43 protein-coding genes, 1 tRNA gene and 1 pseudogene are annotated in these 42,047 nt (G+C 67.1%); 18 read left to right on the top strand and 27 right to left on the bottom strand.

The genetic code is table 11. From position 1 onward, the window contains the following. Nucleotides 1-165: 165 nt before the first annotated feature. Complete coding sequence (locus tag ACWDUA_RS12415; RefSeq protein WP_449751315.1) at nucleotides 166-1,833, bottom strand: ABC-F family ATP-binding cassette domain-containing protein; 1,668 nt, start codon at nucleotides 1,831-1,833, stop codon at nucleotides 166-168. 153 nt (nucleotides 1,834-1,986) lie between these two features. Here ACWDUA_RS12415 and ACWDUA_RS12410 point away from each other — a divergent pair, with 153 nt between their 5' ends. The 4 genes from ACWDUA_RS12410 to ACWDUA_RS12395 all read left to right on the top strand — a co-directional run bounded on the left by ACWDUA_RS12410 (nucleotide 1,987) and on the right by ACWDUA_RS12395 (nucleotide 5,722). After that, the gene (locus ACWDUA_RS12410) at nucleotides 1,987-2,460 is read left to right on the top strand and encodes a carboxymuconolactone decarboxylase family protein (protein WP_449751314.1); all 474 of its coding nucleotides are present in this window, start codon (nucleotides 1,987-1,989) and stop codon (nucleotides 2,458-2,460) included. A gap of 1 nt (nucleotide 2,461) precedes the next feature. Next, on the top strand, nucleotides 2,462-3,343 hold the full coding sequence (gene sigJ / locus ACWDUA_RS12405; RefSeq protein ID WP_449751313.1) for an RNA polymerase sigma factor SigJ: 882 nt from the start codon (nucleotides 2,462-2,464) through the stop codon (nucleotides 3,341-3,343). 184 nt (nucleotides 3,344-3,527) lie between these two features. Continuing rightward, nucleotides 3,528-4,835 (top strand): DUF1254 domain-containing protein, encoded by a 1,308-nt coding sequence (locus ACWDUA_RS12400; protein WP_449751312.1) that lies wholly within the window; start codon nucleotides 3,528-3,530, stop codon nucleotides 4,833-4,835. 509 nt (nucleotides 4,836-5,344) lie between these two features. Beyond that, nucleotides 5,345-5,722 carry a VOC family protein gene (locus ACWDUA_RS12395; protein WP_449751311.1) on the top strand — a complete coding sequence of 126 codons (378 nt, stop codon included), beginning with the start codon at nucleotides 5,345-5,347 and terminating at the stop codon, nucleotides 5,720-5,722. Nucleotides 5,723-5,741: 19 nt separating this feature from the next. Here the strand turns inward: ACWDUA_RS12395 and ACWDUA_RS12390 are convergent, their stop codons facing one another. Then, nucleotides 5,742-6,512 carry an AraC family transcriptional regulator gene (locus tag ACWDUA_RS12390; RefSeq protein WP_449751310.1) on the bottom strand — a complete coding sequence of 257 codons (771 nt, stop codon included), beginning with the start codon at nucleotides 6,510-6,512 and terminating at the stop codon, nucleotides 5,742-5,744. Between the two features lie 55 nt (nucleotides 6,513-6,567). Here ACWDUA_RS12390 and ACWDUA_RS12385 point away from each other — a divergent pair, with 55 nt between their 5' ends. Further along, entirely contained in the window at nucleotides 6,568-7,836 is a 1,269-nt protein-coding gene (locus ACWDUA_RS12385) for an MFS transporter (protein WP_449751309.1), read from the top strand. Here the strand turns inward: ACWDUA_RS12385 and ACWDUA_RS12380 are convergent. Next, on the bottom strand, nucleotides 7,802-9,256 hold the full coding sequence (locus ACWDUA_RS12380; protein WP_449751308.1) for an MFS transporter: 1,455 nt from the start codon (nucleotides 9,254-9,256) through the stop codon (nucleotides 7,802-7,804). The genes ACWDUA_RS12385 and ACWDUA_RS12380 overlap by 35 nt on opposite strands. A gap of 98 nt (nucleotides 9,257-9,354) precedes the next feature. Here ACWDUA_RS12380 and ACWDUA_RS12375 point away from each other — a divergent pair, with 98 nt between their 5' ends. Further along, nucleotides 9,355-10,068, top strand: coding sequence for a TetR/AcrR family transcriptional regulator (locus ACWDUA_RS12375; RefSeq protein WP_449751307.1), 714 nt, complete (start codon nucleotides 9,355-9,357; stop codon nucleotides 10,066-10,068). Between the two features lie 85 nt (nucleotides 10,069-10,153). Here ACWDUA_RS12375 and ACWDUA_RS12370 read toward each other — a convergent pair. Beyond that, nucleotides 10,154-10,267: pseudogene (locus ACWDUA_RS12370) on the bottom strand (TAXI family TRAP transporter solute-binding subunit); the annotation flags it as partial. Between the two features lie 446 nt (nucleotides 10,268-10,713). Further along, the gene (locus tag ACWDUA_RS12365) at nucleotides 10,714-11,130 is read right to left on the bottom strand and encodes a DUF6764 family protein (RefSeq protein ID WP_059037706.1); all 417 of its coding nucleotides are present in this window, start codon (nucleotides 11,128-11,130) and stop codon (nucleotides 10,714-10,716) included. A gap of 287 nt (nucleotides 11,131-11,417) precedes the next feature. Between ACWDUA_RS12365 and ACWDUA_RS12360 the strand changes: the two genes are divergently transcribed. Beyond that, on the top strand, nucleotides 11,418-11,786 hold the full coding sequence (locus ACWDUA_RS12360) for a variant leucine-rich repeat-containing protein (RefSeq protein WP_449751428.1): 369 nt from the start codon (nucleotides 11,418-11,420) through the stop codon (nucleotides 11,784-11,786). 164 nt (nucleotides 11,787-11,950) lie between these two features. Here the strand turns inward: ACWDUA_RS12360 and ACWDUA_RS12355 are convergent, their stop codons facing one another. The 14 genes from ACWDUA_RS12355 to ACWDUA_RS12290 form a co-directional block, all read right to left on the bottom strand. Beyond that, a complete protein-coding gene (locus ACWDUA_RS12355; RefSeq protein ID WP_449751306.1) occupies nucleotides 11,951-12,484 on the bottom strand; it encodes a hypothetical protein in 534 nt (177 codons plus the stop codon). Between the two features lie 126 nt (nucleotides 12,485-12,610). Continuing rightward, entirely contained in the window at nucleotides 12,611-12,871 is a 261-nt protein-coding gene (locus tag ACWDUA_RS12350; RefSeq protein ID WP_449751305.1) for a hypothetical protein, read from the bottom strand. A gap of 221 nt (nucleotides 12,872-13,092) precedes the next feature. Continuing rightward, nucleotides 13,093-13,857 (bottom strand): hypothetical protein, encoded by a 765-nt coding sequence (locus ACWDUA_RS12345; protein WP_449751304.1) that lies wholly within the window; start codon nucleotides 13,855-13,857, stop codon nucleotides 13,093-13,095. 28 nt (nucleotides 13,858-13,885) lie between these two features. Next, nucleotides 13,886-14,431, bottom strand: a complete 546-nt coding sequence (locus tag ACWDUA_RS12340) for a hypothetical protein (RefSeq protein WP_449751303.1) — start codon at nucleotides 14,429-14,431, stop codon at nucleotides 13,886-13,888. A 278-nt stretch (nucleotides 14,432-14,709) separates the two neighbouring features. After that, nucleotides 14,710-15,411 (bottom strand): hypothetical protein, encoded by a 702-nt coding sequence (locus tag ACWDUA_RS12335; RefSeq protein ID WP_449751302.1) that lies wholly within the window; start codon nucleotides 15,409-15,411, stop codon nucleotides 14,710-14,712. 212 nt (nucleotides 15,412-15,623) lie between these two features. After that, nucleotides 15,624-15,932, bottom strand: coding sequence for a hypothetical protein (locus ACWDUA_RS12330; protein WP_449751301.1), 309 nt, complete (start codon nucleotides 15,930-15,932; stop codon nucleotides 15,624-15,626). Beyond that, nucleotides 15,922-16,137, bottom strand: a complete 216-nt coding sequence (locus ACWDUA_RS12325) for a hypothetical protein (RefSeq protein ID WP_449751300.1) — start codon at nucleotides 16,135-16,137, stop codon at nucleotides 15,922-15,924. Before ACWDUA_RS12325 ends, ACWDUA_RS12330 begins: the two co-directional genes overlap by 11 nt. Beyond that, complete coding sequence (locus ACWDUA_RS12320; RefSeq protein ID WP_449751299.1) at nucleotides 16,137-16,406, bottom strand: hypothetical protein; 270 nt, start codon at nucleotides 16,404-16,406, stop codon at nucleotides 16,137-16,139. Before ACWDUA_RS12320 ends, ACWDUA_RS12325 begins: the two co-directional genes overlap by 1 nt. A 108-nt stretch (nucleotides 16,407-16,514) precedes the next feature. Next, nucleotides 16,515-16,769 carry a hypothetical protein gene (locus tag ACWDUA_RS12315; RefSeq protein ID WP_449751298.1) on the bottom strand — a complete coding sequence of 85 codons (255 nt, stop codon included), beginning with the start codon at nucleotides 16,767-16,769 and terminating at the stop codon, nucleotides 16,515-16,517. 48 nt (nucleotides 16,770-16,817) lie between these two features. Beyond that, on the bottom strand, nucleotides 16,818-18,332 hold the full coding sequence (locus tag ACWDUA_RS12310; protein ID WP_449751297.1) for a terminase large subunit domain-containing protein: 1,515 nt from the start codon (nucleotides 18,330-18,332) through the stop codon (nucleotides 16,818-16,820). A 126-nt stretch (nucleotides 18,333-18,458) separates the two neighbouring features. Further along, nucleotides 18,459-19,286, bottom strand: a complete 828-nt coding sequence (locus ACWDUA_RS12305) for a hypothetical protein (RefSeq protein ID WP_449751296.1) — start codon at nucleotides 19,284-19,286, stop codon at nucleotides 18,459-18,461. 9 nt (nucleotides 19,287-19,295) lie between these two features. Continuing rightward, entirely contained in the window at nucleotides 19,296-20,033 is a 738-nt protein-coding gene (locus ACWDUA_RS12300) for a recombinase family protein (RefSeq protein ID WP_449751295.1), read from the bottom strand. Between the two features lie 44 nt (nucleotides 20,034-20,077). Further along, nucleotides 20,078-20,389 (bottom strand): flagellar hook-length control protein, encoded by a 312-nt coding sequence (locus tag ACWDUA_RS12295; protein ID WP_449751294.1) that lies wholly within the window; start codon nucleotides 20,387-20,389, stop codon nucleotides 20,078-20,080. Next, nucleotides 20,386-20,841 carry a hypothetical protein gene (locus ACWDUA_RS12290; RefSeq protein WP_449751293.1) on the bottom strand — a complete coding sequence of 152 codons (456 nt, stop codon included), beginning with the start codon at nucleotides 20,839-20,841 and terminating at the stop codon, nucleotides 20,386-20,388. The genes ACWDUA_RS12295 and ACWDUA_RS12290 overlap by 4 nt, the downstream gene beginning before the upstream one ends. 851 nt (nucleotides 20,842-21,692) lie before the next feature. Here ACWDUA_RS12290 and ACWDUA_RS12285 point away from each other — a divergent pair. Together ACWDUA_RS12285 and ACWDUA_RS12280 are read left to right on the top strand one after the other, a co-directional pair. Then, the gene (locus ACWDUA_RS12285) at nucleotides 21,693-21,974 is read left to right on the top strand and encodes a helix-turn-helix domain-containing protein (protein ID WP_449751292.1); all 282 of its coding nucleotides are present in this window, start codon (nucleotides 21,693-21,695) and stop codon (nucleotides 21,972-21,974) included. A 98-nt stretch (nucleotides 21,975-22,072) separates the two neighbouring features. Beyond that, on the top strand, nucleotides 22,073-23,845 hold the full coding sequence (locus tag ACWDUA_RS12280; protein ID WP_449751291.1) for a YfjI family protein: 1,773 nt from the start codon (nucleotides 22,073-22,075) through the stop codon (nucleotides 23,843-23,845). Between the two features lie 265 nt (nucleotides 23,846-24,110). On the opposite strand, the gene ACWDUA_RS12275 is transcribed toward ACWDUA_RS12280, so the two are convergent. Then, nucleotides 24,111-24,344, bottom strand: coding sequence for a helix-turn-helix transcriptional regulator (locus tag ACWDUA_RS12275; protein WP_449751290.1), 234 nt, complete (start codon nucleotides 24,342-24,344; stop codon nucleotides 24,111-24,113). A 53-nt stretch (nucleotides 24,345-24,397) separates the two neighbouring features. Here ACWDUA_RS12275 and ACWDUA_RS12270 point away from each other — a divergent pair, with 53 nt between their 5' ends. Together ACWDUA_RS12270 and ACWDUA_RS12265 are read left to right on the top strand one after the other, a co-directional pair. Further along, nucleotides 24,398-24,952, top strand: a complete 555-nt coding sequence (locus ACWDUA_RS12270) for a hypothetical protein (protein ID WP_449751289.1) — start codon at nucleotides 24,398-24,400, stop codon at nucleotides 24,950-24,952. After that, entirely contained in the window at nucleotides 24,949-26,151 is a 1,203-nt protein-coding gene (locus ACWDUA_RS12265) for a tyrosine-type recombinase/integrase (RefSeq protein ID WP_449751288.1), read from the top strand. Before ACWDUA_RS12270 ends, ACWDUA_RS12265 begins: the two co-directional genes overlap by 4 nt. 77 nt (nucleotides 26,152-26,228) lie before the next feature. On the opposite strand, the gene ACWDUA_RS12260 is transcribed toward ACWDUA_RS12265, so the two are convergent. After that, nucleotides 26,229-26,304 (bottom strand) — tRNA-Ala (locus tag ACWDUA_RS12260). A 121-nt stretch (nucleotides 26,305-26,425) separates the two neighbouring features. After that, nucleotides 26,426-27,097 (bottom strand): DsbA family protein, encoded by a 672-nt coding sequence (locus ACWDUA_RS12255; RefSeq protein ID WP_449751287.1) that lies wholly within the window; start codon nucleotides 27,095-27,097, stop codon nucleotides 26,426-26,428. A 553-nt stretch (nucleotides 27,098-27,650) separates the two neighbouring features. Here ACWDUA_RS12255 and ACWDUA_RS12250 point away from each other — a divergent pair. After that, nucleotides 27,651-29,366 carry a flavin-containing monooxygenase gene (locus ACWDUA_RS12250; RefSeq protein ID WP_449751286.1) on the top strand — a complete coding sequence of 572 codons (1,716 nt, stop codon included), beginning with the start codon at nucleotides 27,651-27,653 and terminating at the stop codon, nucleotides 29,364-29,366. Between the two features lie 30 nt (nucleotides 29,367-29,396). Here the strand turns inward: ACWDUA_RS12250 and ACWDUA_RS12245 are convergent, their stop codons facing one another. The 3 genes from ACWDUA_RS12245 to ACWDUA_RS12235 all read right to left on the bottom strand — a co-directional run bounded on the left by ACWDUA_RS12245 (nucleotide 29,397) and on the right by ACWDUA_RS12235 (nucleotide 33,331). Beyond that, nucleotides 29,397-31,955 carry a patatin-like protein gene (locus ACWDUA_RS12245; RefSeq protein ID WP_449751285.1) on the bottom strand — a complete coding sequence of 853 codons (2,559 nt, stop codon included), beginning with the start codon at nucleotides 31,953-31,955 and terminating at the stop codon, nucleotides 29,397-29,399. A gap of 351 nt (nucleotides 31,956-32,306) precedes the next feature. After that, nucleotides 32,307-32,648: a histone-like nucleoid-structuring protein Lsr2 gene (locus tag ACWDUA_RS12240; RefSeq protein WP_449751284.1), complete on the bottom strand. Its 342-nt coding sequence runs from the start codon at nucleotides 32,646-32,648 to the stop codon at nucleotides 32,307-32,309. 128 nt (nucleotides 32,649-32,776) lie between these two features. Beyond that, on the bottom strand, nucleotides 32,777-33,331 hold the full coding sequence (locus ACWDUA_RS12235) for a hypothetical protein (RefSeq protein WP_449751283.1): 555 nt from the start codon (nucleotides 33,329-33,331) through the stop codon (nucleotides 32,777-32,779). A 259-nt stretch (nucleotides 33,332-33,590) separates the two neighbouring features. Here ACWDUA_RS12235 and trhO point away from each other — a divergent pair, with 259 nt between their 5' ends. The 6 genes from trhO (at nucleotide 33,591) to ACWDUA_RS12205 (ending at nucleotide 39,199) form a co-directional block, all read left to right on the top strand. After that, nucleotides 33,591-34,448, top strand: a complete 858-nt coding sequence (gene trhO / locus ACWDUA_RS12230) for an oxygen-dependent tRNA uridine(34) hydroxylase TrhO (protein ID WP_449751282.1) — start codon at nucleotides 33,591-33,593, stop codon at nucleotides 34,446-34,448. Continuing rightward, complete coding sequence (locus ACWDUA_RS12225; RefSeq protein ID WP_449751281.1) at nucleotides 34,445-35,560, top strand: CobW family GTP-binding protein; 1,116 nt, start codon at nucleotides 34,445-34,447, stop codon at nucleotides 35,558-35,560. The genes trhO and ACWDUA_RS12225 overlap by 4 nt, the downstream gene beginning before the upstream one ends. A gap of 219 nt (nucleotides 35,561-35,779) precedes the next feature. Then, on the top strand, nucleotides 35,780-36,805 hold the full coding sequence (locus tag ACWDUA_RS12220) for an N-acetylmuramoyl-L-alanine amidase (protein WP_449751280.1): 1,026 nt from the start codon (nucleotides 35,780-35,782) through the stop codon (nucleotides 36,803-36,805). A gap of 70 nt (nucleotides 36,806-36,875) precedes the next feature. Beyond that, the gene (locus ACWDUA_RS12215; RefSeq protein ID WP_449751279.1) at nucleotides 36,876-37,811 is read left to right on the top strand and encodes an SDR family oxidoreductase; all 936 of its coding nucleotides are present in this window, start codon (nucleotides 36,876-36,878) and stop codon (nucleotides 37,809-37,811) included. After that, entirely contained in the window at nucleotides 37,808-38,587 is a 780-nt protein-coding gene (locus ACWDUA_RS12210; protein ID WP_449751277.1) for a fructosamine kinase family protein, read from the top strand. The genes ACWDUA_RS12215 and ACWDUA_RS12210 overlap by 4 nt, the downstream gene beginning before the upstream one ends. 24 nt (nucleotides 38,588-38,611) lie before the next feature. Next, complete coding sequence (locus ACWDUA_RS12205) at nucleotides 38,612-39,199, top strand: nucleosidase (RefSeq protein ID WP_449751276.1); 588 nt, start codon at nucleotides 38,612-38,614, stop codon at nucleotides 39,197-39,199. Nucleotides 39,200-39,246: 47 nt separating this feature from the next. Here the strand turns inward: ACWDUA_RS12205 and ACWDUA_RS12200 are convergent, their stop codons facing one another. Further along, nucleotides 39,247-40,263 (bottom strand): DUF6542 domain-containing protein, encoded by a 1,017-nt coding sequence (locus ACWDUA_RS12200; protein WP_449751275.1) that lies wholly within the window; start codon nucleotides 40,261-40,263, stop codon nucleotides 39,247-39,249. Between the two features lie 106 nt (nucleotides 40,264-40,369). Further along, entirely contained in the window at nucleotides 40,370-41,518 is a 1,149-nt protein-coding gene (locus ACWDUA_RS12195; protein ID WP_449751274.1) for a DNA recombination protein RmuC, read from the bottom strand. Between the last annotated feature and the right edge of the window lie 529 nt (nucleotides 41,519-42,047).

Below are 42,047 nucleotides of genomic sequence, written 5' to 3'. Positions count from 1 at the left end.
GCTGTCGGAGGTTTCGACTCGTCTCGTCGCTGCGCTCCTCGTCGGCTCAATCATCGTGTATGGGTTGCTGATTGAGCCGGGACCGAGCCCGAAGGGCGAGGACCCGTGTCGAAATCGCCGCAGCCCGTGTCGGAACCCGGCCACCGCCGGGCGCGGTCGCGGGCGTCAGTTCGTCTCGGTGACCCGTCCATTTTCGACCCGCCAGCCGCGATCGACGCGGACATTCGCCAGCATCCGACGGTCGTGGGTCACCAGCAGAACGGCGCCGTCATAGGACTCGAGTGCGGCCTCGAGCTGCTCGATCGCGGGCAGATCGAGATGGTTGGTGGGCTCGTCGAGGACCAGTACGTTGGTGCCTCGGGCCTGCAGCAACGCCATCGCGGCCCGGGTGCGCTCACCGGGCGAGAGGTCGTCGACGGGACGGTCGACGTGGTCGGCGCGCAGCCCGAACTTGGCGAGCAGGGTCCGGACGTCGGCGGTGGTGAAGTCGGGGACGAGCTCCTCGAATCGCGCCGCGAGTGGTTGTGGTCCGGTGAATTGTCCACGGGCCTGGTCGATCTCGCCGATCTCGACGTTCGCGCCCAGGGCTGCGCTGCCCTCGTCGGGCGTGATCCGGCCCAGCAGCAGTCGCAGCAGGGTGGTCTTGCCCGCACCGTTGGGGCCGGTGATCCCGATGCGTTCTCCGGCGTCGACCTGCAACGACACCGGACCGAGTGTGAAGTCGCCTTGTCGCACAACGGCGTTGTTGAGGGTGGCGACCACCGAACTGGATCGGGGTGCCGCACCGAGGGAGAATTCGAGGACCCACTCCTTACGGGGTTCGGCGACCTCGTCGAGGCGGGCGATCCGGCTCTCCATCTGCCGGACCTTCTGCGCCTGCTTCTCGCTGGACTCGGTGGCGGCACGTCGGCGCAGGCGGTCGTTGTCGGGGGCCTTCTTGATCGCATTGCGGACACCCTGACTCGACCATTCGCGGGTCGCGCGGGCACGGGCGACGAGGTCGGCCTTCTTGGCCGCAAACTCCTCGTACTCCTCCCGCTTGTGGCGGCGCAGCACCGCGCGCTCTTCCAGGTAGCTCTCGTAGCCACCGCCGTAGAGGGCGTTGGTGTGCTGTGCCGCATCGATCTCCATGACACGGGTGACGCTGCGGGCCAGGAACTCTCGATCGTGGCTCACGAGGACCACACCACCGCGCATGCCGGCGACGACCTCTTCGAGGCGGGCGAGTCCGTCGAGATCGAGATCGTTGGTGGGCTCGTCCAACAGCACGACGTCGAAGCGTGAGCACAACAGCGCGGCGAGGCCGACGCGGGCAGCCTGACCACCGGACAGGCCGGTCATCAACGCATCCTCGGGCGCTCCGAACTCGGCGTCGAACCCGAGATCGGCGAGGACGGCGGGCAGACGTTCGTCGAGGTCGGCCGCACCCGTCGCCAGCCAGTGGTCGAGGGCGGCGGCGTACACGTCGCCCGGGTCATCCCCACCGCCGGCCGCATCGGGATCGGCGAGGGCGGCCGCGGCGTCGTCCATGGCCTTGGCGGCGTCAGCGCAGCCGGTGCGCCGGGCGACGTACCCGGCGACGGTCTCGCCCGGAACGCGGTCGTGTTCCTGGGGCAGCCATCCGACGAAGGCATCGGCGGGCGAGCGGGACACGGTGCCCTCCAGTGGCGCGAGATCGCCGGCGAGCACACGGAGCAGCGTCGACTTACCTGCGCCGTTGGCGCCGACCACACCGATCACGTCACCGGGCGCGACGGTGAGATCGAGACGATCGAACAGGACACGGTGGGCGTACCCGCCGGAGACGTCCTTGGCGACGAGGGTTGCGGTCATCGGTCCATCGTCGCACCCGTCGGTCGGCGGCGGCGGGACGGCTCCCGCCCGGTGGCGTCGACGCCCCGTGGGAAGGTTGCGCGGCCGAGCGATGTCACACATCGCCCGCCCATCCCGTCCTCTTGTCGACCGCATGACACCAAGGAGGACATCATGACCGCCCGACTCGACTTCTTCGGCAACGCGACCGCTGCCAGGTTCGCCAAGTACATCAACTCGGCGGGCAAGGTGATCAGCGATTCGTCGCTGCCCGCCACCATCCAGGAACTGGTGAAGATCCGTGCCAGCCAGATCAACGGGTGCGGGTTCTGCACCGACATGCACACCAAGGATGCTGCCCACGCCGGTGAGACCGCGCAGCGGGTGAACCTGGTCGCGGTCTGGCGGGAGGCGACGATGTTCACCGACGCCGAACGCGCCGCGCTGGCGCTGACCGAGCAGGGCACTCGGATCGCCGACGCCGCCGGGGGCGTTCCCGACCGTGTGTGGGCCGATGCCGCCGAGCATTTCGATACCGAACAGCTGGCAGCATTGGTCGGGTTGATCGCGCTGATCAACGCCTACAATCGTATGAATGTCGTCGTCGCGACCCCGGCCGGGGACTACACCCCGGGGCAGTGGGGCTGAGATGTCCGGTTCTGTTGACTCCGTGCCGGCCACCTTCGATGCGTTGCGGCCCCGTCTGGTCGGGGTCGCCTACGGTCTGCTGGGCAGTGTGACCGAAGCCGAGGATGTCGTCCAGGACGCGTGGATTCGCTTGCAGCGCACCGATCACGGCGAGATCGACGATCTCACCGGCTGGCTGGTGACCACCACCTCCCGGTTGGCTCTGGACGTCCTGCGTTCGGCGCGTCGTCGCCGCGAGAGTTATGTCGGTCCGTGGCTGCCGGAACCGGTGGAGACCGCGCCCGATCCGGCGGACTCGGTCACCCTGGCGGAGTCGGTGTCGTGGGCGATGATGGTGGTCCTGGAGACGCTGTCGCCGGCCGAACGCACGGCATTCGTGTTACACGACCTCTTCGGGCTCTCCTTCGACGAGATCGCCACCGCACTGGGTCGCAGTCCGGCCGGATGCCGCAAACTCGCATCACGCGCCCGCACGCACATCGATTCGCGCACACCCAGGTTCGACGTCGACCCGACCACTCATCACGAGGTGGTCGAGGCCTTCGCCGACGCCGCGACCTCCGGTGATCTCGAGGGGCTGCTGCAGATCCTCGACCCGTCGGCGGTACTCACCGCCGACGGTGGTGGCATCGTGCGGGCGGCGCTCCGCCCGATCGTCGGTGCCGATGCGATCGCCCGGTTCCTGGCCGGTCTGGCGGGTCAGGGCGGTCCGGCCAAGACGATGCGCGCCGCGGTCGTCAACCACAACCCGGCACTGCTGGTGTTCGTCGGAGGCGACCTCGACGGCATCGTGGCGCTGGGTATCGCCGGTGGCCGGGTCACATCGATCGATTTTGTGCGCAACCCCGAGAAGCTGACCCGGATCGGTCGTCGCGAGCCCTGATCCTCGCCGGGCGATGGTGTGATGCGGTGTGGTCGTCGCACATGGTCCGAACACAGGACGACGTGGCGTTTCGGGGTCATCGACCCGCCACTCGGGCGTAGGCTGTTGCGCGTATCACAGAACAGGGTCCTGTGAGATCGGCTCTGTTCGGCTGCGGCACAACCATCCTTGACCGAGGAGCCCCATGAGCACCCTGTCCGATGATCTGAAGACCCTGGCACACGAGGCGTACATCTATCTCTATCCCCTGGTGACGATGGACGTCACCCGACGGGTCACCGGAGCCGCGCCGGCCGGAGCCAGGCCGGCGTTCGGTCCGCCGAACACCTTTCATCACATCCGCGCCTTCCCGACCGCAGACTTCCGTGCTGTGGTGCGTCCGAACTTCGACACGCTGTACTCGTCGGCGTGGCTGGACCTCACCGGCGGCCCGGTGCGGATCCATGTCCCCGACAGCGGCGACCGGTACTTCATGCTGCCGATGCTGGACATGTGGACCGACGTCTTCGCCAACCCGGGCAAGCGCACCACCGGCACCGGCGCGCAGGACTACCTGGTCGCACCACCGGGGTGGGACGGTGTGGTCTCCGACGGTGCCGAGCTCATCACCTCCCCGACGCCTTATGTCTGGGTCATCGGCCGCACCCAGACGAATGGGCCGGATGACTATGCGGCGGTCAACGCATTCCAGGACGGACTGTCGGTCACCGAACCCGGTGGTACCAGCCACGCCTCGGTGGATTCCGATCTCGACCCGGACACCGAGCCGCTGGGATATGTGAACGCGATGAAAGCGGTGGACTTCTTCGGTTACGCGGCAAGGCTTCTCGCGGTGAACCCGCCCCACGCCACCGACTTCTCCCAGCTGGCGAGGCTCGGCCACCTGGGGATCGGCGTCGGTCGGGACTTCGACGCGTCGGCGTTCACCGAGGCGGACCTCGAGCAGCTGCAGGCCGGTGCGGATGCGGCACTCCAGTCGTTGCGGGCCGCCCCCGGCCTGCTCGCCAGACCCGCGAACGGATGGGGAATGCTGACCGGCGGGATGGGGGTATACGGCAACTTCTACCTGCTGCGCGCCATGGTCACGCTGGTCGGACTCGGCGCGAACCCGCCCGAGGATGCGATCTACCCGCTGCTGCTGGTCGACGCCGACGGCGACAAGCCGGTGGGCGAGACCGACTACGTGCTGCACTTCGATGCCGACGCCCTCCCGCCGGTATCGGCATTCTGGTCGGTCACGATGTACGACGCGGACGGGTTCCAGGTCGCCAACGAGCTCGACCGGTTCGCCCTCGGCGACCGCGATCCCCTCGTGTACAACGACGACGGCTCACTCGACATCTTCATCCAACGCACCAATCCGGGTGCCGGGCGTGAGGCCAACTGGCTCCCGGCGGCCGCCGGCGACCTGGGCATCACCCTGCGCCTCTACGCACCCCACGCGTCGGCGCTCGACGGCCGCTGGCAGCCGCCGGCACTCGTGAAGTCGTAGCGATCCCGGGTTTGTGGGTGGCGGTGGGGGTCAGGTGTTCTCCTGGTGGTGGTCGCGTTCCGGGGTCGGTGGGGGAGGTTTCGACTCGGGTCCTCGCCCTTCGGGCTCGGTCCCGGCTCAACCATCGTGGGGGGTTGGGTAATTGGGGGTTTGTGGAGCGTTTTGTCGCCCGCGGTGGTTGCGTTCCGGGGTCGGTGGGGGAGGTTTCGACTCGGGTCCTCGCCCATCGGGCTCGGTCCCGGATCAACCATCGTGGGGGGCTGGGTAATTGGTGGTTTGTGGAGCTTTGTGTCACCCGGTTCGGTCTCAACCATATTGGGGGGATAGGCAATTGGCTGTAGTGTCACGGTGATTGAGCCGACGAGGAGCGTAGCGACGAGGCGTGTCGAAATCTCCGCAGGCCGAACTCGAAACGCGACCACGGCCGATGTGGTCACCTCACCCGTGCGACCGGCAGAACATTCGCCGTCGCGCTGTGGGCTCGGCCGCGAAGAAGTACTCTGGCACACATGATCACCGGTCTGCACTCGCTGATCTATTGCGACGATCCAGAGGCCGCGCGGGCGTTCTTCCAGGACGTCCTGGGATTTCCCGGCGTCGATACCGGCGGTGGGTGGCTGATCTTCACCACCGGCCCGAGTGAGTTGGCCGCGCACCCGAGTTCGTGGGAGTACGAAGGACGGTCGGGCGGTACCGACCAGCGGTTCGACGTCTCCTTCATGTGCGACGACCTCGCCGTCACCATGAGTGAACTCGCTGCGAAGGGTGCCGAGTTCACCGGTGCGCCGGCCGAACAGCCGTGGGGTTACACGATCGGGGTGAAGGTTCCCGGCGCGGGCGAGATCATGATCTACGAACCGAGATACGATCCGCCCGCTCTGCGGTGAGGAGCGGTCCGGTCCGATGCTATCGGCCGCGCCGGGCTCCGGGAGTGTGGCCCAGGGTGCGGCGGTAGGTGTCGATGAAGGCACTCGGTGTGGCCCAGCCGCAGCGGTGGGCGACATCGGTGACGGCCACGTCGTCGGCGAGCAGGATCAATGCGCGATGTAGGCGGACCTGGGTGCGCCACTGCGGATAGGTCAGGCCCAGGTCGTCGCGGAACAGCCGGCTCAGGGTGCGTTCCCCGGCGCCGACCCGCCGACCGAGTTGGGCGAGCGAATGTGACCGTGTCAGATCGTCGGTCACGATCGCGCACGCGCGCACCAACCGGTCGTCGACGGGGCTGCGCAACCACAACGCGGGGTCCCCGCACGGACGCAACTGGTCGACGAGGACCGCACGCAGGCGCACGCCCGCATCGTCGAGCGGCTCGACGGCCTGGGAGCACGCGATGATGAGCTCCCGCACCAGTGCCGACACGGCGACCACCTGCGGTCCCTGGCCGGGGAACGGATACACCTCGGGATCGATGGCCACACAGTGGAACTCGGTGCGACCGAAGAACCGGTGCTCGTGCCAGGAATATGCCGGCACCCAGATCGCCCGATCCGACGGGGCCACCCAGGTGCCTGCGTCGGTGGTGACCTCCACCAGGCCGCTGCTCGGGTACACCAGTTGGTGACGTGAGTGGTGGTGCCGGGCGATGTGATGCCCGCCGGGATGCCGCTCGACCGCGGTCACTGTGGGTGACAACGTGCCCTCGGCGACTGAGATACCAGCGTGGCGGTTTTCCGACATAAGTTGTCACCTTATCGGAAGTGGACACCGCTGGGGGCCTCCTACCGTGTGATCCATGAGTTCGACGACGACCCGCCCCGCCTCCGGCCGAGATAGTGCAGGCATATGGAAACGAATGCGGCACTGGATGATCGCCCATGCAATCGATGACTTCTATCAGGGGTTGGTGCCGGCCTCGATCCCGTTCTTCGTCCTCGACCGCGGATACAGCTACACCGCGGCTGCCGGCCTCGCGCTGGCCGCCACGCTCGGATCCTCACTGCCGCAACCATTCATCGGGCTGATCGCCGATCGTCGGCCGATGCTCTGGCTCGCCCCGGGCGGGCTGGCGGTGGCGGGTGTCGCCGCCGGGCTCACCGGCCTGATGCCCACCTACGTCACCGTGTGGATACTGCTGTTGCTGTCGGGGCTGGGGGTGGCCGCATTCCATCCTGCCGCCGGTCGCGACGCCCGGCGTGATGCGGCCGGGAGTGCGGCGGGGATGAGCCTGTTCGCGGCCGGCGGCAGCGTCGGCTTCTTCCTCGCCCCGGCACTGGTCACCCCGGCGCTGGCGCATCTGGGTGTCGGCGGCACCGCGTTGTTCATCCCACCCGCGGTGCTGATGGCCGTCATCCTGATGCGTCATCAACAGCGGCGCGAGGTGGTGCACGCCGCCACACCGAGCGCGGGCGGGCGGGACCGTTGGGTGGCGTTCTCGGTGCTGACCGCTTTGGAGGTGGTGCGCTCGATCGTCTTCTTCGGGATGAACACCTTCTTGGCGCTGTTCTGGATTCGGCACCACGGCGCGTCGTCGGCGATGGGTGGGGTGGCATTGACCGCCTTCCTCGGCGGCGGCGTACTGGGCACCCTGTTGGGTGGTCGCCTGGCCGACCGGATCGGCGACGTGCGGGTGGTGCAACTGGGTTCGATCGCGGCGATCCCGGCACTCGTGCTGGTGCGGGTGGTCCCGGACCCGTGGTTTGGCATGGCGCTCACCGCACTGTGTGGAATCGCGATCAACATCCCGTTCGGCGTGCTCGTCAAGCTCGGCCAGGACTATCTGCCGTCCCGGCCGGGGACCGCCGCCGGCGTCACGCTCGGTCTCGCCGTGACCGTCGGCGGATTGTTCGCCCCGGTGCTGGGCGCGATCGCCGACAGCTCGGGGCCGGAGACGGTGCTGACCGTGTTGTGCGTGATTGCTGTTGTCGCAGTAGTCCTCAGCGTGATGCTGCCGTCGTCGGGTGCGCCCGTGTCCATGGACGTACCCGACGACGCAGCACGATCACCGCGGAGAGCGGCCGGTCGCTCGCTCAATGCTGTTCCTCCACGTCCCGGGAATCGGTGAGCGTCATCGCACCGATGGCGACCAGGACGGTGGTCAGCGCCGCCATCAGCAGGTAGGTCATGCGTTCACCGTGGAAGAAGGACTGCACCAGAGCGGAGTCCCAGGCCCCGTCCGGCAGCACCGCGGTGACGAGGGCGGCGATGGCGGTGCCGACGACCGCGGTCCCGATGCTGCTGCCCACCTCCTGGGCGGTGTCGTTGAGGGCGGCGCCGACGGAGGTGCGGTTCTCCGGCATGCCGGAGATCAGTGCCACCGCACCGATGGTCATCACGGTGCGCAGCCCGATGGTGAAGGTCACCATGAACAGCGCGATCGGCAGGTAGCCGTGCTCCACCGACCATCCGATACCGGCCAGGGAGCCGCCGAGCAGCACTGCGGAGATCAGGCAGGCGATCCGGTGACCGAACTGCTTGCCCATCCACTCCGAGAGCGGGGTGGCCACGACCATGGTGATGATCAGCGGCAGATTCGCGAGGCCGGCCTTCATCGGACTCCACCCGTAGGCGTACTGGAAGTGCAGGATCAGCCCGAACATCACGCCGGCCATCGCGATCGAGGTCCCGATCTGGGCGATCGCCGCTCCGCGCACGGTGCCGTTGCGGAAGACCGACAGATCGAGCATGGGTTGGTCGGTTCGGCGTTCGTGCCAGATGAACAGCGCCACCGCGACGATCGCCGCGGCCACCGAACCGAGCGCGGCCGGCGACGTCCAGCCCTGTTCGACGCCGGCGGTCAGGGTGTAGCAGGCGAAGCCGATACCGAGGATCGACAGCACCGCGCCGGGGAGGTCCAGCCGATCGTCGGTGAGGTCCGCCGGATCGTCGGGCGCCACGCCCTTGCGCACACCGAGCCAGGCGACCAGTGCGATCGGGGCATTGACCAGCAGCAGCCATTCCCACCTGATGTGGGCCAGTGCGGTGCCGCCGAGCAGCGGACCCAGGATGAAACCGCTCATGCCGACGACGATCATCACCGTCATCGCCCGCATCCGCAGGGCGTCGGTGTCGAAGAGCCGGAAGACCAGCGAGTTGGTCACCGGCGCCATCGCCGCGGCGGCCACGCCGAGCGCGGCCCGCAGGGCGATCAGTTCGCCGGTCGACTGCACCCAGATCACCCCGATGCTGATCAGGCCGAATGCGCCCAGACCCCACAGCAGCACCCGGCGTCGACCCAGTCGATCTGCGGCCGAACCGGCCGTCAGCAGCAACCCGCCGAAGGTCAGCGAGTAGACGCCGGTGACCCATTGCAGGGCCAGTGTTCCGCCGCCCAGATCACGGCCGATGGTCGGCAGCGCGATGCTCAGCAGGGTGTTGTCGACCATCTCCACGAAGAAGGCCAGGCAGAGCGCCGTCATCGGTATCCATGCGGCCCGCAGCGACGGATAGGTGCGCGTGGGCGCGGAGTTCTCGATTGTCGTCATGGTCCACCTCTCTTTCTATCGAACAGTGTTCGGTTATCGAACATGGTTCGAGGATAGAACGCTGTTCGATAATCGTGCAAGGGGGCATGATGGAAGCCATGACGAAGACCGACGACGCCGCGCGTCCGGCCCGGACGCGACGCCGCGCCTCGCATTCGATGGAGGCCGTGATCTCCACCGCGGTCGACATGCTCGACGAGGCCGGCGAGTCCGCGTTGACCTTCCGGTCATTGGCGCAGCGCCTCGGCGGGGGCGTGGCCAGCATCTATTGGTATGTCGCGAACAAAGAAGAACTGCTCGACCGGGCCACCGACCACGTGCTCGCCGGGGTCGTCGCCGACACCGAGGCCTTCACCGGCGACGCCGCCGATCCGATCGAGAACCTGCGGTCGATCGGACACACGCTCTTCGACGCCGTCGCCGACCGGCCGTGGCTGGGTGCCTACCTGGCCGCCGACGCCGATTCGCGGCCGAACGGGGTGGCGCTCTTCGAGCGGATCGGCGCCCAGGTCATGCGGCTGGGGATGGGCCCGACGGAGACCTTCCACGCGGCCTCGGCCATCTTGAGCTTCGTCATCGGCACCGCTGCCGATCTCGGCCAGCAACCGCCGCCGCAGGAGGTGGTCGACGGATCGGTCAGCCGGGAGGAGTTCCTGGCCCGCTACGCCGACCGCTGGCGGGCCAGCGACCCGGAACAGTTCCCGTTCCTGCACTTCGTCGCCGACCAGTTCGCCACCCACGACGACGCCGCGCAGTTCCGCGCGGGACTGGACATGCTCTTGGCCGGACTACGTCAGGCGGCCGGTCGATAGCCGGCGTCATCGATGCGCCGAAACTGCGCAAGCAGCAACGGGTTCCGAGCGGGTAGGGGCGAGAAGCCTTCGATGTCAAAGTGTCTCACCCGTCGCGTCGGCGATACGCGGCGACCGCTCCGGCGTGTAGCGGTACCGAACCGGTGACGATCAGCGATTGGCGGTCGAGGAACCGGCCGCCGATGGCCTGGGCGGACACCGGCCGTGTGATCGGTGATCACCGTGTCGGACATGGACAATTCCAGGCCGGCATCTCTCTTGCGAAGCAGATGGAGGGTCGCCGCCGAGCCGCCGAGCCGCGGGTCTCGACCAGGTGGCTCGCACCGAGCCGGTCTGCGTGGCGGTCTGCGCGAGTGGTGAGCCGAACTCACCGGAGAAGCCTCGGGGTCGCCTTTTGACCATGCGTAGGGTGACCGGGGCCGCGACGGCGCAGATCGCGCTCGCGGCACGGTCGAGCAAACGGTTGCCACACCCAGTGGGAACAGTGCAGGACGCGTCCTCGCAGTCCCTCGGGGGAGACACGATGCGGGCGAGCCGTATCCGGGTCGGCCCAGGGCACAAGGCGCCAGAACGGACAAGCCCGTTCCGCGGTCGGATCGGGCTTGTCCGAAATCCCGGACGTCCGGCCGGTCGCACGTCGCGGACTCAGTGCCGGCAGCCCTTGAGGGTCTGGAAGTCTCCGCCGAACGCGAAACCGGGGCCGGTGCAGACCGGGGCGTTCTTGCCGTCGATGACGACCGACGCGTTCGGGCCGGCGATACCGATGGCCAGGCCCGGCTTGATGCCGTTCATCTGTACCGAGGCGCCGGGGCCGATGGCGATGGCAGCGGGTCCGGCGAACCCTGTGGCCGCGGACCGGGCGACGCCGCCCCCGTCGGCGACGGCCAGACTCAGTCCGTTGGGACTCGACTGGGCCGAGCAGTGGGACTGCTGTGTGGTCTGCCCGGGCAGCCCCGGACACACCTGGGGTGCGGCGGCAGCGTGGCCGGCGCCGACGACGATCGCTCCGGCTCCGGCCGCGGCGATGAAGAATCCGACAGTTGCGCGCTTGGCAGTGATCATGAAAGCTCTCCTGCTCCGTGGGGGCGGCAACGGTTACCGCCGCCTGGCCATTCGGAGACCGCGCCGACCCGGATTGGTGGGAGTGATCCCGGACTACCCGCAGAGGGGCCGAGCACCACGCGAACGCAGCCGATGTCGGGCGGTGCCGGCGACGACGCACCGGGACCGTTGCCGCCGCCGGACCGCTCCCGCCTGGTGAGGCGCGGCCCGGCGCTGCCTCTCGTGCCGACCGCCACGCCGAGTCCGGCACGTCAGGCGCACCCGAGGTCCCGCACGACACCACCTTCATCTCGGTCGGCGGTACGTACACCGAAGAGATAGCGGCAGACCCGACCACGCCCGCGGAGACGCTCGACGAGATCTCCGGGTCCGACCCACGGTTGCACGCGGCGCCGGCCCGGAACCCGGCGGCATATCCGGCGCTGCTCGAGTGGCTCGGCCGACTTGGCGACCCGGCGGTCGACGCGGAGTTGGCGAAGCGCCCGAGGACGTGGGACTGCCGGTGTCCACATGGCCGACAACCCCTGAATGACCGACCGACACCCACCGCAGACACTCCGACGAAACGAAGAAATCCTCCGACCGGAGTCGGAGGATTTCGTCATCGGGTGGAGCTAAGGGGACTCGAACCCCTGACCCCCACACTGCCAGTGTGAAAGTCGGTGTGCGCGGGTGTCTTTCGCGTCGCTCGGCGTCTCATCTACCAGGGCTTACACGTCCTCGGTTGTCTATCCCGTATCGGTGCGTTGCTTGGTGTCTTAGGCAATCGGTAGGCAATCGGTAGGCGGGGCGAACGGGTGTTCGTCGACCGTCTGCTACCTCACTCGTTCAGCCAAGGTGAGCCGTCATGGAGGATCGTTTCCTCGCCACCCCGGTTGCGCTTGTTGACGGACCAGGTCTCTCCCTCAATCAAGGTCGGATCGAGCGACATTCGATCGGCATAGAGGTTTCCGTCGTCGTCCTGATACTCGAACACAATGTCGGTTTCTCGTGGGATGCCGTCTACGTTGGTCGGACGGCCCTGTTCATCCTTTTCATCTCCGAGGATCAGGAACGCGTTCCGGGCGACGTATCCCGGAGCCCAGGCCGCGATCGACTTCGAGTAGCGGTTGCGAACGAACGGGATGATGCTCTGCTGCCCGTCGTCGGTCGTGTCGTGAGTCGGTAACGGCGGGTCGAACGACACCTTGACGTCGCGAGCGATCGACGGTCCGGCATTGGAGACTACGAGCCCGGCAGACATCTTCCCGGTCGGGCTAAGAACCGCGACCATCATTGGCCGCTTGGTGCGCATCGTCGCGTCTCTGTTGTGTCGTAGTGACTTGACGGCTGTCGTGCCCGTGATGACGGCCATTCCGGCTCCAGCGACGGCGGCAGCTGACGCTACCCGTGCGGTTGTCCACCAGTGCCAGAAGTCCAGAAAGCAGCTCATGCCGACCATTAGAACGGACTAGTACGACAATCTGGGAGCAGGGCTGCGTTACCCGGTCAGCATGTTGCCGCCAGCGCCGCCGAGCGCACCGATGGCTATAGCGGACGCAGTCGTCCCGAGCCATGCTGCGGCTTGCCGGAACCGGTTGCGTTCCTCGTCTGGGCGGGTGTCGTCGTCGGCTGCGGTCTGGAGCGCGGCGATCAGACGCTCCAGCTGAGTCTCCGGGGACGGCCACATCCCCGCGACCCGAAATGCCTCGTCAGTCGGTGGTCCTGCGATGTAGACGCCGCCGTCGTAGTCGGATTCCACGGCCCCGAAGTATGGTCCTTGACCGAGAGCGCGAACAGCACGACGGACAGTGTCGAAGTCAAACCCGCACGCGCTTACCAGCTGGCTCGGTTGGGCAAGGTCGCCCGTCCGGTCGAATATCTCGACGGCGGCACGCAGCACGGGCAGGTCTCGGTTGGTCCAAGTGTCTTCCACGGTGCGAGTATGCGCCGCCAGACCGACACAGTGGAAAGATCTGCGGCTCAGGCGAGCCAGGAGGTGGCGACGGCCCGTTCGTATCCGACGACCACCGATCGCTCGGCGATGGCCAGGTATTCGTTCTCGGTGGGCGCGAAGGTGTCCCGGACGGCCACGGTATCTCGCCACCCGAACGTCGGCGAGGTGGCCACCAACGCCTTGCCCAGACCCTCGACGTATCCGCCACCGAACACCCACAAGTGACCGAGTGGGGTTCGGGCCGCGCCACCACCGGCGATGATCAGATTCGCTTGTGCCGCAGTCGATGCGACCGCAGCGGAGGCGTGGACCAGGCCGACGGTGTTGGTCTTCGCCAGCTCCGCCTCCAGATGACCCACCGCTGCGACGATGTCGCCCGGTGTGGGTCCAGCGGGTGTGTCGGCGATCAGCCGGGCTGCGAACTCGCGCTCGACGGCGACCTGTTCGACCAGGCGGAAGTTCTGCTGTACCCGCGTCCGCACCTCGGCCTGCGAGGGCGAGGTCATGTCGCAGCTGTCGAACGCCCACGACGTGATCGGGTCGAAGGGGTCCGGCACCTCGGGTCGGGTGCCGGTCTTCAGTTCGTCAGAATCGGGATCCGGGCACCAGTCGGCTGCCCAGATGCCGAATGCGTCCTCGCCGCTGTAGTTGTGCAGCCGGACCCGGACACCGCCTGCGAGCCATCGCGGGATCTCGTCATCGGTCCAGGTGGTCGCCGCGAACAGGCCGGTGGGGCTCGGATTGACCAGCGGTGCCGCGAACTCGATCGGGAGTAGGCCGGGGGTCGTCATGGTGTTGTCTCCGTTGGTGTTTGGTTACTCAGGCGGTGGGCAGAGTGAGGCGGACCGGCCACGTGCCGGAGGCGATAATCGCTCGGTGGTGGCCGTTGCTGGTGGCGGGGATCTGGAGGGCGGAGCAGACGTCGGCGTGCCGGATCTCGCCCTCGCGGTGCAAGACCTTGGCGACCGAGATCACGGCATCCCACGTCGTCGACAGGTGTGCCTCGACGCGATGGCGTTCCGGGGGTAGTGCGATGCCGCAGGCGGCGGTGATGGCGTCCCGGTCGCGCCACCCGCAGCCGTCGAGGTTCGCCCAGATCTCGGCCAGCGGTGGCCGGGTGCCGTGCTGCCAGCGTCCCTCGGCCCACGGCCCAGCGAAGGCGACCAGCGGCTCATGCTCAGACGGCAGGTCACGGGTCTGTGTCTCACCACGCAGCCCGAATATCTTGCCGTCGATGATCCGCGCCCGGTCAACGTGTCCGCCGAGCAGGACGGTGGCCACGCTATGCGCCGCCTCATGCACCGCGACGTGCAGCCGTCGGCGCTCGCGTTCGGTGATGTTTGAGTAGGTCAGGGTGCTGGTCATGGTGTCCATCTTTCGTGTGAGGGTGTCGAGACACCGACCTCGGCCCGTAGCCAGCAGGCCGGTGTCTCGACCTTGGGCGACAGGAAAGCCCGGTCAGGTGGTCTTGGTCTGCGCGTAATGCGCCGCTCGGCGCTCCCCCGGTGTCGGCGCACGGTGCAGGCCGATCGCGGTATCGACGCATCCGTCGCACCGCCAGCCATGATGGTTGCCCTTGTATGAGCGCGACGGTCCTCGGCAGTCGGGGCACTGGTGGGGCGGTGACCAACACGCTTCGGCGCTCATGCGTTGATGCCGAGTTCGTCGAGGGTGGCGCGGGCGTCGGCCTTCGCCGAGGATCGGCGAGACCGCTTGCGGGCCGGGGCATCCTCGTCCCGGTGACTCTGCACATATGTGATGCGGCGCGTCAGTGTGAGAGCTGCGGTGTCGATCTCGCGTAGCTCGGCCTCCAGGCGCTCGGAGATCGAGATCGCGCCTCGGGTCGATCCCGGAGGCAACGCCCGACCCAGCAGCGCGGCGAGCGGATCTGCATACGGGCGACAGTGCTCGGCGAGGATGTCCGGCCAGGTGCCCGCCGCGATGGCCTCGGGGGCGATCTCGGGATCTCCGGGCAGGTCGACCAGCTCAACGAGTGCTCGGCGGGCTCGGTCTCGGTTCTCGGAAGGTACCCGTGCAGTCTTACGCCGTGCTTCGCTCTCGGCGACCATCTTCGCGATATGCCGGAGAGCGCCGCTGACCGCGCTGGCCACGTCCTCGACCTCGGGTGCGAAGCGTGCCGGGGAGGGCTGCGCAGCGACCAGCTCGGCCAGCGGGGCGGTGATCGCCTCGATCTCCTCGACGAGATCGAACGTGTTGGTGTAGGTGACGGGCAGATGTGTACGTCGCCGGTCGCGCAGCTCAGGCTGTGTCAGCGGTCGCGGCTGCCGGGTGGTGCCTCCGGTGAACCGTGTGTGAGTCCCGGCGGCGGGTGCGGTGCGGGCCATGGTCAATCCCTTACTGTGTCGGTGTTGTCTTGTGGCGCAATGGGTCTACGTGATGTTCGACCAGGGTTTACCGTCGTCGTCGAGGACCTGTTCGCCGCTGTGTCGCGCTATGGCGGCGTGGAACGCGCTGCCGGGGCGATCACCTTCGGATAGCCGAGTTCGGGCGTCAGCATGGACGACGCGGGTCGGGTCGGTGGTCTCGTCGGGTCCGGTCACTGGTTCTCTCCGATCTGGTCGCCGAAGTCGGCGACGATGTTGTCGAATGCGGCTGATTCCGTCCTCATCCGCAGCGCCTTGACCAGGCCGAGCCGGGGCGGTGGCAACACCGCGAGGTAGGCGACGATGAGCCCGACGAGACGCGGCTGGTCTCCGGCCTCGATCGCCGCTGCGAGGACGTCGGCGACGCCTTGACGGTCGCGGTTGGCGTTGGCCTCGGCCAGCTCCAGGGCTCGCAGCCAGTCGCCATCGGTCGGCGTGAGCTGGTCCCGGAGCAGATCGAGCCGGTCGTGGTCATCGGACATGGGTGTGGTTCTCCTGTGCTGTAGGCGCGGTGAGGCCGGACCGTGCGGCTCGGCGTGCGAGGTCGAGGCGTCCGTCGGCAAGGTGCCCGAAGACCGATGCCACACGAGCAGAGATCTCGGCGCGGTCGAGTCCGGGTCGGGCGAGCACTGCCGACGCGAACTCGCGGCCCGCCTCGAATACCTCCTCGGTGGTGGCCGTCGACATCACGCCACCGCCAGCAGGCGGCGAGGACCCTTTGCGGGGTTGTGTGCCCAACCGGGCCAAGGGACCGAGACCAGCGGGGAGCCGGAGACCTTCACGATGTCGATCACGCCTCGGTGCCAGAGGTCGGTAGTCACCTCGGCGCGTTGCCAATAGGTGCCGGGGATCTCGGCCTCGATAGTGCTGATCGGGATGAACTCGCCGTCGTCGACTCTCGCTCTGATCAGGTCCACGATGTGTTCCTCGATCTCGGTTCGGTTCTCGGTGGTCATGTCGTGGATCTCCTCGGTGAGTGTGGTGCGGTGTGTCCAACCTGGACACGTCGCGGGTGATGGTGGGGTGCTGCGCATCGTCGAGGCCCGATACACGGCGATCTCGATCTAGGCCGTGGTGGCCTGAGACCGGGAGTCGGTGGGAGTGCGCAGCAATTCGGCAAGCGCGTCGGCATCTGCGGGAGTGAGGTGGTCGACTTCGACGTCGATCACCCGACGGCACCGCCAGTAGGCAAGTGCAGCAAGGCATTCGACGATCCGAGGATCGTCGTCGGTCGCACCTCGCGACTTCAGGGCGGCGAAGCGGGATTGCCAAGACGCCGGGGGTCGCGAGGCCGGACTGATCACTGCGGTTGTACTCATACCGCAGACGCTACGAAACAGGGGTGCAGCGGTGCGGTGCCGTTGTGGTCAGGCAGGTCGGTCGGTGACCCTGCGCCGCAGATAGGCGTCCATCGCGGTTACCTCGCCGGGCATCGCCCGTTCGCCGATCCGGCCAGCAGGCAATGCGAACTCGACGCGGGCACCAGCGGCACGGGCCGCGACGTCGTGTGCGACAACCAGCGCCGCAAGTTGGTCGGGCTGGTGCTGCCCGGCCTGCCAGAGCACCGCAGCACCTTCGAGACCGGGCAGCTCGCCGACGACGCGGACGGTGCCGGTCTCCAGACCTTGCAGGAGAGCAGAGGACCGAGCGACCGCATCACCTTTTGCCCGCCACGGGGTGACCCTGATCGAGTGCGACGGATTCATCGCGGCGATGGCGTTCTCGACCACCTGCCGATAGGTCTCGGCGGTGGTGAATCCCTCGACAGCGATCACCGATGCGCCGACGGTGATCGCCAGCTCGACCGCAGCTCTGGCCCACTGATCAGACGTCATCGGAGCCGAGCGGTCGGCCATCACCGCGACCACACCGTCGGAGCCGACAGACGCGGCCACGATTCCGCAGGAGTCGCCGCGCCCGGAGTCCGACGGGTCGACGCCGACGACGGTCAGCACCGGGTCGACGGGCGGTGCCGACAGACGCCACCGGTCGAACCAGTCTCGATGCACCAGACCACCGTCGGGCGGAGTCGGGACACCTTGGTAGAGCGAGAACCAGGTGCGCTCGCCGGAAGTCCGTCGCGCCGCTGCGTAATGGTCCGGGGTGTAGCCCAGCGCCGAGGTCATCGCGACGCCGCGCCGGTCACGGCCCAGAGCGTCGGGCACGCCGGTTTCGGAGACCGCAGGGATGTTCGTGTGCTGCCAGACGTCGGGCTCGGCGTCGAGGAGTTCACCCGCGAGGTCCCGTTCGTGCCACCTGGTCATCGCCAGCAGTACGGACCCGCCAGGATGCACACGAGTGGACAAAGTCGAGCGATACTCGTTCACCACCCGTCGGCGATGCGCCGCCGAGTCGGCCTCGGTGGCATCCTTCACCGGGTCGTCAATGATGAGCAGGTCAGCACCGAAACCGGTTACGCCGCTATTGATTCCGGTTGCGAGTAGTCCGCCCTTGTGGCCGTCAACCCGCCAGCGGCCCACCGCTGTCTTGTCGGGGCTGAGCTGGATTCCGAGCACGTCGGCGTGCTCGGCGATCAACTGACGCGCCTCGCGAGAGTGAGCCTGCGCCAGCTCGTCGCTGTAGGAGACGAGGACAACCTGAAGGTCGGGGTCATCGGCCAACGCCCAGACGACAGTCCAGATCGCCAGCAGACGGGACTTGCCGGTGCGCGGCGGGGTCGTCACGATGTCGCGCTGGTCGGGCTCGACGACCGAGCGCACCGCGAGATCCGAGAGCAGTGCAATCGTCGGGGTCACGACGAATCCGGGGTCGAGCCGGTGAGCCAGCTCAGCCGGTGACTCGGCCCGTCGCTGCGCCCGTGCGTCCTCGACGACCCGACAGCCGATCAGGGATCGGAGGGGAGTCGATGCTGTGGCGCTCATGAGCCCGAACGCTACGACTCAGGCGTGCATCGCCGCTGCGAAGATTCGGCGAAACTGTACTGACTTCGGTCATTACGCGGGCGAGACTCTGTGCTGTCCACGGTCATGACAGCGGGGGTCAGACGGTCAGACGACGGGGCGCTGCGACTCCGGCAGGGACTCGATGTACTCGTGCTGCGGGATCTCCCGCAACTGGCGCATGGTCGGTACGGTCCAGCCATCCTCGCCGGGGCGAGGACCCCAATCGTCGAGCCACCACGGCAAGATGCGCAGCACGTACTCGATGTCCTTCGAGTCGCCCCACACCGCGAACTGCATCCCGAACTTGCGGAGCGCGAAGATGCACGCCTTCACGTACCTCAGTCCGGCCAGAACCTCGCGAGCCTCGGCCTCGGTGATCGTCACGGTCTTGCGGTTGTGAAACGCCCAGCCTGTTTCACGCTCTGGCACGTACGTCTGACTCTCGTGGTCCCAACGTCCTACGCTTCCCTTCTCGACACGCATCTCGTCGGGCTCCCAGAAGGGCACGCGGAGCAGGGTCACCACTTGGTTAGGGCTCTCGCCGGTGACCGATCTGAAGTGCAGCATGTGGCCGAGATCGTCGCGCATCGCCTTGGCGCGTTTGCACTCGGTGGTCCACTCGGTCTCGCTCGGCAGGCGCAGGTTCAGCCATCGGGCGATGCGGCGCAGATCCTTTGCCACCGTGCCGCCGTCGGGGTAGACGAACGGTGGCTCGGTCGGCGGGTTCTCCGCGATGACGTATTGGAAGAACCGGACCTCCTCGATCACCGTCTCCCACGCACCGCACACCTGCCAGAGCAGTCGATAGACGTCGGTCGAGGGTTCGTCGAACCACTCTTCTGCGACGCGCTGGCTCTCCTCGATCTGTCGCCGCATATCGGCGGGCCTCGATGTGGCGTTGTCTGGGGTCGGGTTGTCGGCATCCGAGGTCATTGCGCAACCTTATGCGGCGGAGTGGTCCGGGTCCGCCGCCTCCAACTCGGCGGTCACCGCCCGACCTCGGTTGCCGTCGAGCACGCGGCGCACCGCGTTGGCGTGCCAGGTCATCGAGCCGCTACCGGTCAGCACGCCGTCGTCCTCCAGCGAGGATGCGATCGAGCGCAGCGACGAACCGGTGTACGCAGCTCTGCAGATCCGCTCGACGACCGAGTCGGCCAGCTTCGAGGGCGTGCCGAGCTGGACACCCTGCGCCCGCTTCTCGGCCAGTGCCTCGCGGGTGCGCTGGCTGATCATGTCGCGCTCGAACTCGGAGAACACCCGGAGCATGTTCATCGCCGCCCGGCCTGCCGGGGTCGTGGTGTCGACCATCTGGTCGGCGGTCGTGATCGTCCATCCCTGTTTGGCTGCGATGCGATCGAGGTCGACCGCGTCGGCCAGCGACCGGCTGATGCGGTCGAGCTTCGCTGCCAGCAGGGTCTCGGCCTGCCGGTCGGCCAGCGCGTCGAGGGTATCGGCCATCGCCGGGCGTCGGGTCGGTGCGGTGCCACCGCTCACTCCGGCGTCCTCGAACCATCCGACGATCGTCAGCCCGCGAGCCTCGGCGTATGCCTCGATGGTCCGACGCTGTGCGTCGAGGCCGAGGCCGGAGTCCGACTGTTCCTGCGTCGACACCCGGAGGTAGGCGACTGCGGTCCCGGTCGGAGCGGTGGGACGGGTACGGGTGACACGCATGTTTGCCATGCCTCCAGTCTACCGTGTTACTCCGACGAACGTTGACGTAACACCTATGGGCGCGTGCAGGATTCGGATTCGGCATTCGGCGTAATCTCGTCGTCGCCGGTCGCACGACGGCGAGCGACGGTCAGCCACTCGGCCAGCTCATCGGCGGACACGCCGCCGAGGCCGAGCACCTGACGGGCTACGTCGAGCTGTACGGGCCAGAGAGGATCGTCCGGCCCAACGACCGCCCCGAATAGAGATCGTGCGTCAGCGACGAACTCAGCCGTCAGATCGGCGGGGTCCAGCTTGGCGTCGGCGATGTCGCGAGCGACGGCCATCGTCGCCTTGATACCCACCGCCTTCGATCCCGCGCTCACTCGACCACCTCACCCTCGATCGTCTGGAGCAGCTGGCGCTCAGCCTGATCGACGATGGACGACGGCGAGGACTTCACCGCCACCTCGACCTCGGAGCGAACCGGAGCGTTCGCGCCCACCAACTGCGCCAGCTGTGCGAGGTTGCGATGGACCTCGCGGCTCAGCTTCACCAACGTGTCGTCGTCGCCGCGCTGAGTCGCGTCGGCGACTCGACCGAGGAGGATCGAGCGGGTGATCCGCAGGGTCTCAGCTGCCGACCGACGAACCTCCTCGACAGACTCGCCGGGCTCGGATTCGAGGTACCGGCGCACGGCTGTCTGCGCCGCACCGCGTGAACGGAACCCCTCGGAGTCGGCGATCTCCGACCACGTCCGACCGAGGGCTCGGAGCTGGTGAGCGCGCTCAGCTCGACGTCGCGAGTCCTCACGACACATCGCTGGTCCGGGGGTCATGTACCCACTATGTACCAATTACGTGCAACCCTATACGACTTCGATAGGTGTTGTGGGGCAGGTACTTTCGACGATACCGCCCCACAACGCCGACTGAAGTAGGCATGTGTCGCAACCTGTCGCATGGGTGTCGCATGGGGTGTCGCATCCCCGAAAACCGGCATCACCGCTGGTAGAGCCTCAATCACCAGGTAGGTGTCGCATGTGTCGCATGGGGGCGCGCAACCTGTCGCACGTCGCAACCTGATTCCCCGGAGATAGATAGATAGATATTAAAAATGTGCGTCTATGGAAACCGGGCGACACATGCGACACCATCCGTCCGCGCGCGACAACCCATGCGACACATGCGACACGTGCCTGATCGGAGGGCCATTTATGGGGTGTGACCAGCGGTGATGACGTTTCGGCCTCGATGCGACACCCCATGCGACACCCATGCGACAACATGCGACACCTACCTACAAGAGTCGGTGTTGTAGGTAGGTGCAATCTGTTGCAGCGGCGATGACCGCGAGCGGTAGTTGCGCCGAGATCGGTTGATACACAACGCCTACCGGACTCGGGGTAGGGGACTCGCCAGTGATCGCCTACTTCCACGCCTGCCCTCCGCTGCGCTATCGTTGTCACAACGCGCTCGGCGGTGATTGCCTCGGCAGGAGCCAGCGCGCCGGATCACACGACACCTGTCGGAGCCGACCGAGACGCCCCGGTAGTAGCGGTGATTCATCTGGAGGCTGCACTGGCCATCGTTCGCGGTGGCCGCACGCAACCCGCGCTCAGGGTGGAGGCCGAGGCCACCTCATTATCGAGCGGGGCCGTGGAACCAATTCCGATCACCGGAGTTCCACGTGTCCGACCATCGTCTATCTCCCGCCGACCTTGCCGAGCATTACGACGTCTCGAAAGTCACCATCTACCGCCTGATCAAGCGCGGTTTGCCGCATCTTCGCGTCGGCACTCTATATCGGTTTGACCTCGCTGAGACCGATCCGTGGATGCGGGAGTACCGCACGCCCAGTACCGCCGACGGCGACTATCGCGAAGCGGTGCGTCGTCTTGTTGATGAGGCCCCGGAGCTGAGCGCCGAACAGGCTGACCGGATCTCGACGATCCTGAGCGGCGGTCAGTGAGCACCAGGACGGCCTCGGAACCGACCCTGAACAACGAGAACGCCCGCCCGGCCACCGAGAGGCCGGACGGGCGAGAGATCCCGAAGGATGGACCCACGATGTCCAGTTCCGACATTACCGCAGTGGCGAGCAACGACGACCCTGCCGAGTTCTGGCTGGCGTGCCAGTGGGCCGAGGAGACCGGAAACCTGTCTGACTTCCCCGTCTTCGATGCGATCACCGACGCACCGACGCGCCGCTCGTTGGCGGATGCCTGGGAAGGGATGACCGGCGAAACCCTCGATAGCGCAATGTCGTTCGACGACCTCCTTGTCGTTCCCGCGTGCATCGCGAGCACCCATGCGGAGAAGGTGCTGAGTCGTGTCGAGGTCGCCGCCTACGCGGCCAAGGTCGGTATGGACGATCCCCACGAGATTGCCGCTCGGCTGACTCAGGGCAAAGGTGCGCGAGCCGAACAACGACGGGCGCGGGTCGCGGCGATGTTCGGTGGTGCCCCGGTGCCGATTGGCGTCTCCCGTGTGCCGGACTTTCCGCTGCACGCCCTGCCTGCCGTTCTGGCCGACATGGTGAGTGCTGTCGCGGGGAGGCTCGACGTTGATCCGGGGTTGTGCGCCCCGATGGCGCTCGGAGCGATGTCGGCAGCTATTGGCGGTCACGTCAACGTGCAGGTGTATGACGGCTGGACCGAGAACGGAGTGGCCTACATCCTCGTTGTCGCTGACTCGGGTCAGCGCAAGAGTCCCGCAATGGACGATCTGGTGACCGGACCTATCGGCGACGCCGAGCGGATATTGGCGGCGCAGTGCTGGGATACACCGATCGACCGCGCCGGGGGCGACAGCTTCGATGTCATCGCGGGTGAGGCCGAGTTCACCGGACCGGAGCCGAGATTGACTGCGGCGGACGTGACCCCGGAGAAACTGGCAGCGCTCATGGAAGACAACAGCGAGCGCATGACCATCGCCGACGCCGAGGGCGAAGTGTTCGAGGTCCTGTCGGGCATGTACAGCGCGATGCCCTCGCTTGGGGTGTTCGTGAGCGCCTATACCGGTGAGCCGGTCAGGGTTGACCGTGTCTCGCGTCCCTCGGTGCACCTCGATCAGCCTGCACTCACCATGTGCCTCGCAACGCGACCTCATGTCGCCAGCGCAGCACTGGCAAATCCTCGGTTCGTGGGCAGAGGATTCGTCGCCCGGATCGAGTTCGCCTATCCCGAGAGCCGTAAATCCCGGTTCGAGCGCGGGGTGTCCGGTGTGACCGCGTCGCCTTCGTCGGACGTGGTCGCCGCCTACAAGCGGTTGGTGACCGGTCTTGCGGTGACCTTGCACGACAAGCCTCGCCGCACCGCTGCGCTGACCGAGGCCGCTCAGCGGCGAATGCAACAGATCTCGGCTGAGTTCGACCACCGGGTGTGGAGCGGTGATCTCACGGGCACGTTCGCGGCGTGGGGAGCCAAGTCGGCGGGCCGGATTGCCCGGCGAGCACTACACCTACACATGGCCGAACACGGTCGCGACGGGGTCCGGGTCCTCATCGAGACCTCGACCGTCGAACGCGCCCTGGAGATCGAGGAGTGGTTCATCGCCAACGCCCGCCAGGCGTTCGGCGTCGCCGCGACCGGCGAGGTCAAAGTCGAACATGCCCAGTCAATGCTCGACTGGTTGATCCGAGAGCATGACAAGACGCCGTACGAACCGATCGCCGTCCGCGAGATCAGCCGACGCGGTCCGAGCCCGACTCGTCAGACCTCGATCCGCAACCAGGTACTCGACCTGCTCCGAGATCTCAATTACGTTGTGCCGGTGCGTCATCTCGGCGGTGCAGGTGCGGTCTATCTCAATCCCGCCTCGACAGAACTGGCGAAACAATGACGACGGGCAATAGGTACCCGTTCGGACGTACGGGCGGTACGTTCTGTGCGGCGCGACGCTCACCGACGAGGAGAGCATCGAGGCCGGAATCGGCCCGGTGCAGAACCAAACTCGCGACCGATTAGCGGCACAACGAAAACAGACCCGGAGACCTAATCGGCCTCCGGGTCTGTTGCTTCAGGTGTCGATTCGACCGGCGGAATCATCGGGCGCGGCTACGGGCATCAACGCCCGATGACTCCGCGAGGCGAACCGGCACGACGGGTCACTCACCCTCGGTCAGCAGCTTGTACAGCGCGGCTGCGGGCACCCGGAGTCGGCGGGCACCCAGCCGGATGGTCGGGATATGCCCGGCCTTGGCGAGCCGGTACCCGTAAGCACGGCTGACGCCGAGGTATTCGGCGGCGGTCTCGATGCTCACGGTCGGCGGACCGTCCCGAAGGTCGGCAAGGGTCAGTGCAGCGGCGGCGCGGCGGGTGGCGGCGGTTGTGGTCGTCATGTCTCTAGCGTGATCCGTGACGTGGCGAATGTCTATGGTGTAGATTCGCCAACATGAGCACAGCACGGCGAGAGCGTGGCGACGTGGAGTCGGTCGACTATGCCGACCCACCGCCCAACGGGCGCAACCCGTTTCATTCGCCCGCACCCGATGAGCGCGTATCCATCCGCCTGTACGGGCACCCGCGTACGTACGTGGTCAGGGTCTCGACCACGGGCCGGGAACCACGGTTGACCGAGTTGTCGATCATCGCGGACGCGGGCACCGTGGTCGACCCTGCCGCGCTCCGTGAGGTACCGGCCCGCCGCCTCGCCTACTCAGCAGCGCAGTGGATCGACCGCCTTGGTGGTCGGCTTGCCTACCCTGCCGACACCACCGAGATCCACGCCCGGCCAGATGACGCCGACCCTCGGGTGTGGGACGCCGCCCGCGCTGCGGCCCGGGCACTCTCCCTCGGCCTCCCGGTGCGTCAGTCCGTCGCAGATGAACTGTCGGTGTCGACCCGCACCGCTGACCGCCTGCTCGCCAAGGCTAAGGCCGAGGGATTCCTCGACACCGCCGACCTACCCCGCCGACCACAACCACGCCAGAAGGACACGAACAGATGACCACCGACCACGCCCGCAAGCGCGGCCAGCGAACCGACGACGGTCTAACCAAGCTCCCCGATGGACGTTGGCGGGCACGTCCGACCCTCGGCACCGACCCCGTCACGGGCAAGCAGGTGCGTCCCTACAAGACGTTCTCGACTAAGGGTGCGGCGCGTGAGTGGATCACCGACCAACGCAAACAGTGGGATGCGAGGACATGGGCGGCGAAGTCCGAACGCACCTTTGACGACGTCGCCGACCACTGGCTGAAAGTCCGCGAGGCTGACGACGGCACCCGCGAGAACACCGTCCGGGCCGACCGTGAGTCGCTGGCCTACGCTCGTCGCGCGTTCGGGTCGGTGTCCGTGCAGAAGCTCACGCCTGAGGTCCTGATCGACTGGTCGCTGAACCTGACGACCAAGCCGACCACCAACAAGGACGGCACCCCGAAGCCGGGCCGACCCCTCGCCGCCTCGACCAAGCGGCGGGCCATCGTCACGGTGAAGGCCGTCATGGCTCACGCGGTGCGGATGCGGTGGGTCAGCTATGACCCGACCACCAACATCGACGCACCCGCACAGAAGGTGATTGTGGCCGTCGCTGAGGGCGAGATCTGGACCCCTGACCAGATGACCACGTTCCTCGACTCAATCGCCGACCACCGACTCGCCGGGTGTTTCGCGCTGACCCTGCTCGGTCTCCGCCGGGAGGAAGTCGGTGGGCTGCGCTGGTCGGATCTCGACCTCGACAAGGGCGAGCTTCGCATCCGTCAGGCGCGGGTCGACGTGAATGGTCACGACGTGGTCGGCGACCCGAAGAATGCTCGATCGGTTCGGGATCTTCCGATACCGCCGCGAGAACTCGCGATGCTGAAGGCGATGCGCACCGCTCACCTACGGGAGCGCATGGCGGTGGGTCGACCGCTGGTCGACGGTGACCTCATCCTGTCCAGGATCGACGGGACGCCGCTCCCGGTTCGGGACTTCACCCGGTTGTTCACGGACCGACGGAAAGCGGCCAAGCTGCCACCGATCACGTTGCGTAACCTTCGGCACTCCTCGGTGTCCCGGATGAGGGAAGCGGGTGTTCCCGCCGACGTCGTCGCCGCTTGGCACGGGCACTCGGAGCGCATGACGACGGCGGTCTACGGGCGCGTGTCCGACGACCGGCTGAAGGCGGCGAGCGAAGTATTTTCCAAGGCCATAGGCAATAGTTAGGCAATCCGGCGGCGGTAGGCAACGACCCCACCAACCACGAAACCCGTTCCGACGCAGGTCGGAACGGGTTTCGTGGTTGGTGGAGCTAAGGGGACTCGAACCCCTGACCCCCACACTGCCAGTGTGGTGCGCTACCAGCTGCGCCATAGCCCCTTGTTCACTTCTCGTTTGCCCTCTCTGCGGGCAAGAGAAAAGTTACACCACCGTCGTTACGGGTGCCAAATCGCCAGGTCAGAGGGTTGCGGCCGCAAAACGCCGATGCCCCGACCCGCGATCACTTGGTCTCCTTGGTGAGGATCTCGGTCAGCCAGCCCGGGCCGTCGAGGATGCCGGGGACCGGCTCACCGTTCAGTAGGACGGTGGGGGTCGCGGCGGGGCCCTCCAGTGCCTTGGTGAGCTGATTGCGGGAGGTCTCCGCGGCCTCGTCGGCCTCGGCGACCATCGCGCCGGTCGAGATGCACTGCTGGGTGGCCGGTGTGGCGCCCTGGGCTGCGGCGATCTGGGCGAGCTGGGCGTTGGAGTGGTCGGACGATCCGTTCTCCTCGGGCTGGTCGTCGAACAGCGCGGTGTGGAACCGGAAGAACACCGCGGGATCCTTCGCCGCACCGACGCACTGCAGTGCACCGGCGGCACGGGACGAGTAGTTGCCCGACGACGACATCCGATTCAGAAAGGTCAGCATGTGATATCGCACACGAAGGGTGCCCGCGTTCACCGCGTCGACGATGGCCTGCCCGGACTTGGACTCGAAATCCTTGCAGGTGGGGCACATGAAGTCTTCGAACACGTCGATCGTGGTCGGCGCGGCCGGCTCGCCGATGATGAGTGCGGCGTTCTCGTTGAGTACCTTTTCGCTGACCTCGCCGCGATCGGGCTTGTTCGCGTTCCACACGAAGCCGCCGATCACGAGTGCCGCCACGATCACGACGGCGGCGCCGATGAGCACGTATGTCGCCCTGCTGGAGGTCGCACGAGGTTGATGGCGCGGCGCGCCCGATGATTTCCGCCGGTCACTCACCCGCTCGACTCTAATGTGTGCCGGCCGTGTGGATGGTCGGCGGGCGGAGTGCCCACCGGGCGGTGCGTGGGAGAGCCGGCGGCGGCGAACGTCTGCGGTCGGGGAGTGGCGCCGGCCCGGTCCTCGGAGCCGCACATTCGGGGCCGCTGTTCGCGCCGAATCTGTGGAGTTGCTGCCAATACGCTGAACAGAAGTGACCGATAAAAGTTAGTCGGACCTAATGGATCGGAACCGGACGCATTTCCGGGAATCCGAGGTCGGGCGTCGAGCGGGCACGAACTACGCGTGTTTTGTCCGATTTACGCGATACAGACGTGGACAAACACCTTTGGTATGCCTACCCTTACCATTCGCTGGTTCGAATGATCTCGGACCGCTGACCGACCCGCTAACCGATGCAGGTGCGACGCCTTCGACGACGCTGCCGACAAACGAGCGGGCGGCCACTCACCACTGCGCTTGGTCATGTTCGGAGGAATTCATGAAGGTGTGCGTCGTCGGAGCGGGCCCGTGTGGCCTGACGACCATCAAACAGCTGCTCGACGAGGGGCACGAGGTGGTCTGCTTCGACAAGAATGCGGATATCGGTGGTCTGTGGTTGAGGCACAACGGTGACGACGAACAGATGAAGGCGTATGACAATCTTCACCTCACCATCTCGATGAAGCTGATGGCCTACAGTGACCATCCTTTTGTCGGCGACCGGGTCTTCTACACGCGCAAACAGTACTTCCACTACCTCGCCGGGTACGCCGATCGCTTCGGACTCCGGCCGGCCATCCGATTCGGCAGCCACGTCACCGACGTCCGGCAGGACCCTGGCGGGTGGGTGGTCACCGTGCGTCACGACGGCGTCGAGTCACGGGAGAACTTCGACGCTGTGGCCATCTGTTCCGGACCGTTCAAGACATCCAACCGGGCGATCCCCGAGATCGAGGGCTTCACCGGCGAGGTCGTGCATTCCTCGGAATACCGGAACAACAAGCGATTCCGGGGCAAGAAGGTGCTGATCGTCGGACTCGCCGAATCCGGGGCCGATATCGTCCGGGAGATCGGAGACGTCGCCGACAGCGCCACATTGTCCATCCGGTCGCGGGCCTACCTGTTGCCGCGGGTGTTCAACAGCACCAGGACCACCGACCACGGCACCGTCCGGTCTCATCACCACGAGATGCTCCGCCGGGCAACCGATTACCCGTTCGTCTACGAATCGTTCTGGGGGCGCACCAAGGTTGCCGAGGTGGTGTTCACCGTGGCGTCGATCATCTACGGGATCGCCACGACCGCACTCGGCGCGCTTCGGGTCCTCACGGAGAAGGTGGTTCCCGGTCGGCGGCCGGCCGCGCCCACCGTCAACCCGTTCGGACAACCCGCACACCCGCCCCAGCTCGACATCGACACCCCGCACACCGACGAGAACTGGGATTTCATCCGGACCTGGAACCGGCAGTCGCATCCGGACGGCAGCTGGGCCCAACGCAGCATCTTCAGCAAGAACGTCAGCTTTGTCCCGAGCATCACCAGTGGCAAGGTCTCGGTGAACGACTCGGGAATCGCCGATGCGGACAGCAACACGGTGCGGTTCCACGACGGAACGGCCACCGAATTCGACACCATCGTGCTGTGCACCGGTTTCAGCACCGACGACATCTCGATCGGTGAACTGCGGGTCCGAGACGGCAATGTGCGCAACCTGTACAAGCATTTCCTGCACCCCGACCACCAGGGCACCGTCGCATTCATCGGCTTCGTCCGGCCCTTCTCCGGTGGCATCCCCATCTGCGCGGAAATGCAGGCCCGCTACTTCGCGCAGGTGTGCAGTGGCACGCTGACGGTTCCGCGGAACATCGACGAGGTGATCGACCGCGAGAAGAAGTGGGAAGAGCACTGGACCTCGCTGAGCCCCCGACATACCGAGTCGATCCCGTCGAACATCGTCTATCTCGACTCACTCGCACGAGAAATCGGTTGCCTCATCCCGATGCGACGGATGATCCTGAATCCCAAGCTCTTCATCCAACTCTGGTTCGGCCCGTTCAACCAGGCCTGCTACCGAATCGTCGGACCGCATCCTCGCGGTCGATCAGCCGTCGACGACCTGTACTCCGAGCTCGTCGACAACCGGCGCGAGATGGCACTGCGGATGTCGCTGCTGCAGCTGATGCCGTCGCACGTGCACCCGAAGCACATGATGTGAGCCGATCGGTTCACCGTCGGCAGCCGGGCGTCAGTCGCCGAAGAACTCGTCGAGCCAACGGCGCGACTCGTCGGGGATGTGGGTCAGTCCACCGATCTCGGACCGGAAGATCGCTTCCAGGGTGGGGCGCGCGAGGTCGGTGACCAGGGCATCGTCGCCGGTGGTCTCGGCGAGCAACCGGATGATGAGGTCGGCGCCGTCGAGACGCCCGCTGAGGTAGTCGCTCTCGCGGTATCCGGGCTCGAGGAATGCCGCGAAATGGGCGAGCTTGGCGCCGTACAGTTTCGGGCGTGGCGTCGGGTAGTCGGACAGGGTTGCTGCCTCACGAGGACTGAATTGACTCACCGGGATCGGCGTCAGCTGGGGAATCCGCGACAGTGCCGTGATCGGGAACAGGGCGCCGTCCCATTTCGGGAACCCGAGGTAGCGCGACGCCAACAACCGGAAGTGCTCGTCGGTCCAGCCGTCGCCGAGGCGCAGGGCTCCGGTGGCGTCGCGGGATGCCGCCGACACCGCCGACAGTGCCGTCTTCGTGAACGTCGCCCAGATGGTGTCGTTGTCGTTGCCGACTCGGACATCCACCAGCGCCGCGTAGCGGGTGAAGAAGCTGTCGAGGAGCTCGGTGACCTCCGCCGGCAACTGGTCGGTTCCCACCGGCCGCGGCGTCTCCGCATAGGCCACCGACGCATTCGTGATCCCGCGGGTGCCCAGCGAGTCGACGATCTCCTCAGGCGCGTCGTGCAGCTTGGTCAGTTCATCCCACACCGCGGCCTTGAGCTTGTCGACCGCCGCGCGGTCGGGTCCGCCGTCACCGTAGAGCTTGTTGATACCGTCGATGATGAACATGTACCGCCGGACCCGATAGGGTGTGTCGGCGGGTTTGAGGAACTTGTCCGCCAAGGCCGTGCCGCCGTCCCGCCACTCGGGGGTGGCCCGCATGTACGACGACAACGCATCGCGAATTGCGCTGGCGGTCAACGATTCCGGTGGCAGCTGCTCGATGCTGATGATCGCATCGGTCACCCGGTCGGCGATCGCCAGGGCCTTCATCCGCTGGTAGGTCCGCCACGTCTCGGACAGGCCGGTCTCCGCATCCCGATAGAAGCTGTCGGAGACCTGCTGCGCCGACTCCAGGGTCAGCAACTGTTCGAGGAAGGTTGTCGGTGGTTTGGCCTCGACGCCAGGAGAACTCGCGGCATCGGCTGCGACGACCTGTTGTGCGGCGAGCTGGACCCGCCGGCTGATCACCGCCTCCACCTCGGTGCGCTGGAGATCGGCGATGCGCCCGATCTCGGCGATCCGGCCGTTCATGTCCCGCAGATGGAGCAGATCGCCGAGGTAGGAGTGGCTGGTCAGCGGCGCCTTGATCGCCATCAGGTCGTCGGCGAAGCTGTGTGACCGCCGCTGGTACTCCTCGACCGCCGCCGTCAGCGGCTTGCCGGGATCGGGCTCGATGTACACCAGGCGGCGGATCACCTCGTGCTGTGCCGGTTCGCGGGCGATCGCGTCGACCACGAGGTCGAAGGGCGCGTTGTCGAGGAGCCCGCCGTCGATGAAGTGGCGTTCGGACTCCTCGACAGTGCTGCCGCGGGGGAGCAGTCGCGCCCACCACGACCGTTTCGGTTGGGTGGGTTCCTCGGTGTCGGTGGTGTGATAACGGAACAGGAACATCTCACCGAACCGCTTGGGGTCCAGGGGGATCGCGTTCTTGATCTCCTGCAGGAACCCGCTGCGGGTGACCGGGGCGAAGGCTGCCGGGAACGCTGACGTCGCACGCGCCGCGAAGGCGAGCGCGCCGGTGTCGTCGGAGCCGAAGCCGGCCGGTTGCACCCGCGGATCGGTATTGCTGCTGCGGAACTCCATCACCTGCGCATAGGCCCGATCGCGTTGCCCGATCCCACCCGCACCTGACGGCACGACGACATCGAATCCGGACTGGTCGGTCGTGGTGACGAACAGCTGCAGCCGCCGCAGCCGCGGGATCAACGACGACGACTGCACCACGGGATTGGGCAGGGTGCTCGCATCCATCGTCGTCAGCGCGCGAACCAGGTTCTGCGACATCACATCCGACCGCAGCAGCGAGGTCGGTCGCCACGCGTTGACCACCGACCACACCGCCGCGGTGGCCGCCTGGACGGCGAGGCCCGCGAACCGAGGCCCGCGGAGCAACTTACGCAGATCGCCCTCGTTGATCCACAGGCTCCGCAGCGCATCCTGCGACGCGTTGATCGCGAGGGCCTTGGCCAGCACCACGCCGTTGATGCCACCGGCCGACGTGCCGCCGATGATGTCGATGGCCACCGACAACGGCCGGCCCGCGTCCTCGAGCCGACGCAGCGCGTCGAAGTAGAGCGCCTCGGAGTCGAAGCCGTCGAGGATCTGCGTCGGATCGGTGGCCGAGCAGAACGGGTTGGTGGTGGCGCCGGTGGCCCGGGCGTCGTCGAGTGCCCGGGACGCCACGACGAGCTTGTGCAATTCCTTGGTCACACCGTGCATGTAGACCGCGAGCGACACCCCGCCGTAGCAGACGAGGGCCAACCGGAGTTCGACGGTCTCGGGATCGGGGTGACTGATGGACTCGGGCATCGGGTCTCCACTCGGGTTGATTCGTCGGCGTTGGCGCGTGCGGATCGAATTCTGCCCCGATCCGGCGCCGAACGGGAGTCCAGAGTCGGCTACTCGGACCACCGCAGGGCGTACTCCACTGCCCGTGATGCGCAAGGACCCGGCATATCGGGAACATCGGGGAAAACGCAGAACGGCCGGCACCAGGAGGGCTTCCTCCCGGAACCGGCCGGTGAACTCCGAATCGTCGACCCGGTGAACTCGCTGGTCTCCGACTCAGTGAACTCGCTGGTCTCCGACTCAGTGAACTCGCTGGTCTCCGACCCGGTGAACTCGCTGGTCTCCGACTCAGTGAACTCGCTGGTCTCCGACTCAGTGGGCGGCTTCGAAGGCCTCGAGTACGTGTGCGGGAATGCGGCCTCGCGAACTCACTTCATATCCGTTCTTGGTTGCCCATTTCCGGATGGCCTGGGTCTGCTCTTTGCTGCGCGAGGCATCTGCCGTCCGACGCTTGGCAGCCGATGCCCGAGCGGTACCCGCGGTCCTGGAGACCTCGAGGTATTTCGCCAGGGAGTCGCGGAACTGCTGGGCGTGCCTCACCGAAGTGTCGAATTCGTACTCTTTGCCGTCGACGGCCCAGCGAACGGTTTCGTACTTCTCGAGTACCTTGCCGTCGATGTCGTCGATGACCTGGACGGTCTGAACCTTAGCCATCTGGCCTCCCGGGACTTTCCTCTATGGGGTGATCGGTGGACGCCGATCAATGTCGCCGTTGATTATAGGCATAGGAAAATGAGAAATTCCTGGGTGTTGCGGGTCGGCGTGGTGGAAAGCAGGCGAATTCACCGTGAGGGCGAAGTCGTGGTGGTCGCATCCTCGTCGTCGGCACCATAGACCGGGGTGGTCGTCGACTCGGAATCGGTGGCACCGAGCAAAGCGCCCGGGGCCCTCTGATTGGCGTAGATCTTCTGGTAACCCTTTGCCGTACTGGAGAATCCGGTCTTCGAACGGGATTCGAGACAATAGATGCCCGAGCTTTCGACCAGGCATGAGAATCTGCCCACCGCGATGGTCGTGCCGTAGTCGACAATCGCGCTGCGATAAAGAACCGGGAACTCGTCGGCGCATGCCCCGTGCTGTGGACCGGCCGCGTCGAGGAGCACCAGGTCGGAAGCCCACCTGCAGCCCGCCGCCGTGGACGATGATCGACGCGAATTCGACGAGTCGTCGGCGATCCGACACGCGAGCGTGGGGGTGCCGGTGGAGAAGGTGGAACAATTGACCGACCGGTCCGGGGTGGAGAAGTGATAGTCCGAGGTGTCGTCGAGTGGGGTTTGCGGACCGGTGGACCCCTGGTGATATCGCGAATTGTCGGCACGGGGTGCAAGTGCGATCACACGACCCATGCTCCAATTCGGCAATTCGGTGGGGGTATCGGAATCCGGGGGCGTCGTCCTGCTCGAACTCGAGGGTTCTGATTCGGTGGTCAATTCATCGGTCGGGGGCAGGACGATCTGTGACGGTGTGGTATCGGTGGAAAACGAACAAGCGGTCACCGCGGCACCCGAGCCGATCACGGCGATCGCCGCGAGCGCGAGAAAGGCGACCCGCCCCCACCGCGTTCGGTACTCACCCCGTGATCCGTACCCTTGCATTGTGTCGACCCCCAAGATCGTGCTGTTCTACGTGTTCACCCCGTTGCCCGATCCCGATGCGATTCGGCTCTGGCAACAGGCGATATGCGAGTCGCTCGGGCTTCGCGGCAGGATCATCGTGTCACGTCATGGGATCAATGGCACCGTCGGCGGTGAACTCGCGGATGTGAAGCGATATGTCCGGGTCACCCGTGGATATCGCGCATTCGCCGATGCCGATATCAGATGGGCCGAGGGAACAGGGGATGATTTCCCCCGTTTGTCGGTTCGGGTACGCCCGGAGATCGTCACCTTCGGTACCCCGGACGAACTGCTGGTCGACGACTCCGGCGTGGTGGGCGGCGGCACCCGCCTCAACCCCCAAGACCTGCACCGACTCGTCGCCGAGCGTGGGCAGGACGTGGTGTTCTTCGACGGCCGCAATCGTATCGAGTCGCAGATCGGACGGTTCGCCGGCGCCATCACCCCCGATGTCGAGACCACCCGCGACTTCGTCCCGTTGATCGAGTCCGGGGCCTACGACCACCTCAAGGACCGTCCCGTCGTCACCTATTGCACCGGGGGAGTGCGGTGCGAAGTGCTCACCGCGTTGATGCGTAACCGCGGATTCGGCGAGGTCTATCAGCTCGACGGGGGCATCGTCCGCTACGGCGAGGAGTTCGGCGACGACGGCCTCTGGGAAGGGTCGCTCTACGTCTTCGACAAGCGTATGTCGGTGGACTTCTCCGATCACCCGGTGGTTCTCGCGACCTGCGTCGAGTGCGGTACCCCGACGTCGAACGTAGCCAATCATCCCGACCGGCTCGGCCGCGACCTCGCCGTCCTGTGCTCCGGATGTGTCGATCCGGGACCGGCGTGACCCGCGCACCCATCCCGGTGATCCTGGTCGCCGGGTTCCTCGGCGCAGGGAAGACGACCATGCTCAACCACCTCCTGCGCGGAGGGTCCCGAGCTCGAATCGGTGTGCTGGTCAACGACTTCGGCGCAGTCAACATCGACGCGATGCTGGTCGCCGGACAGGTCGGTGACACCGTCAGTCTGACCAACGGATGCATGTGCTGTGCGGTCGACCGCGCCGGGCTCGACGACGCACTCGCGGCACTGGCGCGCCCGGGCGCGGCGCTCGACGCCATCGTGATCGAGGCCAGTGGGATCGCCGAACCGAAGTCGCTGATCCGGATGATCACCGCGATGGCCGATCCGCGGATGCGCTACGGCGGCCTCGTCTACGTGGTGGACGCGGCACTGTTCGAGACCGCGCGGCACGCTCATCCGGAGATCGACGGACACGTCGCGGTGGCCGACCTCGTCGTCCTCAACAAGACCGACCTCGTCGACGCGGAGGCGGTGGCCACCACCCGCGCCGCACTCGGTGCGCTCAACCCGAGTGCGCCACAGCTCGGCGTCACCGGTGGACGGATCGACCCGGCACTGCTCTTCGACATCCCGACCCGAGCGCCCGATGATGGTGGCGACCGGCCGGTTCAGCTCTCGCTCGAGGCGCTGCTGCGGGAAGCCGACGACGCCGATGCGGTGCGCCCGGAGGCGGACGTGCACGCGGGACCGGACGGGCACGCGGGACCGGACGGGCACGCGGGGGAGGCGGGGCACGCGCACCTGCACGACGCGTTCGAGTCGGTGGAGTTCTGCACGCCGGGCCCGATGGACCCGCGGGCACTCGCGGCGTTCCTGACCCGCCCGCCCGCCGGTGTCTACCGGATCAAAGGGGTGGTCTGGTTCGACCGGCCCGGCCATCGGCAACGTCACGTCGTGCACGCGGTCGGTGGGTTCGTCGACGTGTCCCGCGACCCCTGGCGCGGGCAGGATCGGCAGACCGCACTCGTGGTGATCGGCACCGGGGTCGACCCCGACGAAGTCCGCGCGATGCTGGAGGCGGCGACGGCGACCGCGGCGACCGCCGACGACGAGCACGGCATCCTGCACATCACCCGGTTTCTGCCGTCGGCGTGAGCCGCCACATCTCGGTGGGATACCCGCGACGTCACAGGTGCCTAACGAAACCGATCGGACCAGGTGGCTTCGTCACCGAAGCTCGACCCCGGGTTGACTCTGTTAAACCTGTGACTATTGTGGCCCATGTTGCTGGATGGAAGGAGTGAGGCGCGGGGGCCGATCCGGTGCACCCGTGTCCGTACCGCGATGACCCAGACATGCTTCTCGCGATTGAGGATGTCGCTCACCGCCACCGCGGTCGCCGCGGCGACCGGTGCGGCGGTGCTGAGCGCTGTGACCACGGCCCCGGCGTCGGCGGCTCCGGCCACAGGAACCTCGCTGGCCGGCAAGACCGTCTTCCTCGACCCCGGGCATCAGGGGAGCGCCGCCGGTCACAACCTGTCCCAGCAGGTCACCGACGGCCGCGGCGGTACCAAGGACTGCCAGACCACCGGGGCCACCGCAGTCAACGGCACACTCGAGCACACCATCAACTGGGGTATCGCCCAGCTGGTGAAGGCCGGTCTCGAGAGCCAGGGAGCGCGGGTGGTGCTCAGCCGCGCCGACGACACCGGGTGGGGCGGCTGCGTCGACGAGCGCGCCGCCGCGGCGAGCCGTTCGGGTGCGGCGATCGCGGTGAGTCTGCACGCCGACTCCACCACGACCGGCACGGACGCCACCAAGAAGGGCTTCCACATGATCGTGCCGAGCCTGCCCATCCCGGACGCCACGGTCAACGCCGTGCAGTCCGGCGAGGGCCGCAAGGCGTCGACGATCATGCGTGATGCGTTCGTCCGCGCGGGATTCCCCACCGCCAACTACGCCGGCGTCAATGACGGTATCCAGACCCGCTCCGACATCGCCGCGGTGAACCTCACCAAGGTGCCCGCGGTGTTCATCGAGATGGGCAACCTGTCCAACCCGGCCGAGGCTGCGGCGCTCACCGGCAAGGATGGTCAGCTGAAGTACTCGATGGCCATCACCGAGGGCATCGTCAACTACGCCAAGGGGGCTGCGGCCACGTCGTCGACGTCGAGCCCGCAGAACCTCGGTACCTCACCCGCCCCGCAGGCCACGCCGCAGTCCGGCGACGGCGAGCTGTCGGCCGTGCTGCCGTTCGTCCAGAAGTTGCTGGGCACAACCGATCCCGCAGAGTTGGGCCAGCTGCTGCTGACCGACGGGCAGGATGCGTCGGCACAGGTGCTCAACGCGATGCTGGTGGTGCTGTACGGATTGTTCGACGGCAAGCTCCCGATCGGCTGAGGCCGGCCGGACCCGCCCAGGTTGTCCCGGTTCTGCTGAGCGTCACAGCATCGGTGGCTAGGGTCGAGGCATGTCGTTTCGAGATCTGATCCGGATGGACCCGCCGGTGCCGACGCTTCGGGGCCGCAAGGTCCTGATCACCGGGGCCGCGAGTGGGATCGGGCTGGCCACCGCGCAGGCGGCCGCCCGGGCCGGTGCCGAGCTCGTGCTCACCGACCTGCGCGCCGACGCCCTCGACACCGCGGTCGGCGAGATCGTCGATACCGGCGGGACGGTGCTGTTCCATGCCGCCGGGGATGTCTCCGACTACGACTGGGTACACGGCTTCGCCGGGGAGGTCGACGCCGAGGTCGGCGTGATGGACGTGGTGATGAACGTCGCCGGGGTGTCGGCCTGGGGGACCGTGGAGAACCTGGAACACCGTCACTGGAAGACAATGGTCGACGTCAACCTGATGGGTCCGATCCACGTGATCGAATGCTTTGTGCCCCAGATGGTTCGACGCGGCCATGGCGGACAGCTGGTGAACGTGTCGTCGGCGGCCGGGCTGATCGCCCTGCCCTGGCATGCCCCCTACAGCGCCGGCAAGTTCGGTATCCGCGGGATGTCGGAGGTGTTGCGCTTCGATCTGCGCCGACACCACATCGGGGTGTCACTGGTCTGCCCGGGAGGTGTCGACACGCCGCTGGTCGACACCGTCGAGATCGTCGGCGTGAACCGCAAGGACCCGCGAGTCATCAAGCAGATCAACAACTTCCACAAGGTGGCGGTGAGTCCGGAGAAGGCCGCCGCGGCCATCCTGACCGGGATCCGCAAGAATCGGTTCCTGGTCTACACCTCCTTCGACATCCGCTTCGGGTACTGGTGGGCGCGCAAGTTCGCGCTGCCCTATGAGGTCGTGATGCGGATCGCCAACGACCGATTCGACCGACTCGCCCAGATCAGCCGTGTGGCGCAAGGGGAATCGGCGATCACCGACTCCGACGTCGAGTCCAACCACGGGTGAGTCCCGACACGGTCTTCCGCAAGGTCCGCCGCGACGCCGATCCGGACTTCTTCGCCGCCGAGGCCGCCGGTCTGGGGTGGCTGGCCGCGGCCGGTGCCCCGGTGGTCGAGGTGGAGTCGGTGTCTCCTATCGGGATCACGCTGCGCCGACTGCCCACGGTCCGGCCGACGACGGAGGCCGCCACCGCCTTCGGGGTGGCACTGGCCCGCATGCACGATGCGGGCGCCGACGCCTTCGGGGCGCCGCCGGACGGCTACATCGGCCATCAGTTCATCGGTGAGCGGCCGTTGAGCTCTGTCATCCACGACAGCTGGGGTGAGTTCTACGCCGCCGAACGTGTCGAGCCCTACCTCGCGCCCGCCATCGAAGCCGGGTTTCTCGACACCGCCGACGCCGAGGCCACCCGGGCGGCCTGCACGCTGATCGCGTCCGGGGCCTTCGACGACGCGGATCCGCCCGCCCGCCTGCACGGCGACCTGTGGAGCGGCAACGTGATGTGGACACCCGACGGTGTGGTGATGATCGACCCGGCCGCGCACGGTGGGCACCGCGAAACCGATCTGGCGATGCTGATGCTGTTCGGATGCCCCCAGCTCGACGCCATCCTCGACGGGTACCTGGCCGCACATCGGCTACGGCCGGGATGGCGTGAGCGTGTCCCGCTGCACCAGCTGCACCCACTGGCCGTACACGCCGCCGGGCACGGACCGGCCTACGGGGAGGCGTTGGGCCGCGCGGCCCGTGCCACCCTCCGGGCGGCCGGCGACGCACGGTGACGCCTGCCCCGCGATAATCGTCGGGTGACCGTCGATCCCACGTCCCGTGACGCCCACTCCTTCGACCTGCTCGACCCGTCGGTGCTGGTGGTCTCGGCCACCCGCTCCGAGGCCCGGTACATCCCGCAGGGAACCCGGCTGCTGATCACCGGGATCGGCAAGGTGGCGGCGTCGATGGCGCTGACCCGTGAGCTGTCGGGGCGCCCGCAGACACGGCAGGTGATCAACATCGGCACCGCCGGAGCCCTCCACGACCATCACTCGGGACTCTTCGTCCCGTCGCAGGTGATCGAACACGACATCAGCAGCGCCGAACTCATCGCGATGGGTTATCCGGTGGTGGACCGCTGGAACCTGCCCGACGGCGACGGCACGGTTCTCGCCACCGGCGACACCTTCGTGGCCGACCGGCTGCGGCGTGCCGAACTGGCCGAACGGGCCGACCTCGTCGACATGGAGGGCTGCGCGATCGCCCATGTCTGTGCGGCGTTCGAGGTGGATTGTCGGCTGATCAAGATCGTCAGCGATCCCGCCGACGAGACCGCGATGGACTGGCCTGCGCTGGTCGACGACGCAGCCCGACGGCTGGGGGACTGGCTCACCGGACGCTGAGGACCGGACAGCGTTCGGCTGTCGGGGTCGTGCCCGAGTCGGGCGCGTCAGTGCTGTCGGCGGGTCCGCGCCGGCTGTGCCGCCGCAGTGGTCTGGCCGGCTGCGGACTCGTAGCGGTCGAGGTCGGCCGCGGCCGAGCGGGGACGCGGACGTGCGGTGCCTGCGCTCGCGGCCCCAGAGCTCGCCGGTGTCGTCGCCGTGGCCTCGCGGGCGTTCTCCTCGACGGCCCGACGGCGTCGCGCCCGAGCCTCCTGCTGGCTGCGTTCACCGGACGTGGCGCGCTCGGCCGGCTGGGCCCGCTCAGCAGACTGGGGTCGGCCGCCACTCCGTGCCCGTCGGGGCTCCTCGGCACGAGCCGTGCGGCCACCGGTGGGTACGGTGCGCGTACCGTTCGCGCTCGCACCTGCCTGTGCGGTGGCGTCGGGCCGCGGTGTGCGAGTCCGGTCCGCGTCGGCCTTGCGGGTGCGGCCCTCGGCGGCAACGGCCCGCGCGGACGCGCGCTCGCTCCGGTCGTGCCGGCCTCTGCGGGGCGTGCCCGAGGTAGCGCCTGCAGGCTTGGCGGGGCGATTCCTGCCGGCAGGATTCTTGCCCGAGGAATCCTCGGCAGAGGGACTCTTGGCGGTCGGGTTCTTGGTGCCGGCCGACGTGCGTTTGAGCGGCGAGTCGGTGCCGGACCGGGTCAGGTACCACCGGCCGACCACCACGACGAGGGTCACCAGGAATGTGATCGCCATCCACGGGAAGTTCGCGGCGATCGGCAGCAGCACCTTGAGGATCAGCGACTTCAGCTCCGACGCCTGGTCGGCGGATGCGTACAGCGCGATGAGCGCGATGACGAACGACACCAACGGTGGCTGGGCGGCGGCGGTGAACAGCGCCCGGCGCCGGACGGCGAGGGCGGCGAGCACGCATCCGACAAGCTGACAGAAGTTGAAGGCGCCGCCGATGGTGCTGTTCGACGAGGTGTCGATGATCGCGCCGATCGCGGTGATGACCGTCGCGATGAGGATCGCCCCCCACCAGGGGACCCCGCGCACAGTCGGCAGGACCGACTGCTGGTCCACGGGCACCGTCGAGGAGCTTGACTGCGGGAAAGGCACAAGTAGACGGTACCGGTTGCGACGCGTTTTCCCGTGAACCGCCGGGTCATGTTGGTCAACCCGACCGAGGTCAGGTGTCTGCGTGTACGCCTCCGGCCTCACGGATCGTGTCATGGATCACGCGCGGGCTGGTCGGTTCGTCCAGATTGCCCAGTGCCTCCAGGGATGCCAGCTTGCGCGCAGTGACCCCCACCCGGCTGTCGAGCGCGCCGACCGTCGAGTTGTAGGCCTCCACCGCGCGCCGCAACGACACCCCGACCCGGTCGACGTGGCCGAGCACGGTCTCGAGCCGATGGTGCAGTTCCACGCCCAGTTCGTGGATCACCGCGGCGTCGCGCGCCATCGCGTCGTGACGCCACCCCAGGGCCACCGTCCGCAGCAACGCCACCAGACTCGACGGTGTGGTCAGCACCACGTTCTTGGCGAAACCGAAGTCGATGAGTCCGGGATCGCTGCGCACCGCCCACTCCAGCACCGCATCACCCGGGACGAACAGGACCACCATCTCCGGACTGTCGGACAGGGCGGACCAATAGGCCTTGGACGAGAGAGTCTTGATGTGCGCGCGCACGGCGTGCGCATGGGACGCGAGGAGCTCCTCACGCAGCGCCGGGTCGTCGCATTCGGCGGCGTCGAGATAGGAGTGCAGCGGGACCTTGGCGTCGACGACGATGCTGCGTCCCCCGGCGAGTCGGACGATCATGTCCGGGCGCTTGGCCTCGTCGGTGCCGATGGTCACCTGGGTGTCGAAGTCGCAGTGTCGGGTCATGCCGGCCAGTTCCACCACCCGCTCGAGCTGCATTTCACCCCAGCGTCCCCGTAGGTGGGGGGTGTGCAGTGCGTTGGTGAGCGCACGGGTCTGATCGCCGAGGCGGGTGGAGGCGACATGAATCCCGCGGACCTGCTCGGTGAGCCCGGCATAGGCGCCCACCCGGTTCTGTTCGACGCGTCGCAACTCCTCGGCGAGTTGTCCTACGAGCGCGCGCAGCGGATCGACGATGTGCGTCATCTGGGCGCCGATGGCGGTGGACTGTCGTCGGGCGGCGTCCTCCGATGCCGCCGACAGCGACCGTCCCACGAGCTCCTGGGACTCGCGGACGGCCTCGGTCTCGGCGCGTGCGGTGGCCACCGCCGACGCGGCCCGGCCGGTCGCGGCGAACCATCCGATGGCCACACCGGCGACGACGCCGACGACGAACGCGATGAGGGCAAAGGTCATGGCCGCGATGATGCCGGAGACGTCCGACAGAAATGAGCGGGCTTCATCGGGCGGCGACCACGTTGGGTGGTCGAGCCGGGACCGAGCCGCTGGGCGAGGACCCGTGTCGAGGCCCGGTGTGTCGACGTTGTTGCCGTCCACCTCTGGGGTGGTTGCTCTCCGATGTCGGCCGGCGGAGATGTCGACACGTTTTGTCGCTGCGCTGCTCGTCGGCTCAATCAGCGGATGCAAGGCGCCCGTCGAGCAGTGGCCGTCGAGATCTGCGTTGGCGAGCATCCTCGGTGGTTGAGCCGGGACCGAGCATCGCGAGGACCCGTGTCGAAACCCGGTGTGTCGACGTTGTTGCCGTCCACCTCTGGGGTGGTTGCTCTCCGATGTCGCCCGGCGGAGATTTCGACACGTCTCGTCGCCGCGCTCCTCGTCGGCTCAACTCAATCAGCGGATGCAAGGCGCCCGTCGAGCAGTGGCCGTCGAGATCTGCGTTGGCGAGCATCCTCGGTGGTTGAGCCGGGACCGAGCATCGCGAGGT

The organism is Gordonia sp. NPDC003376 (genome assembly GCF_053589235.1).
The sequence above is the reverse complement of the archived record's forward strand: the minus strand, read 5'-3'. Positions and strand labels throughout refer to the sequence as shown.

Bases quoted from the DNA above. Each gene is read 5' to 3' on its own strand.
- ACWDUA_RS12415 (WP_449751315.1), bottom strand. From the start codon at position 1,833: ATGACCGCAACCCTCGTCGCCAAGGACGTCTCCGGCGGGTACGCCCAC.
- ACWDUA_RS12410 (WP_449751314.1), top strand. From the start codon at position 1,987: ATGACCGCCCGACTCGACTTCTTCGGCAACGCGACCGCTGCCAGGTTC.
- sigJ (WP_449751313.1), top strand. From the start codon at position 2,462: ATGTCCGGTTCTGTTGACTCCGTGCCGGCCACCTTCGATGCGTTGCGG.
- ACWDUA_RS12400 (WP_449751312.1), top strand. From the start codon at position 3,528: ATGAGCACCCTGTCCGATGATCTGAAGACCCTGGCACACGAGGCGTAC.
- ACWDUA_RS12395 (WP_449751311.1), top strand. From the start codon at position 5,345: ATGATCACCGGTCTGCACTCGCTGATCTATTGCGACGATCCAGAGGCC.
- ACWDUA_RS12390 (WP_449751310.1), bottom strand. From the start codon at position 6,512: ATGTCGGAAAACCGCCACGCTGGTATCTCAGTCGCCGAGGGCACGTTG.
- ACWDUA_RS12385 (WP_449751309.1), top strand. From the start codon at position 6,568: ATGAGTTCGACGACGACCCGCCCCGCCTCCGGCCGAGATAGTGCAGGC.
- ACWDUA_RS12380 (WP_449751308.1), bottom strand. From the start codon at position 9,256: ATGACGACAATCGAGAACTCCGCGCCCACGCGCACCTATCCGTCGCTG.
- ACWDUA_RS12375 (WP_449751307.1), top strand. From the start codon at position 9,355: ATGACGAAGACCGACGACGCCGCGCGTCCGGCCCGGACGCGACGCCGC.
- ACWDUA_RS12365 (WP_059037706.1), bottom strand. From the start codon at position 11,130: ATGATCACTGCCAAGCGCGCAACTGTCGGATTCTTCATCGCCGCGGCC.
- ACWDUA_RS12355 (WP_449751306.1), bottom strand. From the start codon at position 12,484: ATGGCCGTCATCACGGGCACGACAGCCGTCAAGTCACTACGACACAAC.
- ACWDUA_RS12345 (WP_449751304.1), bottom strand. From the start codon at position 13,857: ATGACGACCCCCGGCCTACTCCCGATCGAGTTCGCGGCACCGCTGGTC.
- ACWDUA_RS12340 (WP_449751303.1), bottom strand. From the start codon at position 14,431: ATGACCAGCACCCTGACCTACTCAAACATCACCGAACGCGAGCGCCGA.
- ACWDUA_RS12335 (WP_449751302.1), bottom strand. From the start codon at position 15,411: ATGGCCCGCACCGCACCCGCCGCCGGGACTCACACACGGTTCACCGGA.
- ACWDUA_RS12330 (WP_449751301.1), bottom strand. From the start codon at position 15,932: ATGTCCGATGACCACGACCGGCTCGATCTGCTCCGGGACCAGCTCACG.
- ACWDUA_RS12325 (WP_449751300.1), bottom strand. From the start codon at position 16,137: ATGTCGACGGCCACCACCGAGGAGGTATTCGAGGCGGGCCGCGAGTTC.
- ACWDUA_RS12320 (WP_449751299.1), bottom strand. From the start codon at position 16,406: ATGACCACCGAGAACCGAACCGAGATCGAGGAACACATCGTGGACCTG.
- ACWDUA_RS12315 (WP_449751298.1), bottom strand. From the start codon at position 16,769: ATGAGTACAACCGCAGTGATCAGTCCGGCCTCGCGACCCCCGGCGTCT.
- ACWDUA_RS12310 (WP_449751297.1), bottom strand. From the start codon at position 18,332: ATGAGCGCCACAGCATCGACTCCCCTCCGATCCCTGATCGGCTGTCGG.
- ACWDUA_RS12305 (WP_449751296.1), bottom strand. From the start codon at position 19,286: ATGACCTCGGATGCCGACAACCCGACCCCAGACAACGCCACATCGAGG.
- ACWDUA_RS12300 (WP_449751295.1), bottom strand. From the start codon at position 20,033: ATGGCAAACATGCGTGTCACCCGTACCCGTCCCACCGCTCCGACCGGG.
- ACWDUA_RS12290 (WP_449751293.1), bottom strand. From the start codon at position 20,841: ATGACCCCCGGACCAGCGATGTGTCGTGAGGACTCGCGACGTCGAGCT.
- ACWDUA_RS12280 (WP_449751291.1), top strand. From the start codon at position 22,073: ATGTCCAGTTCCGACATTACCGCAGTGGCGAGCAACGACGACCCTGCC.
- ACWDUA_RS12275 (WP_449751290.1), bottom strand. From the start codon at position 24,344: ATGACGACCACAACCGCCGCCACCCGCCGCGCCGCCGCTGCACTGACC.
- ACWDUA_RS12270 (WP_449751289.1), top strand. From the start codon at position 24,398: ATGAGCACAGCACGGCGAGAGCGTGGCGACGTGGAGTCGGTCGACTAT.
- ACWDUA_RS12265 (WP_449751288.1), top strand. From the start codon at position 24,949: ATGACCACCGACCACGCCCGCAAGCGCGGCCAGCGAACCGACGACGGT.
- ACWDUA_RS12250 (WP_449751286.1), top strand. From the start codon at position 27,651: ATGAAGGTGTGCGTCGTCGGAGCGGGCCCGTGTGGCCTGACGACCATC.
- ACWDUA_RS12245 (WP_449751285.1), bottom strand. From the start codon at position 31,955: ATGCCCGAGTCCATCAGTCACCCCGATCCCGAGACCGTCGAACTCCGG.
- ACWDUA_RS12240 (WP_449751284.1), bottom strand. From the start codon at position 32,648: ATGGCTAAGGTTCAGACCGTCCAGGTCATCGACGACATCGACGGCAAG.
- ACWDUA_RS12220 (WP_449751280.1), top strand. From the start codon at position 35,780: ATGTCGCTCACCGCCACCGCGGTCGCCGCGGCGACCGGTGCGGCGGTG.
- ACWDUA_RS12215 (WP_449751279.1), top strand. From the start codon at position 36,876: ATGTCGTTTCGAGATCTGATCCGGATGGACCCGCCGGTGCCGACGCTT.
- ACWDUA_RS12195 (WP_449751274.1), bottom strand. From the start codon at position 41,518: ATGACCTTTGCCCTCATCGCGTTCGTCGTCGGCGTCGTCGCCGGTGTG.